This window comes from Brucella sp. LJL56 (assembly GCF_054871705.1).
Genome location: NZ_JBTXLQ010000002.1, coordinates 632,307 through 689,977 on the forward strand (window position 1 = coordinate 632,307; position 57,671 = coordinate 689,977).

The following is a 57,671-nucleotide window of genomic DNA, read 5'->3' on the forward strand; positions in this document are numbered from 1 at the left end:
CGCCTCTTCCGTAGAGCGACGGACATTGGCCTGACTATGGGCTTCAGAAACTGAAAGCACGTAGTTGATATGGCGAAAGCCAGCGGCAAGCGCCCGCTCGGCGCCTTTGAGATTGGGCACCAGTGCTGAACAGACCGCGCCAGAAAAGTCAGGCAAGCTGGTGGCCAAAACGTCGGCATCAGCAAATTGCGGCACGATCTTCGGCGGTACAAAAGAAGTCAGTTCGATTTCGCGGACACCAGCCGCAATAAGTCGCCTTACCCATTCGCGTTTGCGATCGGTCTCGAGAAAGCGTTTCGCCATCTGAATTCCGTCGCGAAGTCCCACTTCGCGCAAGGTCACATGCTCTGCCATGACCTAAACTCCCCTGAAGACAGGTGGGCGCTTTTCATTGAAAGCACGCACGCCTTCGTGACGGTCCTCCGTCGACACCATGCGGTTGTAGCATTCGATCTCGAAAGCCAGACCGTCAGCCAGTGACATTTGCAAACCGCGATGAATAGACTGCTTGGCCTGGCGCACAGAAATAGGCGCGTTGCCCGCTATGCGACGCGCAGTGGCAAGTGCTGCACCAAGAAGCTCGGCCGGCGGGAACACACGATTGACAAGCCCCCACTCAAATGCCTCTTGCGCCGTGAAAGGCAGGCCAGTGAGGATAACTTCCTTGGCGCGTCGTTCCCCCATGGCGCGCGGCAGGTTCTGCGTACCACCCGCACCCGGCATGATGCCGAGCGTCACCTCGGTCAATGCGAAACGCGCATTTTCAGACGCGTAGGCAAAATCAAGTGCCGCCGTAATCTCACAGCCCCCACCATAGGCCGCACCATTGATTGCACCGATCAGCGGCACCGGACAGGCAATTATTGCGCGGAGCATGCGCTCAAACATTGCATGCTGGCGCAACCATTGCGCATCGGTCATACCATTGCGTTCCTTAAGGTCACCGCCTGCACAGAACGCCTTTTCGCCGGAACCCGTCAGCACAATCGCGCGCACGCCTTCGGCATCGATCTGGAACCTCTCGAAAAGGTCCATCAGTTCCTCGCCCATCCGGGTGTTCATCGCATTGGCTGCTTGCGGCCTATTGAGCCGGACCAACAGCACATGGTCATCGATGCGCTCCAGTTCGAGCGTTTCATAGGTGCGTTCCATCAGCTTTCCTGTCGAATTGTCTGGTTGTGCGCTCCAAGTGTGGGAGCTGAACCGCCCGACGTTGGGCGAGCGTCGTCAATGGTGAATGGGAGGCCTATCCATTTCTGCCCGTCAGCTTCCGTCACAATGCCGACAGCCTCGGTCTGCGGATGGGTCCAAACCTTGTCGATGGTCAAAAGCGGGCAATTCGGCACACTGACAGCGTCGAGTTTTTCGCCGAGTTCGCTGACCGTGAGTTTCGCCACTGCGGCTGCGATCTGCGGTATCAACTCGTCGCGCAGCAACACTCTGTCGCGGTTCTGCGCAAACTTCTGATCTTTAGCCAGATGCTCCAGCCCTGGTAACGCCTGGCAGAGTTTTGCAAACAACCGGTCGTTGCCCGCTGCAATCATGACCCAGCCGTCATCTGCCTCGAAGGCCTGATATGGCACAATTTCAGCAAGGCCGGAACCATGAGGCTTGCGCACTTCGCCTGCAACCGCATGTGCGGCAAGAGGAATGGTCATCCAGGCAAGCCCGGTCTCAAACAAAGACGTTGCGATATGTGCGCCTTCGCCATTTTTATTGCGCTCAAGAAGGGCTGCCAGCAGGCCGATGACGGTCCACATCCCCGAACCCATATCCACGAGCGACACACCGACCCGGACGGGAGGACGATCCGCCTCGCCGGTGATGGACATGATGCCAGAGGAAGCCTGCGCCAGCGGATCATAACCAAGCTTGCGCGACAGCGGGCCAGTTTTGCCAAAAGCGCCGATATCACACCAGATCATACCAGGCGCCTGCCGCCGCATCTCGTCGACATCAATACCGAATTTGGCAAGCAGACCAGGTCTCAGGTTCTGGATAACAGCATCAGCCCCAAGGATCAGCTTCTTGAGATGCGCACATTGTTCTGGATCTGAAAAATCGAGTGTGAGACTTTCCTTTCCCCGGTTTAGAGCGTGAAATGCAGTGGCGTCTTCTTTGAAGAAGGGTGGCCCCCAACCGCGCGCATAATCCCCAGTGGAAGGGTTTTCGATCTTGATTACTCGTGCTCCCAACTCTGCCAGAATAAGGCCTGCATAGGGAGCGGCCACGCTGTGCCCCAGCTCGAGAACGGTAAGACCGTGAAGTGGTGCGGATTTACCCAAAATAATTCTCCTGTCGAATTTCGGAGGCCAAACGGATCAGAGATATTCCTCCGCCAGTGCGGCGCCTCTGATTTCATTGGTCGTTCCCGAACGGCGGATGAGACCGCCGCGCATGATGTGTCCGCTATGCGCAAGCTTGAGTGCTGGCCGCGCCATCTGCTCGGTCATAAGCACTGCGATACCGTCCTCTTGCATCTGGCGTACTGCCGTCGAAATCTGTTGGATCCAGACCGGGGCGAGACCCAGAAACGGCTCATCCAAAAGCAATAGTTTGGGGCCTCCGCACATCGCTCTGGCAATCGCCACCAATTGCTGTTGGCCACCCGAAAGTTGACCTGCTGGCTGGGCCTGACGTTCAGCCAGAAAAGGGAAACTCGCCACAAGACGATCCCAGGCCTTCGACTGATCACGTGTACCGAGCGAACCTGCGCCTGCCAGCACGTTGTCCTTGACACTCATGGTTGGAAAAACGCGTCGTCCTTCAGGTGAGTAGCCAATACCAAGCCGAGCGCGCGCATCACTCGAAAGACCGGAAATATCACGGCCATCGAAACTGATCTGGCCACGAGCCGCTCTGACGAGCCCGATAACAGCATTGATCAGACTGGACTTCCCTGCGCCATTGGCCCCGATGAGAAGTACCGTCTGGCCGGCTTCGACTGCTATATCGACACCAGACAATGCGTGCGTGCCGCTATAGGTCACATGCAAATCACGAATGCTGAGCATCGTCTTCCTCCTCATCGCTGCCCCCAAGATAGGCATTGATTACATCCGGATTTGTCAGCACCGTTTCCGGCGGGCCTTCTGCGATGAGCTTGCCGCCATCGAGAACAATGACCGACGGACACAGACGCTTGATCAACTCCATATCGTGCTCAACCAGAAGCACACCGCAGCCGAAGGCTTCTTGAGCGAAACGCACATAGGTATCGATGTTGGTTCGCTCGGATTTTTCCAACCCTGCCGCCGGTTCATCGAGCAAAAGCACCTTTGGCTGTGTTGCAAGTGCCATGGTGAGACCCAGCATCTTCTGAAGTCCGTAGGGAAGAATTTCCGCACTGCGCGTCCAGTTTTCGATGAGACCGAACTGATCAAGCAGCGGAGACAGCTGTTCGAGTGCCGACCGCCCTCTCTTTGAAAAGCGGAGCGCCGAAAGAAGATTGTCCTCGACGGTGTAGCCATTGAAGGTTGCGGTCTGCTGGAAGCTGCGCACCAGACCTCGACCAGCATTCTCATAGACAGGCTTGCCGTCGATCTGCGTGTCGCCAAGAAGAACACGGCCCGAGCTTGGCTTCAGTCGACCCGAGATGATGTTAATCATCGTGGTCTTGCCAGCACCGTTCGGTCCAATGACGCCGAGAAGTCCGCCAGCTGGCAAGGTGAAACTGACATCGGTGAAGACCTTCAGTCCGCCGAATGCCTTGGAGATGCGATCCGCTTTCAGGGCATTTGTTGAAGTCTGGTTCATCGACCATTCTCCCCAATAGCAAGATTGCCTTCATGCACCGTCGCTTTGGTCCGATCTTTCCCAACCGAGCCACTATCTGTGCCGCGCAGACGCTTGATGAGCGTGATTGCGATACCGACCAGACCGCCGCGTGCCACGAGCGTCACAACAATGATCAGCACACCGAAGAGGCCAGGTGACAGTTCACCGGAAAGTGCGAAGTAATTGGTCGCCGAGACCAGAACGATTGCACCCACAAGCGAGCCCAGAATGGTCCGCTTTCCACCAACGATCGCGTAGGTGATGTAGGTGATTGATGACATTGGAGCGAAGGACGTGGGATGGGCGGTCAAGAGCATGTTGACGAGCGCAAAGCCTGCGAAGCCCGACACGCCAGCCGCAACGCAGAACGCCATCGCCTTATATTTCCAGACCGGGAGGCCGAGGCTTTCCGCCAGCACATCGTTGGTCTCAATGGCTGCAAATTCGTAGCGATACCAACGTGTGAAGGCGGCAGTGATCAGGAAACCGGCGAAGGCGAGTGCGCAGGTAGTGAGCACAACGTGGGAATTGTCCCACAGGTCCATACCGAACAACGTCACTGGCGGCATGCCGACAAGTCCGTTTGCTCCACCCGTCAACGGCTCAGCTTCAAACAGCAGGAGCTGGACGATTTCGGTCAGCACAAAAGTGACCAGCACGAAATAGACGCCCTTCAATCGCAATATCAACGAGCCAAGCGGAATTGCACAGAGCACCGGCACGAGAAAGGCTGCTGCCGAGAGGACAAAAATGTCGGTAATGCCAAGCCTCAGGCTCAATATGGCAACGGTATAGCCACCGACAGCCATGAAAGCTGGCACGGCGAAGCTCATCAGATCGAGCCGTTGCATAATATAGACGCCGAGTGCCGCCGTTGCCGCGATCAGGATCAAATTGGTCTGAGACAAGACCTGCGGATTGGTGCTGACAAGTGGCACAATAAAGGACAGAAGCACCAGGCCGAGTGTGATCCAATCAGGAATACTGAAGAATGGCTGACGTCGAATGGTGATGTCTGAGGAAATGGTGGTGCGGCTCATGAACGGCGGACCTCCTTGCCGAAAAGTCCCTGTGGGCGAACCACAAGCGTCACCATGACGATTGCAAAAAGCGTGAGCGCACCTTTGGATCCGCCGAGATAGACGGCAGCATAAGCTTCAACCATACCGACAATGAAGGCAGCGACGGTGGCACCGGTGACACTCCCAAGGCCACCCAGAATGACGGTAATGAACGAATAAGCGAGCGTCGCATCTCCAACATGCGGGGCGAGTGACAGGATTGGTGTGACCAGCGCACCCGTCACTCCGGCGAGCCCGGTGGCGAGAGCAAATGCAAAAGGAAAGAGCGCCTTAGTCCGCATGCCGAGCGCGCTTGCTACCGCGCGATCTTCGGCCATTGCTCGCATGCCACGCCCGACATTGGTGCGATAGATCAACCAATAGACCAATGCGATAGCCACGAGACATGCGGCGAGCACGATCATATTAGCATAGGGGAAATAGATGCCACCAAAACGCCAGACCCCGGTTACAGGGAAAGAGAATTGCGGCGATTCAGCCCCGAAAATTACCAGGATCGCAGTGGCCAGGACGAGATAGAAGCCCATCGTGACCATCAATGTCGCCTGATGATCTTCAATCACTCTTTCAAGAATGATTGCCTCAAACAACCAACCGAGCACTGCCGTCGCCACAAGGGCTATCAACACCGCCACAGGATAAGGCAATCCGAGCATTGTAGTGCAGTAATAGGCGACGTAGCCGCCCATTACATAGAAGCCGCCGTGAGCGAAATTCACCACGCCGAGGATCCCGAAAATCAGTGTGAACCCAAGCGCAAGCAAAGTATATTGTGAGCCGAGACTGATACCAATCAGCCCCGTCGTGATGAAGCTTTCCATGATACGCTGCCTTACTTTTCGCTAACTGCTTCCGCGCGCAGCAGAGGCTGCTTCTTGCCATCCTGAACGATGCCAATAGCGAACGGATAAGACATTTCCTGATTGATGCCGAAGAAGGACTGGCCGATCCAATGACCCTTGCCAATGTTCTCGTCTTCCACGGAAAGTTTGCGCATTTCGGCAGCGATCTTCTCGGAATCGTCGACGGTACCGGCAGCTTGCGCAGCTTTAATCATCATGCGGGCAGCAAAGACCCATCGAAAGAAGTCGCTATTTTCCGGGCGCGGTGAACCCATTAGCTTCTTGTACTTGTCTTCCAAAGCTTGCGTGTTTTCGTCCATATAGATCGGCTCGTACCAGAGGAAATCCTTCAGCACGTCGACGCCACCGGCCACACGGGCAATTTCATCAAAACCAGGACCACCCAGACGGAAAATGGGTCCCTCGAAGCCAGCCTGACGCAATTGTTTTACGATTATGCCAGCATCGCCCGCAGGCGATGAAGCGAGATCCAGAGCCCCAGGATTTGCGCTCATTATGCGCGTGACGATCGGCGCAAAATTGCTGGTTCCGCGCTGGTAGTATTCTTCGGAGACATTAACGCCCTTCTCCTTGAATATCTGCGCATTTACGCCAGCAACATCGGTCCCGCCCTGATCGTTCGGAGCCACAATCGCTACGCTGTCGAACTTGAAACGCTCGCGACCGGCATCAATGATCGGACCGGCCCAACCAGACGGTCCGGGACCGATGTGGAATATGCTCGGCCATTGAGGACCAATTGCGTTCTTGGCGAAACTATCAACCATAGCAACCATGCGATTGCGTGCTGCAACAGGCTTCATACCGGTCACTTCCGGCGAGCCGACACTCCCGACAATGACCTTGATACCCTGAGCGGCAAGCTGGTTCATCGCCGAAGCTGCGCCTTCGGCGGTATATTTGGAGTCAATCACGACAGTGGAAACCGAACATGGAGTTCCATCAATAACCAGACGCTTTTCGTCGGTTGTTTCCTTGGCGACAAAATTGACGGCGTCGCGCAAAGCGATGCCCCATTGGGCTGCCGGACCCGACAAAACAGCCGGGGTACCGATCTTGAGTTCACAGGCAGCAGACGCCACGCTCGTATACGCTGCAGACGCAAGTAGAACGCCGCCCAAAAGGCGACCAAGACGCAATGACATGTTTTCTCCTCCCATTGTGTAGCCGCATCGTCGCTTCGCTTGTTACCAACGCGAAGTCTCCTCCTAACTGCCAGCTACCTCGTGACCATAACCGCGAGGGAAACACCTGTCAATAAAACGTTTCATTGAAAATTTCTCGATTTCCTCTGAATATCAAATTGGATTTATATGTTATTTATCAATATATTGCCTGACATCTAAGTCGAGCAGCCTTGACGTTTCACTACAAGCGCCAGGAAAAAATCAGCGAATAAGCATAGCAATATGAATCGTTTTTTTATTCGCTCAATACGCTGTGAGTGCACCTTAAGTGCCTCCGCCCGGACCGCCAAGACCAAGCAACTCGCTGCGCCATTCATCAAGTCATTATGACGTATTTCATCTTCCATACTAGTCCACCATCTGGTAATCAGAGGTTATTACATGGAGGCAAAACGTGCGACAGACTTGGAGATGGTTCGGTCCAAAGGATCTGACGTCAATTGACGATATGCGACAGGCAGGTGTGGAGGGGGTTGTTTCAGCCCTGCATCACATGCCGACTGGCGAGGTATGGACTGCAGACGAAATTGCACTGCGACAGGCCCAGATCGGACGCATGAATGACGGCGCGCCTTCCAAACTCGCTTGGGAAGTAGTCGAAAGTCTGCCGGTATCCGAAGATATCAAACGGCAGACCGGCGACTGGAAGACCCATATCGCCAACTGGAGAACCAGCATGACGAATCTCAGCCGCGCTGGCATAGAGGTGATCTGCTATAATTTCATGCCAGTGCTGGATTGGACGCGCACGGATCTTGCCTTCCGTCTGGATAGCGGCGCGACATGTATGCGCTTCGATCTTATCGATTTCGCCGCTTTCGACATTCACATACTGCAACGCAAAGGCGCTGCCGAAAGTTTCCCTGTCGATGTAGTGCTTGCTGCAAAAGAGCGTTTTGCAACGATGAGCTATGCACGGCGTGAGGAACTCGCCGCCAATACCGTTTACGGTCTGCCGGGTGCAGCCGAAAACTTCACCCTTGCCGATGTGCGGGACCATTTGGCCAAATATGACAATATCAGCGCGGAGAGACTGCGCGGTCATCTGGTTGATTTTCTTTCGGAAGTGTCTCCGCTTGCCGAAGAACTCGGCATGCGCCTGTGCTGCCATCCGGACGATCCACCGTTCCCGCTTCTCGGCCTGCCGCGTGTCATGTCCACGGAGGCGGACTACCGCCAGATCATCGAAGCGGTGGATATCCCGGCCAACGGCATCACGCTTTGCACCGGCTCGCTCGGCACCCGACGCGACAACGACTTGCCTGGAATGATGCAACGTCTTGGCGACCGCGTCCATTTCCTGCATCTGCGTAATGTCACAATTGAAGATGCGGGCCAGTATGGCTCTTTCCATGAAGCAGGTCATCTGGAAGGCGGCACGGATATGGTCGCCATGGTCGCTGCCATTCTGGCCGAGGAACGCAGGCGCAAGGCCGCCGGTCGCAAGGACTGGCAAATCCCGTTCCGTCCCGACCATGGACAGGATATTCTGGACGATCTTGGCCGTCGTGGACAACCGGGCTATCCGTCCATCGGTCGCTTGAAAGGTCTGGCGGAACTGCGTGGAATCATGACCGCGCTGGAGCATCCGCTGACGACAGGAAACGCGTGATGAGATTATCGGCCAAAAGCAGCCCAACGAATGGGGCCACGTGGCCTGCTTATGATCCACAGGCTCTTGATGCAGGTATCCTGCATCTCGGCCTGGGCGCTTTTGCCCGTGCGCATCTGGCCGCTTACACTGACGCTGCCCTGACGCAAGTACCGTCTGACTGGCGGATCGTTGGCGTCTCGCTGCGTGGAACCGACGTGGCCGAAGCGCTTAATCCGCAGGATGGCTATTACACACTGATCGTGCGTGGTGAGGAAAGCCACGCCCGCGTTATCGGCTCGGTGAGGCAAGTGCTTGCCGGACCGACCGCCAGCACTGAAGCGCTGACTTTCATGGCAGAGTCCAAGTGCCGGATTGTCAGTATCACAGTGACGGAAAAAGGTTATGGTCTATTGCGCAGCGGTGGTTGCGATCCCGCGCATCCAGCAGTCAAGACCGACCTCGCAATGCCTGACCAGCCCAGAGGCGTGCTTGGCCTCATCACATTGGGTCTGAAACGACGCTTCGAATTGGACCTGCCGCCATTTACCGTCTTAAGCTGCGATAACTTGCCGGATAATGGCGCGTTGTTACGCTCTGCGATCATCGATTTTGCGACGCGCGCGCATGGCGCTGAACTGGCGAACCGCATCGCGGAAGAGGTTGCTTTCCCGGCAACCATGGTGGATCGTATCACACCGCAACCAACCGACCGAACCCGCACCGACGCCGCACAGGCCATCGGTTGCGAAGACGAGGCTGCAATTGAGACGGAAGCCTTTTCGCAATGGGTGATCGAGGATCATTTCCCTGCCGGACGTCCGGCATGGGAGGCGATGGGCGCTACCTTTACGCAGGATGTCCGCCCTTTTGAAAAAATGAAACTGCGCATGCTCAATGGCAGTCATTCAATGCTGGCCTATGCCGGGTTTCTCGCGAACAAGACCTATGTACGTGATGTAATGGCGGACGCGGCGTTTACCAGACTCGTGCAGCGCCATTTGCGCGCCGCAGCACGGACCCTGCCCGCGATCGACACCGATCTGGACGCTTATACGCAGGCACTGGCCATTCGCTTTGCCAATCCGGCCATCGCGCACGAAACGCGTCAGATCGCCATGGACGGCACAGAAAAAATGCCGCAGCGCATCTTTGCGCCAGCCGTCGAACTGATTGAACAAGGCGGTGACACCACGCCTTTCGCTTTCGCCACAGCGGCATGGATGCGTTACGGTTTGGGCCATCATGAGAACGGCCAGCGATATCCGTTGAATGATCCACGAGGTGAAGAAATTACCACAGCACTGGCCCATACAAAGTCCGCATCGGATATATTTGCCGCTTATGCCGCGTTGCAGGGTCTTCTGCCGCCCGCGCTGATGGAAGGGCCATTTGCCGAACAGGTGGTTTCGTGTCTCAATCGGATGCTTACCAACGGCATAGTCGCGGCCATCCAACATGAAGCAGCGACCTGTTGACCGGGCCGTTCAAAGGTCGTTGACGATGAGATCGGAGTACCGCTGAGCCAGATGGTCGGTGACTTTCAGGACTTCTGAAAGATGAACATGCACGGCAGCTTCCGCAGCAATCGGATCGCGGCGTTTGACGGCTGATAGCATGGCTTTGTGTTGTTCGATGAGCAACTCCACGGGGGTCACATTGGGCAGACTCAGAAAGCGCAAGCGATCAAACTGCGCTTTTTCCCGCTCCAGCAGGCTCCATATGTCACCCATCCGAATGCCATTGGCGACAGTACGGTGAAAGGCATCGTCGGCGATGGTGAAATCCTCAGGAGAGTCCTTTGAACCTTCCTGCATCGCGATGATGGCGTCGAGTTCGCCCATTATGGACGCAGCAAGCCCTTCTTCGGCAGCACGTTTGAAAACCGCAACTTCCACCGCATTGCGCACGAAACGCGCGCGCTGCACGGCGGCCAGTGAAATCGGCATGATGAAGGTGCCGCGTTGCGGCCAGACTTCCACAAGTCCCTGATCGACCAAGCGCAACAGGGCCTCGCGGACCGGTGTGCGGCTCGTACCGAAATATCGGGCGAGTTCGTTTTCCGAAACCCGTTTACCCGGCATGAGGCGCAGTGTGATGATATCGTTGCGAATGGCGTCGAGAATGCTCCCCACCGTGGGGGGAGCACCCGCGCCGGGCACCGGCTTTTCTGGATTATGCGTCGATCCGGGAAGTACCGCCATGCGTCAGCCGTCCCAGCCGAGATGGCTCAGAAAATCCTTCGTGCGTGCAGTTTTCGGATTTTCAAAAATCTGCTCCGGCGGCCCCTGTTCAATGATCTGGCCATCGGCAAAGACCACGACCTGATCGGCAACACGCCGGGCGAAGGTCATTTCGTGGGTCACGACAATCATGGTCATTCCGTCATCCGCCAGCCGTTTCATGACATTGAGCACCTCACCGATGGTCTCGGGGTCGAGCGCCGATGTCGGTTCGTCAAAAAGCATGACTTCCGGTTCCATTGCAAGGGCTCTGGCGATGGCGACACGCTGCTGCTGCCCACCAGACAGATTGGACGGGAAATTTTCAGCCTTGTCCGAAAGCCCCACCTTGGCGAGCAAAGCCAGTGCGCGTTCCTTTGCTTTCCCTTCCGACAAGCCCAGAACGGTGGTCGGCCCCATCATGATGTTGCCGAGCGCATTTTTATGCGGAAAAAGCTCAAAGTTCTGAAATACCATCCCCATGCGCTGACGCATGGCGCGAACCTGTTTGGGGTCCTGCGTAAGCCCGATGCCATCAATCCTGATCTCGCCGCCATTGATGGCTTCCAGACCATTGGTGCAGCGCAATAGCGTGGATTTGCCAGAGCCGGACGGGCCGATGAGACACACCACCTGGCCGCGATGCACTTTCAGGCTGACATCCTTGAGGGCTTCAAATGTGCCGTAGGATTTGCGGACATTGCGATATTCAATGACAACGTCGCCAGTCTTTACGGGTGCTGTGTTGGAAGATGTCATTCGGTAACCCCGTATTTGCGGTGAATCCAGTCAACGATTTTGGCCTGCGGATAACCCAGCAGCCAGTAGATCGCGGCCATTGCGGTCAGAAGTTCGATCACGCGGAAGGTCTGCGAGCGGATTTGCAGCGCCGTATGCGCCAGATCACCGACGGCTATCACCGATACCAGCGACGTGTCCTTAAACAGCGTGACCCATGTGGTTGCCAACACCGGCAAAACGCGGCGCGAAGCCTGCGGCAGCACGATCTTGCGGAAAGCCGTCCATTCGCTCATTCCCAGAGCCAGGCCTGCCTCGGTCTGCCCCTTGCGGATTGAACGGATACCAGAGCGGAATGTTTCCGAATTATAGGCGGCATTGTTGGCGACCAGCGCGACAAGCCCGGTCAGAAATGGCGAAAGTGCAAGACCGCTCATCATGGGCAGCACATAAAACGCCCAATAGACGACCAGAATGATTGGCAGATTGCGCAGCAATTCCACATAACAAGTCGCAATCAGCGCAACGATTTTGAAGCGCGATTCACGCATGACCGCGATCAGAATCCCCAAAGGCGTTGCGAGCAGCATCGTCAGTACAGTCAGCGCGATGGTGATCAAGGCGCCATGGCCCAAGGCGGGCAGGCTTTTCCATATGATAGACCAGTCGAAACTCATGAGCGCCCCAGGAAGGAAATGCGGCGATAGAGCATGTCGACGCCTCGGGTGAGCGGGAAGATGATGATGAAGTAGAGGATCATGACGGTGGTATAGGCCTCGACAGGTGCGTATTTCTGCCCGGCAATCGCTTCGGCGCGGCGCATGAGTTCCGGCACGGCGATCACGGTGGCGATAGCCGTATCCTTGACCGCTAGCGACAGCAACGATCCGAAGGATGGCAGCATGCGCACGAAAGCCTGTGGCAGCACGATCTTGCGCAGAACCTGCGCCTGCGACATGCCAAGCGCAAGACCGGCGCGAACCTGGCCGGGGCGCACGGACTGGATGCCAGCGCGCATCACTTCGGCAACATACGCGGCCAGATGCAGCGACAGCGAGAACAGCGCCGACCAGAATGGCGGCAGATTGATCCCAGTAGTGATAGGCAAGGCGAAATAAACCCAGACGAGAACCACCAGAACCGGAATGGCGCGCATGGTATCGATATAGAAGATCGTTATGCGGCTCAGCCATTTCGGTCCATAAAGACGGGCGATGGTGAGCAGAAGCCCTAGAAAGAAGCTCAACACGCTCACACTGGCGGCCAGCAAAAGCGTCACCACCAAGCCGCTGAGCAGGAACTGCCAGCTATCAAAAATAGCGCTGAAATTGAATTCCATGTGTCAATATCCAGAGATCCGGGACCCTGAAAGTTCTGCCTGAACAGAACAGGATTTGCGCGCACCAAACCCCGACGCGCGCAAAGTCCATGTGGCTTACATTTTGGAGACTTCTGCTTCTTCTTCCTTGAGAAGTTCTGGAAGCATAGGCTCGGCCACGGCTTTCAGCCATGCGAGATATTCTGGCTGGTTCTTGTCTATAGCCAGACCGATTTCATTGACGGCCTCGGTGCTGTCCTGACAGTTATTCTCACGCGGCAGCGCTTCAAGGCCCTTCACATTGCGGCTGAGGGCCACGAAGGGAATGCGATTGATCGGTGCCACGTCCGCGCGGCCCGCCATGATTTCTTCCATCGGAGCCGCTGTTCCCGCGCTTGTCACGCCGCGAAGTGTAGCCTTGGGGAAACGTTCCTTGACCCAGTTTTCCTCGCCGCCACCCGTGAAATAAGCAATGGTCACTTCCGGCTTGTCGAAGTCGTCAACCGACTTGGCGCCCGAAACCTTGGGGTTGGAAGCCTTGCCGAACACGCAGAGAGCCGTCCGCGAATAAGTGACGAAATCAACGACTTCTTGCCGTTGCTTCGTCATGGAGAGTGGCGAAATCGTCATGTCCACCTGATTGGCAGCCAGAACCGGCACCTTGGTTTCGTGCGAAACAAGAACGGGAACCAGTTTGACACCAAGCTTCTCGGCATAGGTCTGCGCAAGCGTCCAAGCTGGCCCGCGCCAGGGCTGGCCGGAGCCGGTGGTGTCTTCCACAAGCCATGGCGGGTTGGCAAGAACGCCAGCACGCAATTCACCCGACTTCTTGATAGCGTCAATGCGCGCACTCTTGCCGAGCGCGGGAACTTCCTGCGCCTGCGCCATGCCAGCAAGCGGCACCATATTCATAGCTGTGGCGGCCACCACTGCCCATAGCAACTTTTTCATCGAAATCACTCCTCCCAAACGATAGCCAGCACTCCGTCTGGCTTGATATATTCTAGTATACAAGATGGAATACTCTTGCAAGGACTACATAAAAATATGTCTAAGCCTATGTCATGGCTGGTCGGTTTTTTCTGATCATGTCCGAGGAGGTGATTTCTGAGCGCAGTTATGCCTAGAGAACGGCAATGACCTCGAATAGGGAGCGATTGTCATTCGCGGGCACATTTTTGCTGACAAACTGGGTAACGCAATATTCGCACGGATTGCTAACGCCGCGTTGACCAACTCGTTTCCCTTCGTGGGCCGAGTGATCTAATCGATAAACTTCAGATTTATTCCAATTGTGAAATATTCAAGATTGCACGAATGCCTATGACCGTAGCAAAAAACCAAGCAGTCACTTTGCTGCGCGGCACTCGGCCATGAATAAGAACATATGGCAAAATCACGTTTTTGCCATATGTTTTTCGATAGGTTTCAATTCACCACCGATAGGAAATCATACCATCGCGCCGTTGCAAAATAACTGATTAATCTTTCTTCGTGGAACTTATAGTAATATGGGCGCCTGCTTATTCCTATCTGTTCAGCTTGTACAACCCATCCGCTCTTTGTCCTTCTTACCGCGTTTACCTTTTCCAATTCGGGAAGAACTGTCCTCTGAAAGAAGGCCGGATTGATTGAAAGAGATGCTAAAAACTCCTCCTTCACGAATACAAAGTGTGCATCCTTTTGCTTTTTTCTGAAACCAAATGCGCATTGGTTTGCATCAGCCAGCTGGCCTTTTTGAACCTCCGGGAATTCCAGAATAGCGCTGAAAAAGCTGTTCAGTCCCGTGGTAACCTCCTGGCTTTCACTAGTGGTTTCGAGAATGCCACCATCAGCTCGAGGAAGACAAATCCAAGAAAGTGCGCGGAAAATATCCTCACGGGTTAAGGTAAGGTAATGAACCGCCCCGGGTTTGTCGGAGACCCTTTCGTATAAATTATGCTGTCATGGCTGGTTCGTCCAGCATTGCCCAATACTGTTCCTTGGCACCTAAGCCGAAGTCAGGCAGAAATTCCACTTACACCCGCCGTCCAGATTTCCCGAGCCTCCTCTAACGACGCTTCTACACTGAAGTGACCTCGGCCTTCCATTTGTCCGGTCGTTCACCGGTAATGTTACATCGGCTTGTGCATTTGCCACGCTTCAGATAGGAAATTTGCCATACTTTGGGGCTTGGTTTTAAAAGGGGCAATTCGCCATGTCAGGCGCAGCAACAAGAATAAAGAAAATCAATTACAATATATTACTATTATCATTCCCAACCTTGATCTTGATTTTATTTTCATTGGGCGCGCCCTTATATAAAGGCAGTATTTTCTCATTCTTGGTATTCGGGGTTATAGCGATTACATATGGTATGACGGCGCTGGTTTGGCGCCCCTCAGTATTCTTATCGACAGTCGCTTTGTTTCTTTCTTTAGGCTTCTTTATCAAGTTTCTTTCTTTGAATTCGTTCGGGATGGACCTTATCGAACCGGTGGGCCAATTCGATGGCAGCGCCGCACATTGGGATAAGGCACTTAGTTTTGCATCAGCAGGCCTTCTTGGAGCTTTCCTGGCTAATATCGTCAGCCATTTTGCTCCATCTACGAGACACATAGCCCTTTCCTCATTCTCAATTCCCACCACAACGCGGCCAGTTCTCAGACTTTTACTGGCAGTACTTATGTTTACTGCAATTATAATATACGGCATCAACCTTCGGTGGAATGTGTTACGCATTGGCTACCCATCAGGTATAGATTTTCCGTTTCCCCTTTACCCGATATTGGCTTTTATCATTACCTGGGGAGCGCTTATCGGGGCGCTAACACTCACGTGTTGGCTCCAAGATTCAAACAGGCCCGCATCGCCTTTGTTGTTTTATATTTCCGGCATCGTCGGCTTCATGGCATCGTTTACGATGGGAAGTCGGGTTCAGTTTCTGTTGTATGTATTTGCGGCAACTCTGGTTGTCATCAGCAGAGACGGCCTCAAAGCAATATTCCGCATCCCGATGCTCATCGCATTATTTGTCTGCGGGCTCTTATTCGGCCTATCGATCGCCGCCGTCAGCCTTCAACGCAGCTTTGACTTTATGCCGCCTGTGACTACAGCGCCCCCGTCAGATGTAAACCAAGGAAATGAGCCAACGACCGGCGCGCCCGAAATATCAATTGTGCCGCACACAGCGGATAACGCTCCCAAGAGCAGCGCCGCCATCGAGCCATACCCAGCAGTGCCTACCACCACTCCTTTAAATTCGAGCCCACCGCTGAGTGAAGTGGAAGTTGGGCCAACGATGAGCTTGCGCATTCAGTTTATCGTGCATGAACTGAAGTCACTTCTTATCATGCGATGGGTCGGCTTAGAGGGTGTCATGACTACCGCAGGTTCGTATGAAAACCTCGGGATGCCGTTATTCAAAACAGCGTTAAGCGAAGATCCTAGCATGGGTACTGCAGGGATCTATCAGCACATGTCCGGCGACCTTTATGCTGATGTAAAAGGTTTTGTATTTCTTACCTTGCCTGGGCCAATCGGCATCGCTTCGTATACAGGCAATTTGGTGCTTATTACCGCCTTTGTGTTCGTGACCATGCTTCTGGGTCACGCACTGGAAGTTTATAGTGCGAGGGTGACACGGAACATTGGCTGCACGACGGCCGTGGGGGTATCCCTAGCCTATCTGTTCGTGCAAATGGGCTTTCCTTGGACTCTTTTTATCTATTGTGTCGAGCTTTCTCTGGCCGTCGGTTTCATCGCCCTTGTCAGATTTGCGCTCGTCAAGTTTCCTGTCAACCGCGAGAAAACACTGTCCGTGCAAGCGTAACACAAGCAGCTATGCCACGCTTGCTCCAAATCGATTGCGGTCTGGAAATGACCGCTTTCGCCATTCGTCTTGACGCCGTGAATATCCGCCCCGATTTTGAATGAACGATAGAAGACAAAAGAAGCGCATTTGCATGAGCAGCCCCGCGATAGCCTGCCAGGTGTGGTTGAGAAAAGACTGAGAGTTTACCCTCAACAATATCCAGTGGTTCTTCGGCGCGGGCAACACTGACAGGCCGATAGCTCGCCGATTCATCGTGAATACGAAAACAAGCCAGAGGTTCTGGAAGATGCAAAAAACTGCCAATGGACGCCAATCTAAGAAAGAACTCTAAATCCGGCATCTGTCTCAGATCCGTTCGCCATGGCCCTACTCGCTCATAAGCGGCCCGCACGAAGAATGCGCCCGGTCCCGGCAGGCAGTGCAACTGGGCATACAACTCATATTCCGAATAATCCGGCGGTGTTACCAATCCAGTTGTCTGGCCTTGCGCGTTAATCACGTAGAAGTCTGGATAAACGAGCACAGAGCCAAGACTATCGCTCAATACATTCACACACCGCTCCACGGCGTTTGGAAGCAGACGATCATCAGCGCTCAGATATGACAAGATCGAACCGGATGCAGCGTTCCAGCCATTCTTCAACGCCACGCTTTGCCCTTGGTTTGTTTGCCGGATGAGTTGAACCCGACCCAGAAATTTGGCAGCTATTTCATAAGAACAATCGGTCGAACCATCATCAACGACTATAACTTCCATTTCCGTATAAGTCTGCTCGAGCAGACTTGTGATCGCCTCAGCAAGATATTTTTCACAATTATAAACCGGAACCACGACACTTACTTTTGGCATTCTCATTTAAGCTGCCCTGCCATAGTAACAAGATCGTCTGCGATTTTACTCCATGCATAGTGTCTCTGCACATATCCGTACCATCGCTGACCCTGTTGCTTGCGTTCGCTGTTCTCCAGCATTGATTTAAGAGCATGCGCGAGCGCATCAATGTCACAAGCACAAATCACGCCGGCATCAATTTCTTCGACGACTGAAAGGCCGCATTGATCTGTAGCGACAACTGGAAGACCTGATGCACCCGCCTCCAAGGCGACAAGTGACATGGCTTCAGCGCGTGACGGAATAGCAAGGAACAGCGCCTCGCGATAAAGCTCCGTGCGCTGCGTTTCATTGACAAAGCCCAGAAAACGGATGCGCTGGGTCAGCCCCATTTCCATAGCCCGAGCTTGAAGCCTCTCTTGGAGTCCCAGATCGGGGCCAGCGAGCACCAGACTTATGTCAGGATAATGTTTTGCAATGATCCCAAACGCATCAACAAGAAGATCCGGACCCTTGATATGTGCGAGCCTACCTACAAAAAGGATATAAGAGCCAGCCGGCGTTTCCCCGACCGGGGCATCGGTCGACCCGATGGGGCCAGCAATAGCACCATTTGGCAAAACGACAATGCGATCCGCAGGCAAATGCAGCTCGTCCACGAATTGCTGCTTCTCCAGCTCGGTAATGGCGAGAATTTTGACAGCTTTTCCAAGCAATAACCAACCCAAAAGTCGGTGGAATAGCTTCGCCACGGGACGGGCTTCCTTCAGCAAGGCCAGTTCACCGGCCGGGCATAAGAGAAATGGTTTATTCGCTAGGAAGGCTATAAACGCCGTCAAGACGGACAGAAGATTCCAGTATCCCAGAATATGAACGATCTCAGCCCTGTTTACCAAACTCCACAAACGCCACGGAGAAACAAATGGTATTGTGAATCTGATCCGAGCCGACCCGGTTATGTAAATTCGTGCGCCGTCTGCCGCCAATTCATCGGCTATCGAACCGGCTTCAATCGTCGCGACAGAACATTCGTGTCCCGCCGCAATCAACGCTTTCGTTAATTGCCGGGTTCTCTCAGCCGTTCCCGCACCGCGTTCGCTATCCAGGGATACACAGGTGAGCAGCAATCTCATTGGACGCCTCTAAACGCCAGTTTCTCAAGGTACAAGTCAAGCTCGGTAGCAAAATCGGGACGCTTAATGCCCGCCCGCTCCAGCAGCTCAGTGGAAAAGCGTCGTCTAGGTAAAACCGTAGACTGCCCCCGTGCTTTCAATGCCATTTCTAAACAGAAAGAGGGAAATTGTGGCACGCTGTCCAAATTCCCTCTGCCACAGACGTGAAGAATTCTTTCATGCATATATGCAAAATTGTTGCGTTCATCATCGTCATCCGTAACGAGCAGTGTGCTATATTTCCCCGTTTGAACCAGCGCATGTTTGACCGCAGATAGCACAGATGCCACGCTCACTAGATGCATGCGGCGGCGTCCATAAAGTGCTCTTCTCAAGCCAAGTTTCCACAAAGGTGCAGCTTGAGCCTCATTGAAAAATGAAATGACATTACGCCCGCCCTCGCCGTAAACAGCACCCAATCGCAATACGGACAGAGCCATTGAAGAAGCACGAAGTAAATCCTCAATCTGACAATGTTCCTGAGCGTAAGCGCTATCCGGCATAGGCGCGCTCTCCTCATCAATAAACTGGGCATGGCTCCCGTTATAAATATCTATGGAACTGAGATGGACGAGGCGCTTTATGCCTGCCTGGCCAAGGGCGGGGAGAAGAGTTTTCAAAAAATCCAGACACCAACCACTGCCGTCGGGTCGCAACATATTGATTGCAACGTCACAGTTCGACAGCTCTCCCAGTGCTGATCGTAAGTGTCCCTCACGAATATCAACCACATTCACAGAAGCATCGGTAAGCCAGTCTGCCTTACTCCGGTGGACCAGATAGTGCAACTCGCACTCAGGATTCGATGAGAAATCAGCGGCGAACAGCCGTCCCATAAACCCTGTTCCTCCGAGCACGACAATTGAGCGTTGAGATGCTTCGGTCATGATGGAGTAACCTGTACCTGACGTGATTGCGGAGGATGAATTCCAAAAACGGTGGTATCAAGATCGAAACGCCGTCTCGCCTGGAACGCAAAAAGAAACACCTGCAAAATATTGCCTATCGCTATAGCCGCCGCGAGTCCTGCCACGCCAAAATACTCCAACCCGAAAATGGCCAACAGGATTGTAAGCGCCCCCACAACCAAGGTTATCCGCATGGTCAAGACTTGTTGCCCGCCCGTCATCAGCAACATGCCTGCCGCGCCACAAGCTGCATGTACGACCTGTGCAAATCCGAGAATGGCAAACAGATAGTATGCTTCTATATATGCTTCGTTCCAAAAACTGATCAGATAATATCCGAACAAAAGGAAGGCCACATAGGCCGTACTTGCGAGAAAAGTACTGTTTCTTGCCGTTGATGAAACGAGCTTTCGCAGTTCAGTGTTTCTCTGAGTAATTCTATACTCCACTGCGACAGGCGCTAAAGCGGCATTTGCGACAGCCAACGGGAAAAGCAACAGTCCCGAAACACGCGTCGCTATGCCATAAACCGCGACTTCCTTTGCTCCATACCATTGTGAAAGCAGAAGTATATCAGCCTGGGACACCAGAAAAAGTACAAGGGAACTGAGAAGATTGGGGATAGACTTGATTGTAAAAACAACAATTCTTTTTCTGTGGAATCTCTCTCGCGGAAAATCTTTTATTCTTCCAATCAATTTAATAATAGAAAGAATTGATACAACAAATGAACCTGCGAGACCAAAATAAAGAACATTATGAATTTCAGATCTATCTGAAATAATAAATATAATACAAAGATATACCGGTATAAAAAGGCTCGACAAGGTAATTAGATAATTTGCCGCACCGTAAGATCGCAAAGCCCTTAATATTTCACAAACGATTACTGCCTGAGCATTGAAAGCGGCAATCAGAATCACGCAAATCCATATTATGCTGTCAATCGCGCCCAAATTATTCTTCATAAAAAAGAGAATGGCGAAATAGAACCCTGTTAGTAAGGCAGAAATGAGCATGGAAACAAATGTAACGGAAACGATAAAAAAACGCGCCTCCGCCAGTTTATGCTGAGCTACATATGTAGAAAGAAAATGCGGGATGGTAAAAGTAAAGCCGAGTTGCGCAACAGTGGATAAGGCAGCAATCGCGACCTGGGCCTGAAAAAACAATCCTACGGCCGATTGCTCCAGAACCAATGGTAATAACAAGGAGTTTGCTATACCACTGAACAGCAAAATGATCTTGCTCGCAGCCGTCGCGCCGCGCGACTTGGTGAAGCTTAGCTCTTTCAAGCTGCTAACAGTCTTCTCAGACGAGCGAGGGAAATTGGGGGCCTTTTCTAAAGCCATCAGCCAGGACACTTCCGCAAGTTATTCCCGTGCTTGGCCAGATCTTCGAGAATATGCTCCAGCTTATCCACGATACGCATGAAATCAAATTCCCGCTGATAATAAGCACGCCCCGCCACCCCCATTTGCAGGCGCTCTTCTTGTGACATTTCGATGAGACTTGCCACGGCTTCGGCGAGCTTTGCGCTATTGCCAGCCGGGCATGTGATCCCGGCACCGGAATCTTGAATGATACGAGCACCTTCGCCATCGAGCATTCCGAGCAATGGCACGCCCGCAGCCAGATATGACTGCACTTTGCTCGGTACAGTCAGCGCGAAAAGTGGCTCTGCTTTCAGCGAAACAAAAAGAGCGTCCGCTGCACCATGGAAGCGTGGCATCGCCTCCGGCGGAAAAACACCATGCAAACTGACTCTATGCGTCAAACGGCGTTGTTCCAACTGCGCTCTGAACCATTCGGCTATCCTGCCATCACCGACGAAATTCCAGTGCAGATCATCGCGATGAGCCAGCGTTGCTATCGCATCAAGCACCGTTGGAAAATCTTGCGCCTCACCAATATTGCCGAGATGATAGATGTGAAAGACGGATTTTTTTCCCCGTTTGTCCGCACATTCGGCTCCATCACCAGGTGGCGCCCAGTTTGGCAGATAGCTCACCGGAATATGTGTCGGCACCTGTTGCTGCAGACGCGGCAGAAACGCTTGGGATTGAGCAAGTACATGGTCTGTGCGTTTGTAAACCCAGGAAAGAAATCTATCGGCCCAACGCAGAATCCGCTTTGATCGAACAACACCCATTGCATCCAGCGTATCCGGCCACAGATCCTGAATCCAGAATACTGCTGGCGCACGTTTCAGCCGACGCAACACAACACTCGGCAACCCAATGGTTGCCGGCGATAATTGAAAGACCAGCACCGCATCAAAGGCCCGGCCCCGCAGTTTCCAAGCACCCAGCGTAGCCGCCGACAGGGCAAAGCTGAGATAATTGCCAACGAGACTGATAGTCCGATGACCACGCGCCACAAGAGGCACCCTGACAATATCCGTATTGCCAATTTTGTTCCATTGACGCGGCGAGTTTCGGAACTCCGCAAAAATTTTGCCGTCTGGATAGTTCGGCAACCCGGTCAAAACGCAAAGTTCATGCCCACGCCGCTCCAGCTCCACGACAAGTTCGTTGATGCGAAAGTTCTCAGGCCAGAAGTATTGACTGAGGATGAGAAGGCGCATGTCCTCACCCCTTTCGCCAGACGTAGTTGTTCACGTAACTGGTATAGCTATGCAGAATGCGCAGCACCTTCTGCGAGACATTGTCCACGTCATAATCGTTTACCAGACGCATCAATCGCGCCTCTCCTACCGGCTGACGTTCCAAAATAGCCAGTCCCTGAAGGACCCGCTCCAGCTCAAGGCCAACCATCATGACAGCTCCCTCTTCCATGCCTTCTGGACGTTCATGCGCTTCACGCAGGTTGAGCGCCCGAAGATTGAGAAGGGAAGCTTCCTCGGTAATGGTGCCGCTGTCAGACAAAACGGCTTTCGCATTTATTTGGAGCCAGACATAGTCCAGAAAGCCGAGGGGCTTTAACAGGCGTACATTGGCCGAAAATTCGAGTTGCAATTCATCGATACGTTTGCGCGTGCGCGGGTGTGTTGAGACAATAACTGTGCGCTCAAGCGCCAGATGGTTGAGAATTTCCGCCAAGCGAGCCAACTGGCGTGGGTTATCGACATTCTCCTCGCGATGCGCACTGACCAAATAAAAGTCACCCGCTTTCACATCCATATCCTGCAAGACCGTGGAAGCTTCTATCTGTGTGCGATAATAGCGGAGTACCTCACCAAGTGGACTCCCGGTCTTGATGACCCGGTCAGGTGCCACCCCCTCGCGCAGAAGATATTCGCGCGCTATATCACTGTAAGTGAGGTTAACATCCGAGATGTGATCGACAATCTTGCGATTTATTTCCTCGGGGACCCTTTGATCAAAACTACGATTGCCCGCTTCCATATGGAAAATCGGAATCTTTCGCCGTTTCGCCGCAATGGCTGTCAGAGCGCTGTTTGTATCACCTAGGATTAGCACCGCTTCCGGTGCTTCTGTTTCAAGCAACGGATCAATCGCGGTAATAACCTGACCGATAGTCGCTGCCGGTGTTTCGCGAGCCGCATCAAGGAAATAATCCGGTCGTCGAACTTGTAGTTGCCGAAAGAAAACTTCATTCAACTCATAGTCATAATTCTGACCGGTATGCACAACACTATGATCGCAGAATTCATCGAGCAGCGGAATGATGCGTGAGAGCCGGATGATCTCTGGTCTCGTGCCCACGATCGTCATCACCTTGAGCTTCTTCATCGCTTTCACCTCTTTCCTTCGCGAAGAGGCTTGTAGTGCTGAATGTAGTCGAAATGCATATCGGCGATCAGCTTCTCCCAAGCAGGAGGTTGATAATTCAATATCAGGCGAAGGCGGTCTGAGTTCAGAGAACGGTCCAGACGAGGATGCATACTGCGGGAGATATCCACTTGATGCCCATATGCGGACGCAACCAGACGAAGTAGACGGTCCTTGTCGATCGGCGCGGCACTTAAATGATAAAGGCCCTGCAGCCCACCATGCGGCAAGATATAATGTTCGATCAAACGAGCGATCTCGATTGTCGGAAGTCCGGAAAAGATAACTCCCGCATAACCCGAAACAGATGAATCCGTATGAAGAAACCAATCCACGAGACTTAAATAATTGGCCAATTCATGTCCGATCAGAGATGTCCGCAAGGTCAAATGCCTGCCGTAATTCACCTCTCCAAGATGCTTGGACCGACCATACAGATCATCCGCATCAGCATGATCAGCTTCTCGATAGTTCCCAGAGTCACCTGCAAATACACAATCAGTCGAAAAATGAATCAGTCGCGCGCTATGAGCGTCGCACCAGCTTGCTAACTGATGTGGCAACAAGGCGTTGATCGCAACTGCTTTTTCGACATTCAAAGATGCTTCTCGCTGCTTGATCAATCCCACACAATTCAGGATAACATCCGGCTTAATCGAATTGAGTGCAGCCAACAGTCTTGTGTTATCAAGAACGTCGATATGCCCGTGCAGAGTTGCCAGACGCACATCCGGCAACATACTTACATCACCGCGAAGCGTACCATGAACTTTGTAGTCTGCGCTCAGACTCAAGCTGCGTAAAAGGGTATAGCCGAGCATACCGTTGGCGCCCAGAATAAGCACCTTGATCATGCAGCATCATCCACGGCTTGAAACTCACCCTTCAGGGCCTTTCGAACCACACTCAGCTCCAAAAGAAGTGATTTGGCTTCCTCAACACTAAGTTGATCCGTGTTATCAGAGCTGTAGTCATCGGCCCGAGTAATCTCCGAGTGCCCCTCTTCGAAGAACTTCGCGTAATTCAAATCCCGGTTATCAGGTGGAATGCGATAGTAGCCACCAAGGTCTTCTGCCAGCGCCATTTCTTCCCGGCTCAAAAGCGCTTCACTGCGTTTTTCGCCATGTCGCGTTCCAATAATCTTGATGGGATAGTTCGGTACATTTAACAGTTCGCACAATGCTCGAGCGAGCGTGGCCAACGACGCCGCTGGCGCCTTCTGTACATATATGTCCCCGTTCGAACCATTCGTAAACGCAAACATGACAAGTTCAACCGCTTCCTCAAGCGTCATCATGAAACGCGTCATGCTCGGATCTGTCAGCGTCAGAGGTATCCGCTGTCGGATCTGGTCTATAAAGAGGGGAATAACCGAACCGCGCGATCCCATCACATTCCCGTAACGCGTCGTGCAGATCGTCGTTCCCGAATTGCCTAATTCTCTCGCCTTGGCATTGGCGACCTTCTCCATCAACGCTTTGGAGATACCCATTGCACTCACAGGATAAACTGCTTTATCCGTACTAAGGCAGACCACTCGGCGAACATTGCAGGCCTGCGCAGCGTTAATCATGCACTCGGTGCCCAACACATTTGTACGCACGGCTTCCATCGGATAAAACTCACAGGACGGAACCTGCTTAAGAGCAGCCGCATGGAAGACATAGTCCACGCCACGCAACGCACCTGCCAAGCTGTTATAATCTCGAACATCGCCCAAATAAAACTTCAGCTTCGGACTAGCGTACCGAAGCCTCATATCATGTTGTTTCTTTTCATCACGACTGAAAATTCGGATTTCACTTAGATCACTGTGAAGAAAGCGGTCCAGCACCGCATTTCCGAATGACCCGGTCCCCCCCGTGATCAGCAAACACTTGTCTACTAACATCCCCGCCCCAATCTTATTGAATCTGCGTTTACAGCTAAGAATCACTACTCCCATCTGCTCTGTTGCATAGATTGAGCTCTGGGTGCAATAATTCTATGTAGGTGCTTGAGAAGAAGGCGTGGGCGCAGTGATCGTATCTGGGCCTACCCCGCAAACCATTGCGCAAAACAAAGACAATTCCGCTTAGAACCAACCGGCCGTCAACGCGGAAATTCCATGAGATAGCGGAACGTGCAACCCGATAGGCCGCATTTGCGCCGTCGATAAAAGCATCAAGTCACCTACCTCACAATTTCCTTTTGATCAGAGTGAATTGCAACACGGAAGGCGCCGCAAAGTAGATGGCGGATTCTGAATCTATTCTCCATTCAAGAACAAATGGGCCGGGGAACCTTCTCCTCCGTATTTCAATACTTGACAACCGAGTTGCCAGATATAGACAGTGGTATGGAATTTATTCTGTGGCAATCCACTATTATCGCAGCGGTTTATCTTGCAACATTCCTCGTCGCACCGATCGCACGGGCCTTGATTGGGCACGAAACACCTGCAGGACGAAACCAAGCGCTGGACGCGATGCGGGCGCTCGCTGCGGTCGGTGTCGTCGCATGCCACATTAATCAGTACATGTCTGAATTCCTCGGCTACGCGAACCCCGTCTTTGGCAACCACTTGGGCATCCTCGGGGTTCAAATGTTCTTTGCGCTGACTGCCTTCCTTTTTACCGAAAAAGCGCTGAGCGGACGGCTGGAAACAAAGGCATTCTATATTGGCAGAATGCGTCGAATCTTGCCGCTTTATTGTGCAGTGGTTGGAGTAGCGCTCGCCATGGCATTTTACTATTCATGGCACATCACAATTCCGGCTCGGCAAATGGCTCTTGAGATTGTGGACGTTTTTTCCTTCGGCTTTTGGAAAACTGACACGATAACATTCCGCGACATCAATATGATGTCTCTCATTGGGATAACCTGGACGCTGAGCTATGAGTGGGCCTTCTACATGCTTCTCGTTCCGGGCTACTATCTATACCGCGAAAGCACAATGGGGCGGTTCGCTATAATGGCGGCCGTGTCCATTCTCCTCCTACGTGATTTTTACATTCAAAATGAGCAGGTTATTTGGCCTTTCTTCCTGCCTGGTATAGTCGCGGCCCTGCTGAAAGACCGAATGTCCGCCGTATTCAGCAAAGCATTCTTGCTCGCTTCCTTGCCCGCAATCGCCCTCGTTTTCTGGCTTCCCGGGTTTTGGACCCCCATCAAACTCGCTTTGACTACAATCATATTTTTTGGGGTAGTTTTCGGCGCCCCTCGCTGGTTGCGCTGGGCGCCTCTTCAAACGCTAGGCACCATCAGCTACAGCATATATCTCGTGCAGTATCTTGTTCTCTATCCCGGCATCCAGACTATATATACTTCTCCCGCGTTCGCTTCCATCGAGGCCCGTTTGGCTATGGGAGTGTGTATCGCTGTTACAACGGTGCTTGTTGCTGCACTGGCCTATCGCTTCATTGAACGTCCATGGATGAATGTCTCGAAATCCCCGGGGACTGGCGATAGTGGCGATTTTCCTACGTCGGCGACGGCATTGAAACCGGTCGAAGCACAGCTCGTGTGATGAAGCATTCAATGCCGCCGGTGGATATTTGCACTGTTGGAAATAACCTCTCCCCGTTTCGGGCCGGCGTGACCCTGTTGCGGGATCAGTTCTGATCTAGTAGCGAGCCGCTTTTCGCATTATCAGGATGACCAACGAGGCGGCGTACAAAGAAACCTTGCGTCGACAAGGCTCAATTATTTGGCTGAATGAAGCGGCACGTTGCCTATGGTCTGCGGCGTGCTGAAAGCTACGCGGTGGCCAACCCAAATACGCCGCAGACATTTTGTTGGTATTGAAAATATAAATGTGCTTTCTCCTTCAGCTGCTCACTTCGGGAACGGGATCGACCCAGTACGGTCAGGACTGTCCGGGATCATATCGCTGATAAATCCGACAAGGATCGTGGCTTTATTGAACTGCCGCAGATCACCTATCAGCTTGCGATGAATGCGGGCGCTTGTACGCCTGTGTGCTCATGAATGAACTGCACTTGACCATCGAGCCTTTCGCCAATTGTGCCCGATATAACCATACTGTTGAGTGCTGCTCAGGCCATTGATAAGCTGGCACAACTCAAGGCCATCATATTTATCGGATTGCAAGAATGGGCACACACCGGTCATACTCATTGAACGCTAGTATTAAGAATAAGAAAATATATGGACCGACTGCGCAATCCCTATTACCTAACTCATCTAATACACTAAATTAGGGGTAGGGATTCTTTGCAGAAAAACAGTGATATCGAAGCGCTGCGGGGTTATGCTATAGCTATCACCTTTGTAGCTCATTTGGATGGCCTATTTATAACTTGGAAGCCCGCACTCTCGGTGTTCTGGCTTGGCGGAGGCGTCGATCTTTTTTTCAGTATTTCCGGATTTCTAATAACAGCGGGTTTGATGCGATCAATCGGTTCGCAGACGAGGTTTTCTGTCTACGCGCCAAAATTCTGGCTACGACGTATATTTCGAATATGGCCGGCAGCTATATTCTGGTCAACATGCTATCTGATCGTCGCGAATATAATTATATATTCAGAAGATCTGAATTATCGAGGTATAATTCTGAAAACTGGATTTTTTCTTTAGCTAATTTACAGAATATTTACATTTACTATTGTGCAAATTTTGAAGCAATTAATTGTAAACCGACAGCCCTTTGGCATTACTGGAGTCTTTCACTGGAAGAGCAGTTTTATATATTTATGCCTATCTTAATTTTTATCGTCCCTAATCGTAGAATACTTATTCTACCCTTCCTCGCTTTGGCTATCTGGCAGAGCTGTACCATTCGGCCATGGGGACAATTATTGTGGTTTATCAGAACGGATGCCCTACTCTACGGAGTAGTGGTGGCCCTGATCATCCATTTCTACGCTGAAAAGGTGAATATATTAAGATCCGCAGTGCCCAGGCGGGCATGGCAAGCTCTGTTGGGACTGGCAATCGTGGCATTGATCGCAGTGTCCCAACCATCTGTAATGCCTCATTATATGGGGCTGGTCGCGGTCGTTGCAGGCTTAATAGTTTTTATCGCCTCGGGGCATCAGAGTCTGCTTACCTCCAGACCTTCGTTTAGAAGATCGGCAGAATATGTCGGAACCAGATCCTATTCTTTATATTTGGTACATATGCCGGTTATAGCTGTGGTACATCACTTCTTGATTGAGGATGGCCTAATTCTTGGTGAGGGGCAAAGTTTCGGTCAAATTCTCGGGCTTTTAGCTGTCATCGCGATTTCGCTGGGATTGTCTGAGTTTTCATATCAGATTATTGAGGATCCGCTCCGCAGATATGGGAGAACGCTTTCCGAAAAATGGTCTGTGTCGTCGGCCAAGGTGTTTAGTTCCAACATGTGATGGCTTGACTTTCGGGTGAGTATTTTCGGCTTTCCGCCCCTAATCTGCTGAATAGCCTCGAAAGGCGCTTTGAAGCGCAGTGCTTTGAGCTACTTAGCGTAGTTGTAAGCCAAAAGCCAATCGTGAAGAACATCGTGCCCCAAAACAAACAGAAATACCGGCCCATTTTAAACGGAGCACGTCAGTTAGGAAAAGCCCCGGCGCGGCTATCGGCTTCCAACTCCTCGCCATTTCCAGGCTGGGATGAGAGGTGGCTCGGTTTGTCTGAACAGCTTCGGGCGTTTCGTTAAATTGACGTGATCGACGGCACACAACTGTGTTCTGCTGGGGGAAGAGCAATAGAGTTCACCAGTGCCCTCAATGATGACAAGTCGCTGATAAGGAACCGCCTCGACCGTTGGCCAGAGGACGCCATGCAGGGCGCACTATTCTCGAGCCGTTGTTGATCTATCACAGCGATCTGGAAGGCGATCGCAGCATAAGTGCGTCCAGAGATAAGCCAACCTTCATCCAAAGCAGATTCATTGCAACGGAACCTTCGCGTCGCCCCTCATCATTGAAGTTATCAAGAACATTCAACAGCCAACACTACCTGCTGTTTTCCAGTCGGACCGTATGGAATCCATCTACCGAACCATATTGGGCTGATCCGGCACTCTAAATATATCAGGTTTGTTCGGCTGCGAACGCTAGCGGGCCATGATCGTCAAGTTCAGTTCCGGTCCGTGGTTATCGGGTGGCTTATCATGATTTCACAATTATCGATGCGGCCCTTGCACGTGCCAACTGCGCCTGTTCGTTCTGACCAAGCGTGCTGAGAACTTCTCCATAACCAGTCCACGACCAGCTCGAATGCGCCTTATGGCCGAGACGTTCTGCGAAGAGTGCCCTTGCACGCAGTGTGTCGCTGCTGGATTTGGCTGCATCGAGCAGGATCATATGAAATACATCTCGTTGCGCCCGACTACCCCCAATCCGGTCCAGCTTGTAACGAACCGGTTCCATAGTCGCCACAGCCTCGCCAAAGCGGCTAGCCCGAACCAGTTTCAGGCTTTTTGCAAGCGCTAGCCCGGACTCCGCGCAGATTTGGGCCTGCGTACCGTCCAGTGTCGACCATTCCGTTATGTTTGAGATCATTCGGTCGGCCGCTTCGCGATCGCCGCCAGCAATAAGCGCCATGAGATAGTGGAGCGACACGAAAATCAAGTCTGTATCGTTGACATGGCGACGCGCGACATCCAGAAGCGATTCCCAACGTTTGCCTATATCAATGCCGAACATTTCCAGTCGCCACAACAACGACGATGCATTGCAAATGTCGAGATAAAAATCCGACTCGATATCCGATACAATCTGCTCATCATACAACCGCAATACCGTCTGGAATTCACCGCGTTCCAGATGATAGAGACACCGGTGCCAATAGAGGTGGAACCGGAAATTGTTGACGGAAGACCAACTGTCTTCGAGACCCATGACCCACTCGATGCCTTCTTCCGTTCTTTCAGTCATCTCCAGAACGTGGGCTACCGAATGCACGGACCATGCATCCGCTGGATTTCGCTCGACTGCCATCCGACCGTATTTCTCCGCAGAGAAATATTCGCCGTTTTCCTCAAGACCAAAGGCATACATTCCAAGCAGGAAGCCATAATCTCGATGGTCGCGAGACCAGAGCGGCAGGATACGCGCCATGGAATCACGCATCCTGCGTGGATCACCGGAATAGAAATGCGTAAAATGTGCTAGACGCAAAGCAAGACCATCCAGAGGATGATCGAGCAATATCCCTTCCCATACCCCTGTCGCCTTTTCAAGATCGCCAGCACACCAATGCGCCAGTGCAGCGGCATGCGCGCGCTCGCGATCATTTGCGCCAGTTTGATTGAGTAACTCACCCATCTCGCTGGAAATGACCTTCGCTCTTGCCGAATGATTTGAACTGCCGATCAGCTTGGCAAGATAGCCTTTGGCACATCGCGCCATAGGCATATCGGGGTCACTTTCTGTCAGCGCCTTGATTAGACCGCCTGTGTCGCGGCGAAAGCCCATATAGGCAGAAGTAAAATTGCTGAATGCGGTAGCGCTATCGCTTGATGTCGCCGTAAAGGCGAGCCCGTCTGAATTTTCAAATTGTCTCACGGTGCGATCCTCACATGGCACTTGCAACATTGAGCGGGGCATCCTGCCGGGCTGGCAGCGCCTCCTTTTGCAGATACCCATCCCGCGTTTGCGGTGTCTTCATTCCCATAACCACACCGGCCACCTGTGTGCGCAGAATCTGTGCGGTGCCACCAGCTATGCTGAACATGCGAGCATCACGCACCATGCGCTCCAGTGGCAGGTTACGAGAATAACCCATGGCACCATGAATCTGGAGTGCGGCACTAGTTACTGACTGCGCTGCTTCGGCAGCGAGAATTTTGGCCTGCGCTGCGGCACAGATCTCCGGGAATCCATCATCCAGAGTCCCTGCGGCGGACCGGAGCAACCCGCGTGCAGCAGCTATTGAAATCGACATATCCGCGATCATCCATTGCAGCCCCTGGAATTCAGCAATGGGGCGCCCGAATTGCTCTCGCTGTTGTGCATAGGTGACAGCGTGCTCATAAGCGCCCTGGGCGATGCCCAATGCGACTGTGCCTGCACCGACACGTTGAGAATTATAGGCACGCATCAGGCCTGCAAAGCCCCGCTTTATACCCTCCGGCGGAATGACGATCATATCCTCGCCGATTTCCATATCTTCGAACAGAATTTCTGTTTCAGGTATTCCGCGAAGCCCCATGGCTGGCTCTCGCTTGCCGATCACCAGACCTGGCGTCTTGTCCCTAACGGCAATAAATCCGGCAATGCCCTTTGATTGACCTCCTTCGACCAGACGGGCAAAGACGAGATGCAACCGTGACACACCTCCGCCAGTGATCCAATGCTTCTTGCCATTGATGATATATTTGTCACCCGTTTTGATCGCAGTCGTGGTCATTTCAGTGGCAGCACTGCCTGCGGCCGGTTCTGTTATGCAAATCGCTGGCTTGTCACCTGCCAAAACAAGTTCGCTGGCAAGATGTTTCTGCTTGTCGGAGCCGTAGCGCATGATCGCGCCAATCGCTCCCATATTGGCTTCGACAGTGATCCGCCCCATTGCCCCACAGCAACGTGACATTTCCTCGATCACCACAACCGCATCGGCATAGCTCAATCCACGACCGCCAAATTCCTTGGGAAGGGTCATCCCCATAAAGCCAGCTTTTGCAAGCTTTTCCACATTCTGCCATGGATAGGCTTCGGTTCGGTCTATTTCTGCCGCCAATGGCCGAAACTCATTTTCCGCAAGGTCGCGGGCTGCGGCCATCAAATCGCTTGTAATCGGGGTTGCGGCAATCATGTTATCCTCCTCATTCCATAGTCGGCTGCGGCTCTGAATCCATCAGGCCGAATTGCTCAAGAATTTCGTTCGTGTGTTCCCCGCAGGTCGGCGGCGCCCGGCGATAAGTAACCGGCGTATGGCTGAACTTTATGGGATTGCCGATCAGGCTCACATGGCCGGAATGTGACGTCGGATAGGGAACTGAAATCTTCATCCCCCGGCTTTCCACCTGATCCGAAGCGAACACATCTGAAAGCGTATTGATGGGACCGCCGGGAACACCGGCGCCCTCCATGCCATCGACCAGCCTTTGTCTGGAAATGGATTTCAGCTCTCTCTCAAGAAGCTTAATCAGCACCTCACGGTTTTCAATACGAGCCGCATTGGTTTCGAAACGGGCATCGGTTGCCAGATCAGGCCGCTCAATGATATCGCAAAAGCTCCGATATTGGCGGTCATTGCCCGCTGCAACCACGACATGCCCATCGGCAACTTCAAAAACCTGATAAGGAACGATATTCGGATGTTGGTTGCCATATCTTGCCGGTGCGTTGCCGGTCAACAGATAGTAGGTACCCGCATTCACAAGCCAGGATATCTGTGAATCGACGAGCGCAATATCGATGTGCTGGCCGACACCGGTCTGGTCACGATGGCGCAATGCAGCCAGGATAGCGGTGGCGGCATAAAGACCGCAGACAACATCCGCAACACCGACGCCGACTTTCATCGGCTCCCCAGAAGGTTCACCAGTCAGGCTCATGATCCCACCATAAGCCTGAGCCAGCAAATCATAACCGGGTTTAGCCGCATTCGGACCGGTCTGACCAAAACCAGTGATCGAACAATAAATGAGATCCGGCTTGTCCTTAATCAAACTCTCATAGTCCAGCCCGTATTTACGCAGGCCGCCGACTTTGAAATTTTCCACCACAATATCGCATTCTCTGACAAGCTTTCGAAGCTTCGTCACATCATCGGGATTGGCAATATCGAGGGCAAGCGATCTTTTGTTACGATTGGCGCATAGATAATAAGCACTTTCCCGTGTTGAAGCGCCATCCGGACCCGTGACAAACGGGGGGCCCCAGCTTCGTGTGTCGTCCCCTTCTTGTGGTCGCTCGATCTTGAGGATGTCCGCCCCCATATCGCCGAGCAATTGCGTACATGTCGGTCCTGCAAGAATGCGGGACAGGTCAAGTACTCTGACGCCGTGGAGAGGGCCGGTGGAAACTGGATCTGTGTGGGATGAATTCATCATGCGTGCATTCTAGATACTGAAAAGAAGTGTTGCCAGTTTAAAGAAGTGCATTTTATCATGACAAATATTCACGATAACTCTTCTCCAGAGAGCCTCACTGCATGAATATCCGCCAACTCAGAACCGTTGTGACGTTCCTGAAGCAACAAAGTTTTGCTTCAACCGGAGATCAGATCGGGCTCAGCCCTTCAGCCGTAAGCATTCAGATGCTTCGGCTGGAGCAGGAGCTTGGGATCAATCTTTTCAATCGTACCACGCGGCCGCCAACCTTGACGGTCGAAGGGTTTGCTATTGCCGAGATTGCGCAAGAGATTCTGGAATTGGAAGAGCGCATCCGGAGAATTGCAAAGGGCATGGATATCGCGAAGTCGATCACGATCGGCTTTGTTCCGACAACCCTGACACGTATTCTGCCCCGCGTAATCAGCCGTTTGCGGGACGTCTTTCCCGATCTTCAGATCAATATCAAATCCGGCCTGTCCGGCGAGTTGGCTACAGCCGTGCTGCGGCGCGAAATAGATTTCGCACTGATCACCTCTCCTAGCACGGAAATGCCGGAGCTGAATGTTACCGAGATCGCGCGAGAACCGCTTTTCATCGTTGGCCCGCAATCGTTGAAACATGTAACCTCAGCCGTAGAACTCGTAACAGCGTTGCCTTTCATCGCATTTAATAAACGTGCATGGCTGGGGCAGAAGATCGCAGCAGACTTGCAGATACAAGCCATTTACCCCACCGACGGCATGGAAATCGACTCCCTCGATACGATAGAGCAACTGGTCTCTCAGGGCTTTGGAGTTTCAGTCATTCCGCAGCGTCTCTTGTCCCCTCCACTCGCAGAGCACCTGAAGTGCCTGCCATTCGGCCAGCCACCGGAATCACGAATTCTTTCTTTGATCGAGCATGTCGGCCATCGTGCAACAGAACTGGAAGCTACGGTTCGCCGTGTGTTTCAGTCCCTGGTAAATGACAGTTAGGCCATTCCAACTATAGCGCCTCACACTCCTGACCGAAGCAACACACGTCATTTATCGTGCGGATCGAAAACGGTCGTGCCAACATACCTGTGGCACAAGCAAGAACAACGGCTTCACTTTTCGCCCGAAGTGCTTGATCCGTGATAAGTTCATAGTCGAGCGTATGGGCTGGACCGATGGTGCGCCGGATCATCTCAACCGCAGCATAACCGATGGTGTCGCGCAGGACTTCGTCGAGATAGGAGTGAACGAAAGCATCGCGTGCCTGACTCATACCTTCAATCGACGGGTCATAAGCGGAACTGGAAAAGATGCCTGCATCGGATGGCTCTTGGCAGAGCAGGGAGAACTTCGAAACAAAGCCAGACCAGACATCCTGGACCATAGCCAGAATATGCTGACGATAGCCTGTGCGATCGCCTCCAGATAGCTCATAAACGGATTGGGCGAAATAGTTAAGCAGCAGGTTGCCGATCAGAATGCCAATATCGAACCCCATTGGGCCGAACACTGCAAATTCTGGATCGATGACCTTTGTATCTCTCTCCGTCAGCATAATCGACCCGGAATGCAGGTCTGCGTGGAGCAGCGCATCGGTTCTTGTCAGAAATTTTTGCTTCAATTCCGCCACGCGGAGTTTCAATACTGTGTCAGACTGAATGCGTTCGACATGCGCATCCAAAGCCGGACTCGTCCATCTGTTATTGGTGGAGCGAACAAAGGGCTCCGTGAAGATCAGCCGTTCGGTGATTTCACACAGTTCGATATTGCGCGCAAAATCAGCCACCAGTTCGCGCTTCCGCGTCGCATCCAGCGCAAAATCCGACGTCCCGTACAGACAACGGGCCAGATAAGTTGAAATATGATCGGCAAAATGAGGATAAACCACGCCATCGACCATGCCCTTGCGCATGATGATATGCGGCGAGAGAAACTCCTGTGCCATCAACGATTTTTCGGCATCATAGTGATGGACCACCGGAACATGATCTGGTGCGAGCTGCGCAAATATCCTCAGTGCTTTGGTTTCAAAAGCCAGACGCTCGCATGTCAATGAACGCGAACCACCAGACATGCGCGAATAGGGGAGCGCCTGTTTGAGCGCCAACGCTGCCTTCTCGCCACGCACGAAAAACACGAAATTCAGATTGCCATCGCCGATCTCATCGACAAGCAGATCTTCAACCGCTTCATCAAACACCGCATTCAGCCGAGGCGTCGAACCAAGATAAGCCTTAAGCGTGTGTTCATTGAATGCGATCGCAGTTGTCGTGATCGTCCTATCAGTCATGCCGTCTCCCTCTCGGAAAAAACTCTCGATTGGAGCTGCGGTCGCCCGCAAGCGCCTCATATATCGTCCTGGAGCATTTCCGGTTTAAATAGATCATCAGAAATGCCCAATCTCTTTGCTAATGTGGCTATCTTGTCCCGAAAACCGCCTCACGCTTTTCGGGATATGCTTCACGGGCAGGCCATGAGGTTGTTCCTCATCAGGAAATCTCGACCACTCCCGGAAGCTCGCTTCATGAGAAGCAATCTCTGATTATCCCCATCCCCCATTTAATTATCATATTACAATTTGCGATTTGACCGTCAACATATGTTGTCTACAACTGCCAGATATTGCATTATGCTGGCATGACACATCCGGGAAAAGGAACCATGACCGACATCAAACCTCTTCCGGAAACGGAAGCCCCCCAGACACCGCGGCAGATCACGCGGCAAATCGCGGATGATATCCGCGACAGCATCCTTAATGGCGAGCTGAAGATCGATGAACGCCTATCGACAGAGGGCGATCTGGCTGAACATTACGGTGTATCGGTCCCTACAATTCGCGAAGCCCTGAAGCGACTTGCTGCCCAACATCTGATCCGCTCCAAGCGTGGACCAGGGGGCGGCATATTCGTCAACCGACCAAGCTTTGATCAGACCCGCGAGAACATGGTCGGCATCATGATGCTTCTTTCGAGCCTCGGTTCGTTTTCACTGATCGATATTGCCGAATTTCGCCATGATACGGGGCTTCTGTGCTTGAAATACGCAATCCAGCGCCGCACGGACGAAGACCTTGCCGCGCTTGAAAGGGAACTGGTATTGCAGGAAGACGCCACCATCAGCGATGTCGAGTTCTGCGCCGCCGATGTGCGCTTTCATCAAGCATTGGCTCAGGCAACGGGTAATGGTGTCTATAGCTTCTTTCTTCAGGGCTTGCTCGAAGTGCTGATTCCACCTGCCAATATGGTGGTATTCAAGTTCCGTGATCGCATGCTGATTGCTGGCTTTCACAAACGCATCTTGCTGGGGGTCTATAGCCGAAACCAGCGCACGACCGAGGAAGCTTTCACCGAACTTATGGATTACTTGCGCGCCAGATACGCAGAAGCCCAGGATTGGCGACGCGCTGCCGATGCGGTACCCTAGTTTAAATTTTAATATTGAAATTATGTATTTAATTATGTTAATTCCATTACTGGACGGACATGTTGAACCAGATTGAATAGGATGATTGTCAATCATCACCGAGGCCTCAACGTCCTGGAGGAAATATGCATTCCATCACTTTGCCCACCATAATGCGCGAGAACGTCATCCTGGAGCCCGACTGCGTGCGCATCCTCGATAGGCGAGTCTTCCCGTTCGAAAAGTCCTTCGTGGTCTGCCGCACGGTAGACGACGTGGCGATCGCGATCGAACAGATGGTGACACAGAGCGGGGGGCCTTTCTATGCCGCCAGTGCAGGCATGGTTCTGGCCGCGCGCGAAGCACAACTCCTTTCCAGTGAGCAGAACCGGCTTGATCTGATGCGACGCGCCGGTGCGCGCCTGATTGCGACCAGAGCGACCAATGATCATATCGCCAATGTCGTCAGGGTGTTGTTGGCCGATACAGAAACCTTCGCTGGCGCCGATGATTTTCTTGGTCAGTTCGAGGCCGCCATCGAGCGTGTTTGGAATAAACGTCGTGCGACAGCCAGACGTCTCGGGATTCATGGCGCAAGTGTGATCGCCGATGGTGACAGCGTGCTCACCCACTGCTGGGCAGAAGCAACTATTATCGAAACAGCTGCAGCCGTCAGGCGCGCAGGCAAACAGGTCAGCTTCATTTGCTCCGAAACCCGTCCCTATCTGCAAGGGGCGCGGCTTACCGCTCACAGCCTTGCGGAAATGGATTTCGAGGTAACTGTCATTACCGACAATATGGGCGCTTGGGCAATGGCGCGCGGCAACGTCGCACGGCTGATGACGGCAGCCGACAGGGTTACCATGTCCGGCCACGTCGTCAACAAGGTTGGTACATTGCAACTTGCAATCGCGGCACAGCATTTTGGCCTTCCCTACTTTGCCATGGTACAGAGCCCTGACCGCAATACACCGACAGACGCCGACGTGCCCATGGAAGACAGAAACCCGGAGGAGAGCCTCCATTGTCTTGGCCAACGGACAGCTTCGCCGCTAGCAAAAGGCTGGTATCCAGCTTTCGACGTCACCCCGCCTCACCTCATATCTGGTGTGGTGACAAGCAATGGTGTGTTTTCCGCAAACGCTCTTTTCGCCCATTTCGAACAAGCCCCAGCCTCATAACTTATCTTTCGTGATGTGCAGGATGTCATATAAGGCGTAGATTCTGCGCCGCTCACCAGTGAGATTGTCTATATTGCTGACAAATTATGCTGAATCTGAAGCATTTGCAGCAAAAGTGCGAAGCATTTTTACGTCGGATAGCGCGTAAAAACAAAGAGATAGAGCGCCCGACCACTTCTGTGGAATCGGGCGCTCTTAAAGATTCAGATAATGGCTTCAATCAGGAAAGGCCCTTTTTGCTGGCACGCAGTCATTAGTGCGTTCTCAAATCCCGCCACGGTATCCACGCGAACAGCCTCGACGCCCATGCCGTTGGCCAGACCGACCCAATCAAGCGTTGGATCGACCAGATCAAGCATTCGGCTTGCGTTGAAACCTGCAACCCCTGCCCCCACCTGCTTAAGCTCACCATGCAGAATGTTATAGCGCTGGTTCGCATAAACAATGGTCAGAACATCAAGCCTCTCCCGTGCCTGGGTCCAGAGCGCCTGTACCGTATACATGCCGCTGCCATCCGCCTGTAGGGTGATCACTTTACGATCTGGGCAAGCAATGGATGCGCCCACAGCCAGAGGCAACCCTATCCCGATTGAACCTCCAGTGAGTTGCAGAAAATCATGGGGTTCTGCACCGTATGTATGTCGGAAAAAATCCCGGCCCGACGAAACGGATTCATCACATATAATCGAATTTTCCGGCATGTGGTGGGCCAGCGCGATCGAAATCGCTTCAGGCGTCAGTGTCCCATCTGGCATGGAGGGCTTTTCACGCATTGCAACAATGGCGCTGGTCGTTGCGTTGATCCCGAGTTCGTCGGCAAGCATAGCGATTGCGGCCTTCAAATCCTGATCATTTGATGCCATATCGAGAACCACGCAGCCAACGGGCAGCATACTGCTCGGCTTGCCAGGATAAGCAAAGAAGCCTACGGGCGCCTTTGCACCTATCAGGATAATCTGCTGCGTCTCGGCGAAAGTTTCAATCGCTTTATCGATGGCAAAAGGCACTCGATCAACGGCGACACGTCCTGCACCGCGCTGTATCCTGCTATTCGATTGCTGTGCCATCAGCCGCGCACCGCTCATCGAGGCAATCCGGCTCAGCGTTTCGAGATTTTCCGCCCTTAGCGCTATTCCCGAAACGAGAATGGTTGTATTCTTTCCTGCGCGCAAAGCCTGCGCGGCCTCATTTATCTTGTCAGAGTCCGGTTGGTCAGCCGGAATTCTTGATGCTTTCCCCGGCACTTTGCTGTGCACCTCTCCCCATGCAGCGTCAGCGGGAAGGATAAGGGTGGAGATGGCGCCGGGCGCCCTATTGGCTTCTGTAATCGCACGTGCCGTCTGCCGCCCCACATCATCCGCCGATTGAGCTCTTCCAACCCAGCCCGACATCGGGCGCGCCAGTGACTCTATATCGGAAGTCAGCGGGGCGTCGTAGGCAAGGTGCTGTGTCGCATGATCTCCAACGACATTGACTATCGGCGTGAAAGCACGGCGGGCATTGTGCAGATTGGCAAGACCATTCGCCAACCCCGGTCCCAGATGCAGCAGAGTAGCCGCCGGCCTATCCGCCATACGGGCGAACCCGTCCGCGGCTCCGGTCACCACACCTTCGAAAAGGCCAAGTACGCACCGGATTTTCGGCTGCCTGTCCAACGCTGCCACAAAGTGCATCTCGGACGTTCCCGGATTGGCAAAACAGACGTCAATTCCATTTGACAGCAAGGTTTCGCACAGAAGATCGGCGCCGTTCATTTGTATTAGTTCCCTCATTTTGAAGCGAAGTATCGGAGTGGTCGGAATGCCGATAAACCAAACTAGAACGGTTTCCGTAAAACGGCTTTGCCAAAATCGTCCTGTTTGCCTTTATCGTTTCCCGAACGCAAACTAGCCGTAACTCTCACAGTAAATCTCTAGATCGTTTTTACCGGTATTGGTGAAACCGTTTCCATCCCTGGCAAAACTTCCCGATAGTCCTCGACATCGACACCATGCTCGCGAAGAATTTCATTTGTATGTTGAGCAAAGCGCGGCGGCTTGCGTCTATAACTGGCCGGAGTTCGTGACATCTTGATCGGACTCCCTGTACTGCGAAAATCATCGATATCCACAACCATTTCCCGGTGTTTCGTATGTGGATCATCGATCACCTGATCGATTGTTCGAACGGCACCGCAAGGAACCCCGGCCTCAATCAAATCCTTCGCGATCGCCTTACATTCAAAAGCAGCCAACCCTTTTTCCAGTTCAGCCTTCAAGGCGTCCCTGTTTCGATTCCGCTGCCCGTTATTTGTAAATCGTGCATCTGAAGGCAGATCCGGCTTACCGATTATCTGGCATAATATCTCGAATTGCCGGTTATTGCCGACTGCAAGAAAGATCGGGTCCGTTGCGGTCAAGAATGTGTCATACGGGCATATGTTCGGATGCGCATTGCCGGAGGTTCCAGCCACTTTTCCCGAGAGATAGAAATTCGGCAAATGCGGATGAAGAAGAGAAAAGCCGCAATCGTAGAGGGTCGTCTCCACGAACTGGCCCTTACCGCTCGTTACGCGTTCATTCAGCGCCATCATAATCCCTATGACGGCGTTCAGGCCAGTTACCATATCGACCACCGGCAAACCGACACGCAGGGCCTGCCCACCCTTTTCACCGTTCACACTCATAATGCCGCAAGCCGCCTGGATCGCCGCATCGTAGCCGGGCAAGCCGCCCAGTGGCCCGTCGCTACCGAAACCGGATATCCGGCAATGAATGAGTTTGGGGAAACGCTCGGTCAGAACTGTACGGTTCAGGCCCCAGCGCTCAAGCGTACCGCTCTTAAAATTTTCAATGAAGACATCGGCCGTCTCAAGCAGATGCAGCAGCAACTCTTGTCCGGCCGACTTAGACATATCTAGCGCCATGCCGCGTTTGTTACGATTGAGCCCAAGAAAATAGCTTGCCGCATCATCCAGAAAAGGCGGCCCCCATCCACGGGTTTCATCCCCACCCGGTGGCTCGATTTTGACAACATCAGCGCCGTGATCCGCGAGAATCTGCCCCGCATATGGCCCACCCAACACTCGGCTTGCATCAATGACTTTCAAGCCTTGAAGAGATCCGTTGGAAACTTGCTTATGCGTCATGTCAATTTTCCTGTATTTCAAATGCATCGGACGAGAGCATCTCGATTTCCTGGCGCATCTCGGTCGCAAATTCTGGATAGGTTTCGCTAAGTTCGTCCAATATACGCCCTCGCAGTAACTGGAGGATGGAAGGATCAGGATCGGGCGTTAAATCTGGTCTGGGCGAATGATCGAAGTCGAAACCGGTCGCTTCCGTAACGTCTGCCAGCTCATGTCCTTTGTGCAGGCTCGTCAGACGGAAATTTTCACGTTCTTTATCAAAATGGAAAAGCCCCTTGCCCGTCAGCAACGCATATGGCCCGCCGGTTCTGTAGACATCCTTTTCGGAGACACCCGCCGCACTTATGAAATCCACTTCTTTCACCAGAACACGTGGGCTGTGTTCTTCGCGAAAAAGAATGATGCGCGGAACGACAAAGTAAAGATAGGCGGAGCCAAAGGAACCAGGCCACCTCACAGTGCTTTGCGGATAATCACCAACACCGACAAGATTTATGTTGCCCTTCCCGTCAATCTGTCCACCGCCCAGAAAAAAGGCATCTATCCGACCCTGACCAGCACAATCAAAAAGCTCTGCGGAACCGTTGGTGAAGAAATTATGTTCTACCGAACCTAGAATCGAGATTTTGACCGCTTCCCCGCCGTCACGACTGTTGAGCGCACGTCGAAGCATTGCACCGGCAGCAGGGATGGGAGACGATGCTCCAACGGCAACGTGTCGGACACCTTCAAGAAGTTGTGCGATTGTATAAATCAGTGTCTCTCGAGCAAGAATTGGCATCATTGCACAGACTCCGGAGAAAGCGACTTGATATATTCCGCGAACCCGGCAGCGGTTCGCGCAAGCCCGGCATAGCGTTTCAGCTCTGCAAGATCAGGAGGATATTCTCCCCACAGACCGTAGGGCCAGGCCCCTTTTGGCGCGACAGCAACACCCGTCACATAGAGTGACGGGAGCGTGCCTGCGGCTGTGATCTCGTCACTCAGCAAGCTGTGCTCTACAACCCTTTCGACAGTTACGATTGTTTGTCGTGAAGCATATGCCATCGCCGCCAATTCCCGGCGACGCCCCACCCAAACATTACCGAACCGGTCAGCCATTGGAGCATGGAAGATAGCAACATCCGGCTGGATAGCAGGCACCAGAACGATGGGGTCAGGCTCCTTCGAGAAAGGATTTTCGATAAGGCGCCAGTCGGGCCGATTGCGTAATATATCAGTGCCAATGAGTCCCCGTATTGGCAGAAACGGACTCCCCTTCTGGGCCGCCATCAAACCGGCATGAATCGCGGGGCAAGTTGAATCGAGTATCGCGACTTCACCCTGCTTGACGGCGTCACTGAACTGCGGCGCACTACCGGCCTCACCCAGCGATACAGCGCTCGTTTCAATACATTTGACCAGCCCTGCACCGATCAGGATATCTGCCTGCAGCCCCCCGGTCGGTACGCAAACCAGATGAAGGTCACTTGCGCCATTTTCGACAAGCGCTCCGGTCATGGCCATCGAGACACCTGCATAGTCAACCGGAATCGCGATTTTCATGCCAGTTTTAACAAGGCTGGCCAATTCGCAAAGCTTGGATCGCAAGTGACCCTCCCATTAGCCGGGCGCGTCATAAACGCGTTCTACGTTTCATTGTTTGTTCTGTATTATAGAACCTATTTCTAAATTACAGTTAACGTCCAGCGTAACGACCTGTCAATCCTCTAACCGGCGTCAGAGGCAATTTTCTGTGACTGCTTGACAAGTCGAATGAACGAAATAATCTATTTATGGAATATTGTTCTATTATGTAGAACCAATGGGAGGATTTATGACCGCTACATCGACACAGCACAAGGAGCCCCCTGACACCCCGTACCTCAGACAGAATCGGACAAATATCACTTCAATGCCCTCCACAGCCATCGGAAGTAGCATTCGCATTTCTCAGGTTCGCAAGAGTTACGCCGGTTTCCTTGCAATCGATGATGCAAACCTTGATATCGCTCCTGGTGAATTTATCACTCTTCTTGGGCCAAGCGGCAGCGGGAAAACCACGCTTTTGAATGCCATTGCGGGGTTTCAGAAGATCAATTCAGGTGAAATTCTCGTAGATGGTCGCCCTGTACAGCACATACCACCGCATAAACGCGGCTTCGGCATGGTATTTCAAAGCTACGCGTTATTTCCAAACATGACGGTGACGCAGAACGTAGCCTTCCCAATGCGCATGGCTGGGTTGGATCGAGCAACAACCGACAGACGCGTTGCCGAGACGCTGGAAATGATGCAACTCACGGCTCATGCGGCAAAGATGCCCAGCCAGATGAGCGGCGGCCAGCAACAGCGCGTAGCGATAGCACGAGCGATTGTCATGCGCCCGCGCATCGTTCTCATGGATGAGCCGTTGAGCGCCCTTGATCGCCGTCTTCGGGAATCTATCCAGATAGAAATCCGAGAACTACACCGAACAATCGGAAGCACCATTCTTTTCGTAACCCACGATCAGGGCGAAGCCCTGACGATGAGTGATCGTATCGCCGTTCTTGATGCAGGCAAGATCATTCAGATAGGCACACCAACAGAAATCTATCGCCATCCCGAAACACGGTTCGTCGCTTCGTTTGTCGGTGAATCGAATCTTATTGACGTCGAAGTGGTTCAAAGACGAGGAACACGGCTTTTGTTGAAGAGCCAAGCCGGTTTCACATTCGAAGTCGAAAGCGGCAACCAAGTTGATGCAAGACGGGTCACTGTACTTGTACGTCCAGAGCGCATTTCCTTTACAAATACGCAACACCAGAATTCACTACCGGTCAAGGTGACTTCAGCCCTATTCCTCGGAGAGTTACTGCGAATAGAAGCCAGAACGGACAGCAGTGAGAAGCTGGTAATCCGCTGTACAGACAGTCATCGCAGACCAATTCCGGAAATTGGTGAGCAGCTCTACGTAAGCTGGAACGCCGAAGATTGCTGGGTATTGTCATGATGATGGCCCAGGGCAACGCTTCCAGTCGTATGGAGCCGGCAAAATCATGGCCTGAAAGACTGAAGAATCCGTCAGTTCTTTTGCTGCCTTCCATAATCTTTCTCAGCTTCATCTATCTTTGGCCACTGCTCGATCTATTTCGCCTGAGCATCAGCGGCCCCAACTGGACAAGCCATTTCGAGCGCATATTCTCCGTTGCGCTCTATTGGGAATCGCTGGTTCGAACGATGGAGATATCTGTTTCCGTCGCAATAATGTGTCTGCTGTTGGGATATCCTACTGCACTTCTTCTTCACCGTAGCCGCGGCACTGTGAAAATGCTCATAGCAACCGCAATCATTCTTCCGTATTTCATTGCGATTCTAATCCGGACCTATGCATGGATGGTGCTGCTCGGTCGTAACGGCCCGTTGAACAAGCTCGCACTGTGGCTTGGTATCTTCGATGAGCCCGCACAACTGCTCTTCAATCGCGGCAGCGTTCTACTCGGAATGACAGCCGTTCTGCTTCCCCTCATGGTTCTCAGCATCTATTCCAGTGTTTCCAAGATTGATAACAATCTCACACGGGCGGCCCTGGCCAGCGGTGCAGGGCCAATTGCAGTCTTCTGGCGTATCCTACTTCCGATTACCTTTCCTGGCATCGGCGCTGGGTTTCTGCTGGTATTCGTAACCGGCCTTGGTTTCTTCATCACACCGACCTTGCTTGGTGGCCCCGGCGATCAGATGTTTGCGATGCATATAACACAACAAGCGGATTTCCTTACCAGTGAGGGTTTCCTTCAGGCGCTTGCGGTGGTCCTACTCCTGATTACTCTTCTGGTCGTCGGGATCGCCGGACAGTTTCTGGGTTTTGATTTCATCTGGGGTGGAGGAAAACTGGCCGAAGGCAAAAGTTCTCCCTCATCTCAGAGTGATAATCGGCAAGCCCGCCAATCCCTGAAAGCCATCGTGGCAGACAGTCTTGGATGGCCGCTTCTACGTTTGCTTGGAAAATTGCCGGAAAGCTCCGGCATATGGACAGTCAGGCTATTGGGAGCCCTGGTGATACTGACCCTGATAGGGCCAATCCTTGTGGTCATCATCCTTTCGTTCAGCAAGGCAAGCTTTCTGACATTCCCGCCGCCCGGCTTTTCGTTGCGATGGCATCAGAAATTCTTCTCAGACTCCGAATGGCTGGCAGCATTCTTTGCATCTTTAAGTATTGCGGCAATCTCATCATTCATCTCCGTCCTGTTTGGCGCATCAGCGGCGATGGGTATCGTTCGAGGAACGTTCAAGGCAAAGACGCTCGTCATGCTGCTTCTTGTCAGTCCTATCATCGTGCCACCTGTCGTGCTGGGACTGTCACTCTACAGCCTGTTTCTTCAGTTCGACCTGATCGGCACGAGACTGGGGCTCGCAGCCGCCCATGCCATCGGTGGGATACCCCTTGTCGTGGTTATCGTGGCCGCCAGTCTGCAAGGCGTGGATAGAAGGCTGGAACAGGCTGCGGCAATACACGGTGCTTCAGCGCTGGTGGTTTTGCAAAAAGTGACGCTGCCCGCGATCGCCCCCGGCCTTGCTGCGGCAGCATTCTTTGCTTTCCTGCACTCTTTTGACGAGCTTGTCCTGTCCCTTTTTCTCTCCAGCGCCCAGTTGAAGACGCTGCCGCTGCGCCTATGGGCGGACGTAAACTATCAACTCAATCCGGTACTCGCCGTCGTCTCAACGCTGGAAGTCGTCTTGGTAGTGGGCGGGATACTTTTGTTCGGCCCTGTTCTGACGAGGTCGAAGAAAGCAAATGCGTGAGATCAAACCAAAATTCAATGTCAAAACAGGGAGGAGACAGGTAATGCGAACGCTACAAAAACTTTTCATAGGAACAATGATTGCGTCCACATGCAGCCTGCTCGGCATGATGGGGGCAAATGCACAAAGCAAGGAAGTCATCATGCAGGATCCGGGCGGCGCTTATGGTGAAGCGCTCCGTTCGATCATGTATGATCCATTCGAAAAAGATACCGGCATCAAGGTTGTCACCATTCAGGATGCCCGTAGTGGCCCAAAGATCAAGGCACAGGCAGCCGCCGAAAAAGCACAGTGGGATCTAACATTCATCTTTGATCAAGAAACCAAACTTCTTGGCGATTGTTGCCTCCTGAACATAGATTATAGCAAGCTCTCCGATGGAGCCCAGAAAACACTTGCCGCGATGCCAGACAATCTAAAGCGGCAGAAGGGCGTAGCGCTTCAGGTCATTGGCGTGACACTTGCCTACAACACCGATAAATATGATGAAAAACGCCCTGATAACTGGGCTGATTTCTGGAACGTGGATGCATTTCCCGGCAAACGCTGCCTGCCCGCTTGGCCACGCTTTGTTTTTGAAGCAGCATTGATGGCCGATGGTGTCGACAAATCCGAGCTCTATCCGATTGATATGGAACGGGCGCTCAAAAAAATTGCAGAGATTAAACCCAATGTGGCCAAGTGGTGGACGACGGCCGCACAGGCACCTCAGCTCATGCTGGATGGAGAAGCAGACATGTGTCTGGCATATGTGGGCCGTATCATCACACTCAGACAGGATGAAGGCGCCCCAATCGACATGACCTGGAATCAGGGCTTCGTCTATTATGACTTCTTTTCAATTCCCAAAGGTGCTCCCAATCCCGAGAATGCTCTGAAGCTTCTCTCCTATCGCCTTGATGCGAACCGCGCAGCTCAACTGTCGACAGCCTATCCGGTGCCCGTGCCATCCTCGGTAGTCTATGAAGCCGCCGACCCGGAAGTGAGCCGGCTGTGGGCTAATAATCCCGAAAACGTCAAACAGGCTATTGAATGGAGCGCAGATTATTGGGGTGCACCATCGCCAGACGGGAAATCAACAAATGAAGAATATGCACAAGAAAAACTGAACGCTTTGCTCGCACAATAATTAATAATTGCCGAGCCCGTTTTTTGGGCTCGGCGCTTTTCCTGCGAGACAATCTATTCTATAGTTTTCATTTTAATACACTCTAACGCATTATCGTCGAAAGCAGGTTCAGCAAGCCTGCGATGAATTGAGATACGAAACCCAAAACGAGATTAATGCAAGCGCGCAATGGATAAAGCCTTTATCAAGGGACTACGGCTGATCGAGACCTTGGCAGCCAGTGAAAAACCTCGCGGGATAACCGATCTCGCCAATGAATTGGGACTGACCAAAAGCAATGTGCATCGTCTGTTGGCGACGCTCATAGGGAATGGCTATGTTCGCCAGATTCCTCCGCACAGTACCTACGAACTGACAACGAAAATCTGGCAACTCGGTAGTCTTGTTATCAAGAGACTGAATTTCATTGAAGTGGCGCATCCGGCGCTTGCAATGCTTTCTGAACTTACCGGTGAAACCATCCACCTGTCGGTCCTTGAAGGAACGGAAGTCGTGTATGTCGACAAGATCGAGGGTGCGCATCATGTCAGAGCACATACTAGCGTTGGTTCGAGAGCCCCTGCATGGACGGTCGCCACGGGCAAATCGATGCTGGCGCAATTGCCAGATTCCTATTTGGAACAGTTTAAAGGTCTGATTACGCCCTATACGGCTTCCTCAAAGAAGAATCTTGAAGAGTTAAAAGCGGATATAGACCTGATACGTCAGCAAGGATATGCGTCTGTTCCGCAAGGTGAATGGCGGGAAGGAATTGCTGCCTGTGCCTGTGCTGTTCTGGGGCATTCCGGCGAGCTGGTTGGTGCGATCGGAATATCGGGTCCAGATACCCGGCTGAAGCGCAAACAGATCAAGGAATACTCCGTTCATGTGATGGAAGCTTCCAGAATGATAACACGGGCGCTGGGAGGGCGGAGCTTTCCCCCAAATGTGTAAGCAACTACACAAGAAAACTCATCCATAAGCGGCTCACCCGGACCGATTGAAGAGCATCTCAAAAGCGTGAAGTGGCTTTCGGGAAAATATGTGTTTGATAACAAACAGATAGAAATACCTGATGATTCAGCATAGACCGGAAATGCTCCAAGTCTGTTTGAAGATCCAGTAAAATCAAGAGGTAGAACGGTTTCGACTTCATTGAAGCCGAACCGCCCTTGTGTCTCATTGATGAACTATCGTTATATCAACGCGGCGCAGGCTCGGCTGATCCTGTTTATCGCGTCGTTTAGCTCCGCCTCCGATATAGCGTAGGAAATACGAAAGAACGGTGACAGACCGAATGCCGATCCAGGAACAACGGCAACGAATGCCTCCTCCAGAAGATAATCGGTGAAATCGCCGTCTGTGACGATCGTTCGTCCATTAGGCGTCGTCTTGCCCAAAACGCCACCGCATCCCGCAAAAGTGAAGAAAGCGCCTTCCGGCGTACGGCAATCAAGCCCATCAATAGCATTCAAGCCGCTGACGACGATATCCCGGCGGCGCTGAAAGTCATCTCGACGTTCTTTCAAAAACGCCTGCGGCCCATTTAGGGCTTCGACCGCAGCCGCCTGACTGACCGAGCAAGGACATGATGTGGCCTGACTCTGGATCACCGCCATGGATTTGATGAGTGCCTTCGGTCCGCCAGCATAACCGATACGCCAGCCGGTCATTGCATAAGCCTTTGAAACCCCATTAATCGTGAGCGTTCGCTTCTGTAGGCGAGGTTCCAGAGCTACCGGTGTCACAAATTTGAAGTCATCATAGACAATATGCTCGTACATATCGTCAACCATCAACCACACATGCGGATTGCGCAGCAGCACATCGATCAATGGGCGATAATCGTCAGCGCTGTAGGCTGCACCAGAAGGATTAGAAGGCGAATTCAGCAGAACCCAGCGCGTTTTAGGCGTGATGGCTTTTTCAAGTTGCTCGGCCTGAAGGCGAAATCCGAACCTGGTATCGCAGGGAACCGTGACACAAATACCGCCGCAAATTTCAACAATATCAGAATAAGATGTCCAATAAGGGGTAGGAATAATTACTTCGTCACCATCATCGAGGGTAGCCATGAAAGCATTGAAGAGAATTTGCTTTGCACCGGTGGCGACCGTGATCTCGTCATTCGAATAATCAATACCGTTCTCACGGCGAAATTTTTCCATGATTGCCATTTTCAGAGCCACTGTCCCGTCAAGTGCAGTGTACTTCGTCTGCCCCGCTTCGATCGCGGCCTTGGCTGCTTCCTTGATATTCTGCGGCGTATCGAAATCCGGCTCACCCGCACCCAATACAATAACCGGATGGCCATCGCGCTTCATGGCAGCGGCCCTCGCACCGATTTGCAATATCTTCGAGACACCAACGGAAGCTATACGGGACGCAGGCCGAAAACCCACTGGATCGTTATCAAGAGCAATTGTCATGCTTTCAACCTTCGCACATAAAAAATAGAAATATGATAATCGTCGAACGAGACTAGCCCACCGTCACGATGCAACTCTAAGACCGTCTAGTGTTGCTTTGCTTTGCTGCCCGTATGTCTCGAACTTTTCCAGAACGGCAGCAATCTGTGTCTCCGACAAGACTGGCGGCTCGCCAAATGGCAGGCAAAGAAGATACTGCCGGGCAAGCTCTTCTACGGTCACAGCCAGCGAAAGCGCTCGTGCAACCGAAACATGTGCTGCGACAACGCCATGATGCGCCATAAGGCACGCACGCCGTCCTTCAAGCGCGTCAATGATCCGGTCGGCCAGTTCCTGCGAACCGAAGATTTCGTAAGGGGCACAGCGGATGCTTGAGCCGCCCGCCGATGCAATCATATAGTGGATCGCAGGGATATCCCGTTCAAGGATACTAACGGCAGTGGCATGGGTCGAATGCGTATGTACGACCGCCTTAAGGTCGTCGCGCGCCATTAGAATATCCCTGTGAAAGCGCCATTCGCTGGAGGGTAGCACATCACCTTCATAGCTCGCATCCCAGCGCATCGCGACAACATGTTCCGGAGCAAGCTTCTCATAGGGAATACCCGTCGGTGAAATCAGAAAGCCGTCTCCATAGCGCACGCTGATGTTGCCGGACGTACCCTTGTTGATGCCGAGTCTATTCATGCTCCGGCAGCCTTCGATGATTTCATTGCGTAATGTCAGTTCATCGCTCATGCGTAACCCACTGTCTGCTTTGATATTGTAGTTTCGTGCCTGCTTGGATGCACTGCAACCGCGTCCCGCGATATCTCTCGTGCCTTGCATATATTGCCCCAGACGCATCGTCATTCCGAAAGGAATTCCAGATTACGGGGTCGTTCTAAAATGTAGAATACAGTTCTGAATTTCAGTCTATCGCCGCCATATCTTCCTTGTCAATTCCATTATGACAACTCCGCAACCAGACAATAGGTTTTGCCGACAATCCAGCTTGACAAAGATTGCCTACCTATACAATAAATATTTGGAATAGTGTTCTATATTTCAGAACATCTAATAACCGTATGCGATATCACCAACCGTATCGCAGCCCCCAAGCCAAAACATTCGAGCGGTGCCATGCTAAACGACCTGAAGATCAAACTTTTCATCAACGGTGAATGGCGCGACGCGCTTAGGGGCGAAACGATGCCGCTTATCGATCCGGCAACAAATGAGATCGTCGGCCATCTTGCACAGGCTCGCCAGGAAGATCTTGATCTAGCTCTTGTTGCCGCCGAACGCGGCTTTCGCGTCTGGCGGGAAACGTCTCCGTTCGAGCGTTCGAAAATCATGCGCAAGGCCGCCAGCCTCATGAGAGAGCGAGCCGATCATATTGGCCGCCTCATGACGCTCGAGCAGGGCAAGCCACTTGAACAGTCCAGAGCGGAAGTTCTAAGCGCAGCGGACATCATCGAGTGGTTTGCCGAAGAGGCCCGGCGCACCTATGGCCAAGTCATTCCAGCTCGCCACAGCGACGTGTCCCAACTGGCAATCAAGCAGCCAATTGGACCGGTTGCAGCCTTTACACCGTGGAACTTTCCCATCAATCAAGCTGTTCGAAAGCTTTCCGCAGCGGTCGCGACCGGATGCTCGATCATCGTAAAAGCACCGCATGAGACCCCGGCCTCCCCGGCGGAACTGGTACGAGCCTTCGCCGACGCAGGAATCCCCGCAGGCGTCGTCAATCTTGTCAACGGCAAGGCATCGGAAATATCATCCTATCTAATTCCCCATCCGACAATTCGCAAAATCTCCTTCACCGGCTCTACTCCCGTAGGCAAGGAATTGGCTTCGCTTGCTGGCCTACATATGAAACGGGTCACGATGGAACTGGGCGGACACGCGCCAGTCCTCATCTTTGACGACGCGGATCTGCAAAAGGCAATCTCCGTGACAGCCGCTTCCAAGTTTCGAAACGCCGGTCAAATCTGCATCTCTCCAACGCGCTTTCTTGTACAAGAAGGAATAGCGGAACAGTTCATCAACGGCTTCGTGAAGGCCGCAAAAGCTATCACCGTCGGCAATGGTTTCAATGACGCAATCCAGATGGGACCGCTGGCAAATGAACGGCGCGTCCTTGCCATGGAAGACCTGATAGCTGATGCCGTACAGCAGGGCGGAGAAGTGAAGGCGGGCGGACGGCGGATCGGCAACAAGGGCAACTTCTTCGAGCCAACCGTGATGGCCAATGTGCCTATTTCGGCAAAGATCATGAATGAAGAACCTTTCGGCCCTGTAGCGATCATCAACCGGTTCCAATCATACGAAGATGCTATCGGCGAAGCAAATCGCCTGCCTTTCGGCCTTGCATCCTATGCCTTCACCAGTTCCGCCAGAACAGCTCACGCTCTGACACGCGACATGGAAGCAGGCATGGTGAGTATCAATCACAATGGCCTTGCACTGCCTGAAGTGCCGTTTGGAGGAATTAAAGATTCGGGTTACGGAACGGAAGGCGGCTCCGAGGCAACTGCAGCCTATCTCGAAACCAAATTTGTCAGCCAGATGAACTGAGTATCCCGTCAGGATCGTTGTTAAAGCACGCACGCTGATGACCGGAATATTCGCTGGACAATCGGATACGGCAGCGCAGCAGGCATAGGTCAAGCCCATGGAAATAACCAAAGACGCGCATTCCAAAGGAACGCCGGTTCACTCGGAGACAAATGCGCTGATCGTCTTCATCTACAAGGCAGTCGTGCGACTGGAGACGATCATCTGTTATATTGCCTTCATTGCCGGTACAATCGCATTGGTTCTGGACATTTTTGGACGGGAGGTTCTCGGCCAAGGTATATTCGGCGCCCAGCGTGTCGCCGTCTATTGCATGGCAGTCGCCGGAATCATGGGCTTTTCTTATGTGATCTCCTATGGCGGTCATTTACGTCCTACCGTGCTCGACAAGCTGATTTCGCCGCGATACGACGCCTTCTTCGCACGTCTTGCCGACATCATCTCATGTATATTGTGTCTCGGACTTGCCTATGCGTCCTTCTTGTTCATCGCCAGCACCTACCAGCTCGGCGAACAGGACATGACCCTACCCTTCAACATCTGGAAAGTGCAAAGCGTGCTTGTCGTCGCCTTCGGCTTTTCTGCGCTCAAGTTCTTTCTGTTTAGTTGCTTTCCCGGCTTACGGCCGAATGACGGAGGTGCCGATATATGACCGGCTTCTTGATTGCAGGCGGCAGTCTGGCCCTCGTTATACTACGCCAGCCCATGGTGCTGATGCTTGCCTTTGCGGTGATCTGTCTACATCAGTTCGTAGCGCGCAATTCATCAGTCGAATTCTTCATTCAGGATTTGTGGTTCACGGTTGATCGCGACGTGCTTCTGCCGATCCCCATGTTCATCCTTGCGGGCAACATCATGAGCAAAGGCGTCATCGCACAGCGCCTGATCAACATCATGATAGAACTGACGGCTAATATTCGTGGCGGTCTTGCGGTGGCGACTATTCTGGCCTGTGCGGTTTTTGCAGCTATTTCAGGCTCATCCATCGTCACGCTCGCCGCCATCGGCTCAATCATGTATCCGGCACTGCTGAAGGAAGGCTACTCCAAACAATTGTCGCTCGGCCTGCTATGTTCAGGCGGGACGCTCGGCATCCTGATCCCCCCGTCAATTCCCATGATGCTCTACGGCATCATCACCGATACTTCGATTGTTAAACTCTTCATGGGTGGCATCGGCCCTGGCATCCTCATGACGACCTTCTTCGTGATCTATTGCGTAGCCGTCGCCCCGATCTCGGCTCGTGGCAATTTCTCACTGTCTCGTCTCCTGAATGCGCTGAAACGCGGTGGTCCGGCCATGTTCCTTCCAGTTCTACTACTCGGAGGTATCTATACCGGCTATTTTACGGCAACCGAGGCAGCCGTGGTTTCACTCGTCTACGCTCTTCTCGTCGAAGGGCTGGTCTATAGAGATCTGACGATGAAAGGCTTCTCGGAAATGCTGGGGGAATCCATCCGCCTGTTCGGCACGCTTCTGCCACTTCTCGCTATCGCGGGCAGCTTCAACACCATTCTCGACTATGAAGGCATCCCGAAGATGATGGTCGAGTGGTTGAGTCTGTGGATCACCAATCCGATCACGGCGGGTTTAACGCTGAACATCATCTTGCTGATTGCGGGTTGCTTCATGGACGTTGGTTCCGCGATTCTGATCCTGTCGCCGCTACTGCTACCGCTGATGCAGGCCCAGGGCTACGATCCCGTACATGTCGGCGTCATTACTACGGTCAATCTGGAGATCGGCTACATCACGCCTCCAGTTGGTATGAATCTATTTGTGGCAATGAGCGTTTTCAGGGAAAGCTTTTCGACCATAGTACGCGGTGCGCTGCCTTTCGTCATCCTGATGCTGATCCCCCTGCTGATCACCACCTATGTGCCGCAGATTGTTATGTTTTTTGTCCGCTGAACAAGCTGCAAGAAAAGAAGAACACGGACCATCATTGGGGACAGCATAAGGTATATTAAAGGAGGAGGTAATAACATGCAGACAATCACGAGGATCGCCCTGCTTGGCTCTCTGGCCGCAACGGTCGCAATGACTGGAACAGCGCAGGCGACTGAAACCCTACGCATCGCCGGATCGCTACGGCCAGGTTCGATGATGATGGGGATCATCCAGACATTCATCGACAATTTCAACGCGCAGAGCGGTGACGACTACAAGATCGAGTACCAGCTCGTCGCCAATGACCAGGAAATGACCCAACAGGTCATCCGTGGCCGTCTTGAAATCGGCACCAGTGGACTGGCGGCGACCGCAGTATCGCTTCCCCCCGTCGCAGTGATGTCGATGCCCTATCTTTGGGACAATGACGCACAGCGCCGTTGGGCCACGGATAACGTTGTGCGTCCAGCACTTGAAAAAATTTTCGAGGATAATGGGCTGGTTCTATTCGGGCTTGGCGATGCTGGCTGGTCGAACCTTTTCTGCAAGTCTACCTGCACAACCCCCGATGATATTGCACGCCAGCGTTTTCGGGTTCCGCCCGCGGCATCCGCTCGCGCATTCTGGGAGAACATCGGTGTCAACGGCGTCCAGCTTTCCCTGCCGGATTTCTTTACTGGGCTGGAGCAAGGTATGGTTGAGGGTGGCGACCTGCCCTTCACCTTCTATGTGACAACACCCGCTGCCCAGTTCGCCAAGAATTATGTAACCACCCATCAATACCATCACGAACAGGGGTTTTTCATCAACAAGCGCGTCTATGACGGACTACCGGCTAAGGTTCAGGACCTGCTCAAATCCGCAATGCCGTCCACCGATGAGATGCGGCAGCGCCAGGATGCTGACGAGAAAGTACAAGTCGGTAAATTCGAAGCCAATGGTGGCAAGTTCGTGCTTTTAACTGAAGAACAGCAGAAGAGGTGGGCAGACAAGGCAGGCAATACACATAGCGGCCTGCTTTCCACACTGCCGGTAGCCGCGCAAACCCTCTATCAGACAGTTCAGAACGGCAAGCGCCAATACGCCGAAAATAAATAGCCGTCATCACAGCAGTAAAAGGGCTGGCCGATAGAACGGCCAGCCCTTTTATATTCAATCAACTGTAGAAAATACCGCCATCGACGTTGAGTGCCTGCCCGGTGACAAAGGCACAATCGTCAGAGGCGAAGAAGGCAACCGGTCCGACGACATCCTCAGGCTCGCCCAGCCGGTGCACATCTGTGACCTTCTCGAAATACGCTATCTTTTCGGGCTCCCGGAGATTGTTCATCCCCATCTCGGTCTTGATGATGCCCGGACAAACAGCATTAACGGTGATTCCATCTCCGGCGAACTCCATCGAGCAGACGCGCGTAAACCCGACGACAGCGGATTTTGAGGCTGAATAATGCGCTTGGCCACGCCCACCGGTCCGGGCGGCCAGCGAAGCGATATTCACGATACGTCCGTAACGCCGCTTCTTCATATGACCGATGACAGCTTGCGTCATCTGAAATACACCCCGGGTGTTAACCGCAAAGGTCTGGTCCCAGAGTTCAGGCGTCATCTCCTCGATCGTTGCCATTTTCAGAATGCCGGCATTATTGACCAACACGTCAATATGGCCAAGTGCATCGATGGATTCCTGCGTCGCCCGCTGACATTCAGCCAAATCACTCACATCTGCAAAAGCCGGCACACAGCGGCGACCGAGAGCTTCAACGGCTTTCACGGTTTCAAGGAGATATTGCTTCTGTGGCTCCACATCGTGAAGCGCGAGATTGAAACCGCGCTGCGCAAGCCCCAAAGCTATTGCGCGTCCGATACCGCGGCTTCCGCCGGTTACGATGGCATTCCTGTTCATTTCGCATTTTCCAGTTTGTTGTAGGATCAGTGTTTCAAGACCGGCAACGAGTTCATCGCTTCAACAGTTTTCTCAAAAGAAATAAGATTCGCACCCGAGCCCAACCCGGTAGCAACAATGGCGGATGTCGCTGTGGCAAGCTTCGCGCAATCCTCGACATCCCAGTCTCGTACCAATCCGGCGATAAATCCGCCGGTATAGGAATCTCCACAGCCAGACGTATCCTTCACTTTCACAGCAAATGCGGGAAGAGCGAACTGCCGTCCTTCCTTATTCAAGAAGTAAGAACCATCTGCTCCAAGCGAGATAGCACAAGCCCCAGCACCTTTTGAAAGGAACAAACGGGCGCAAGCCTCGGGATCGTCGGTGCCTGCCATAATGGCCGACTCATCAATGCTTGGCATGAAAAAATCGACATATGGAAGCAACGGCTCAACCAGCGCCCAGGTATCATTGCGCGCAGAAATCAGGTCGAGAGTCGTAATACAACCAGCAGATTTGGCAGACTTCAGAAGTGCTATGGAAGGCTCACCCTGCATGGCGATGATCGAATTGACGCCACCAAGATGCACAACCTTGCTTTTGATCGCTGCGGCCTGCGCTCTAGGTGTCATCATCCATTGAGCGGAGGCACCGCGTGCGTGAATTGCTGGTCGCGAACCATCAGGACGGATTGGCAGGATCGTGGCCGATGTTTGCACGCCGTCCAAACGCAGCATATGCGACGTATCAATACTTTCCATTTGTAAAGAATTGAGAACCCAGCTCCCTTTCTCGTCATTACCGACTGCACCGAATGCTTGGGATTTAAGGCCCAGTCGTGCACATGGAACCACTGTGCCTCCGGCTGTTCCAGCGACGGTCATACTGATTTCTTCAATAAGAGAAACGCTGCCGCCCGGCGGGATATCGGTTACCGGAAACCCGCAGATATCCAGAATATAACTACCACATACACTTACATCGAACTCAGTGGCCATGACCCCTCACTTGCTGGTTGGGAGCATCCCAAGGGAAAACGAGCAGCAATTTTCCGTTCAGAAATGCGTAAAAACAAAGATCTGGAGAAGTTCCGACAATTCTGTTCAAGCAGAAACAACCCCGACTGGTCTATCGACTATCCTCGTATCACCTGCTCACAGCCGATAGGGCCACGAGCTGATCCTGATATTTTTCGATCGCATCCCCCGCGTCGCCCATATAGGGCTCAACATGGACCAAACAGGTATGTGCTGAGCACCCCTGCCCGAACTGCGATGTACCAACATCGAGCGTTAGCACATTGGGATTTCCCGCAATCTCAAGCCCGTTGTTCCCGGAAGGAGTGAACCATGCTCCCGTCGGGAGAACAACGACGCCCTGCCGGACAGCATCCGAAATGCTGGCTGTCGCCAGACATTCACCTCGCATGTTCCACAGGCGTATCGACTGGCCGTCTTCTATCCCCAGATCAAAGGCATCAAGTGGATTAATACGGGCTTGTTCGCGTCCATTTCGCTTTTGTGCCCTGCTCGTCTCGCCCGTTTCTAGCTGGCTATGGAGACGTCCCGAAGGTTGATGTGAGATAAGATGAAACTGATTGCCTGCCTGAGCAGAACCGAGCCACTCAGCCGGCTCTATCCATGCAGGATGTTCGCGGCAGTCGGAATATTTCAGTGAAGCGAGTGTATCACTACCGATCACGATCTTGCCGCTCTCGGTATTGAGGGCATGATCTTCAGGGTGTTCGCGAAAACCGGCAAGATATACGTGATGATCCACAGTGGGGCATCGGGTATATCCCTGTTCCCAGAACATATCGAAATCGGGCATCTCGAAGCCTAATCGCTCACGCGCATCGTCACGGCTGATATCGTAAAGGTGCCGCAGCCATCCCATTTCGTCACGGCCTTCATTAAAGGCTGTGCCTACGCCCAGCTTCACCGCAATGGCGTTGAAAATATCAAAGTCAGATTTTGAATCACCAACCGGATCGATCGCCTTGTGCATGGCTATAATAAAATCGGAACGTCTGTTCCCCGCTATGTCGTTTCGTTCAATAGATGTATTTGCCGGAAGAATAATGTCAGCCCGCTGTGCTGTAGCGGTA

At 52.7% G+C, this 57,671-nt stretch carries 51 protein-coding genes (2 of these 51 cut by a window edge); 17 read left to right on the forward strand and 34 right to left on the reverse strand.

Annotation, left to right across the window (positions count from 1 at the left end):
* The 8 genes in view from ACYSN1_RS11490 to ACYSN1_RS11525 are tightly spaced (at most 36 nt apart) and all read right to left on the reverse strand, a layout consistent with a single transcriptional unit that may run on beyond the window.
* Positions 1–354, reverse strand: the start of a protein-coding gene (locus tag ACYSN1_RS11490; protein ID WP_461725770.1) for a hydroxymethylglutaryl-CoA lyase. It extends 573 nt beyond the left edge of the window; 354 of the gene's 927 nt are visible here — the first part of the coding sequence; its start codon is at positions 352–354; the stop codon falls past the left edge of the window.
* A 3-nt stretch (positions 355–357) separates the two neighbouring features.
* Entirely contained in the window at positions 358–1,152 is a 795-nt protein-coding gene (locus tag ACYSN1_RS11495; RefSeq protein ID WP_461725771.1) for an enoyl-CoA hydratase/isomerase family protein, read from the reverse strand.
* Positions 1,152–2,285: a CaiB/BaiF CoA transferase family protein gene (locus tag ACYSN1_RS11500; protein WP_461725772.1), complete on the reverse strand. Its 1,134-nt coding sequence runs from the start codon at positions 2,283–2,285 to the stop codon at positions 1,152–1,154. The genes ACYSN1_RS11495 and ACYSN1_RS11500 overlap by 1 nt, the downstream gene beginning before the upstream one ends.
* A 36-nt stretch (positions 2,286–2,321) precedes the next feature.
* The gene (locus ACYSN1_RS11505; RefSeq protein WP_078339093.1) at positions 2,322–3,014 is read right to left on the reverse strand and encodes an ABC transporter ATP-binding protein; all 693 of its coding nucleotides are present in this window, start codon (positions 3,012–3,014) and stop codon (positions 2,322–2,324) included.
* Positions 2,998–3,756 (reverse strand): ABC transporter ATP-binding protein, encoded by a 759-nt coding sequence (locus tag ACYSN1_RS11510; RefSeq protein WP_461725773.1) that lies wholly within the window; start codon positions 3,754–3,756, stop codon positions 2,998–3,000. The genes ACYSN1_RS11505 and ACYSN1_RS11510 overlap by 17 nt, the downstream gene beginning before the upstream one ends.
* Positions 3,753–4,817 carry a branched-chain amino acid ABC transporter permease gene (locus tag ACYSN1_RS11515; RefSeq protein WP_100648505.1) on the reverse strand — a complete coding sequence of 355 codons (1,065 nt, stop codon included), beginning with the start codon at positions 4,815–4,817 and terminating at the stop codon, positions 3,753–3,755. The genes ACYSN1_RS11510 and ACYSN1_RS11515 overlap by 4 nt, the downstream gene beginning before the upstream one ends.
* Complete coding sequence (locus ACYSN1_RS11520) at positions 4,814–5,680, reverse strand: branched-chain amino acid ABC transporter permease (RefSeq protein ID WP_078339096.1); 867 nt, start codon at positions 5,678–5,680, stop codon at positions 4,814–4,816. Before ACYSN1_RS11520 ends, ACYSN1_RS11515 begins: the two co-directional genes overlap by 4 nt.
* 11 nt (positions 5,681–5,691) lie before the next feature.
* Complete coding sequence (locus ACYSN1_RS11525; protein WP_440630954.1) at positions 5,692–6,867, reverse strand: ABC transporter substrate-binding protein; 1,176 nt, start codon at positions 6,865–6,867, stop codon at positions 5,692–5,694.
* Positions 6,868–7,303: 436 nt separating this feature from the next.
* Between ACYSN1_RS11525 and uxuA the strand changes: the two genes are divergently transcribed.
* Complete coding sequence (gene uxuA / locus ACYSN1_RS11530; protein WP_461725774.1) at positions 7,304–8,521, forward strand: mannonate dehydratase; 1,218 nt, start codon at positions 7,304–7,306, stop codon at positions 8,519–8,521.
* The gene (locus tag ACYSN1_RS11535) at positions 8,521–9,978 is read left to right on the forward strand and encodes a mannitol dehydrogenase family protein (RefSeq protein WP_461725775.1); all 1,458 of its coding nucleotides are present in this window, start codon (positions 8,521–8,523) and stop codon (positions 9,976–9,978) included. Before uxuA ends, ACYSN1_RS11535 begins: the two co-directional genes overlap by 1 nt.
* Before the next feature lie 9 nt (positions 9,979–9,987).
* Here ACYSN1_RS11535 and ACYSN1_RS11540 read toward each other — a convergent pair whose 3' ends face one another.
* From ACYSN1_RS11540 to ACYSN1_RS11560, 5 genes are all read right to left on the reverse strand, one after another.
* Entirely contained in the window at positions 9,988–10,704 is a 717-nt protein-coding gene (locus ACYSN1_RS11540; RefSeq protein WP_461725776.1) for a GntR family transcriptional regulator, read from the reverse strand.
* Positions 10,705–10,707: 3 nt separating this feature from the next.
* Positions 10,708–11,481, reverse strand: a complete 774-nt coding sequence (locus tag ACYSN1_RS11545) for an amino acid ABC transporter ATP-binding protein (protein WP_266031138.1) — start codon at positions 11,479–11,481, stop codon at positions 10,708–10,710.
* Entirely contained in the window at positions 11,478–12,137 is a 660-nt protein-coding gene (locus ACYSN1_RS11550; protein ID WP_100648498.1) for an amino acid ABC transporter permease, read from the reverse strand. Before ACYSN1_RS11550 ends, ACYSN1_RS11545 begins: the two co-directional genes overlap by 4 nt.
* Positions 12,134–12,799, reverse strand: a complete 666-nt coding sequence (locus ACYSN1_RS11555) for an amino acid ABC transporter permease (RefSeq protein WP_461725777.1) — start codon at positions 12,797–12,799, stop codon at positions 12,134–12,136. The genes ACYSN1_RS11550 and ACYSN1_RS11555 overlap by 4 nt, the downstream gene beginning before the upstream one ends.
* A 96-nt stretch (positions 12,800–12,895) precedes the next feature.
* Positions 12,896–13,729, reverse strand: coding sequence for a substrate-binding periplasmic protein (locus ACYSN1_RS11560; RefSeq protein WP_461725778.1), 834 nt, complete (start codon positions 13,727–13,729; stop codon positions 12,896–12,898).
* A gap of 1,246 nt (positions 13,730–14,975) precedes the next feature.
* Between ACYSN1_RS11560 and ACYSN1_RS11565 the strand changes: the two genes are divergently transcribed.
* Positions 14,976–16,589 (forward strand): hypothetical protein, encoded by a 1,614-nt coding sequence (locus ACYSN1_RS11565; protein WP_461725779.1) that lies wholly within the window; start codon positions 14,976–14,978, stop codon positions 16,587–16,589.
* Here ACYSN1_RS11565 and ACYSN1_RS11570 read toward each other — a convergent pair.
* The 8 genes from ACYSN1_RS11570 to ACYSN1_RS11605 are packed head-to-tail and all read right to left on the reverse strand — an operon-like array spanning position 16,555 to position 25,150.
* Positions 16,555–17,448: a glycosyltransferase gene (locus ACYSN1_RS11570; RefSeq protein WP_461725780.1), complete on the reverse strand. Its 894-nt coding sequence runs from the start codon at positions 17,446–17,448 to the stop codon at positions 16,555–16,557. The genes ACYSN1_RS11565 and ACYSN1_RS11570 overlap by 35 nt on opposite strands.
* A complete protein-coding gene (locus ACYSN1_RS11575; protein ID WP_461725781.1) occupies positions 17,445–18,557 on the reverse strand; it encodes a glycosyltransferase in 1,113 nt (370 codons plus the stop codon). Before ACYSN1_RS11575 ends, ACYSN1_RS11570 begins: the two co-directional genes overlap by 4 nt.
* Positions 18,554–19,483 carry an NAD-dependent epimerase/dehydratase family protein gene (locus ACYSN1_RS11580; protein WP_461725782.1) on the reverse strand — a complete coding sequence of 310 codons (930 nt, stop codon included), beginning with the start codon at positions 19,481–19,483 and terminating at the stop codon, positions 18,554–18,556. Before ACYSN1_RS11580 ends, ACYSN1_RS11575 begins: the two co-directional genes overlap by 4 nt.
* Complete coding sequence (locus ACYSN1_RS11585) at positions 19,480–20,856, reverse strand: lipopolysaccharide biosynthesis protein (protein WP_461725783.1); 1,377 nt, start codon at positions 20,854–20,856, stop codon at positions 19,480–19,482. The genes ACYSN1_RS11580 and ACYSN1_RS11585 overlap by 4 nt, the downstream gene beginning before the upstream one ends.
* Positions 20,856–22,091, reverse strand: a complete 1,236-nt coding sequence (locus tag ACYSN1_RS11590; protein ID WP_461725784.1) for a glycosyltransferase family 4 protein — start codon at positions 22,089–22,091, stop codon at positions 20,856–20,858. Before ACYSN1_RS11590 ends, ACYSN1_RS11585 begins: the two co-directional genes overlap by 1 nt.
* A gap of 4 nt (positions 22,092–22,095) precedes the next feature.
* Complete coding sequence (gene wecB, locus ACYSN1_RS11595) at positions 22,096–23,220, reverse strand: non-hydrolyzing UDP-N-acetylglucosamine 2-epimerase (RefSeq protein ID WP_461725785.1); 1,125 nt, start codon at positions 23,218–23,220, stop codon at positions 22,096–22,098.
* Between the two features lie 5 nt (positions 23,221–23,225).
* Positions 23,226–24,113, reverse strand: a complete 888-nt coding sequence (locus ACYSN1_RS11600) for a dTDP-4-dehydrorhamnose reductase family protein (RefSeq protein ID WP_461725786.1) — start codon at positions 24,111–24,113, stop codon at positions 23,226–23,228.
* On the reverse strand, positions 24,110–25,150 hold the full coding sequence (locus ACYSN1_RS11605) for a polysaccharide biosynthesis protein (protein ID WP_461725787.1): 1,041 nt from the start codon (positions 25,148–25,150) through the stop codon (positions 24,110–24,112). Before ACYSN1_RS11605 ends, ACYSN1_RS11600 begins: the two co-directional genes overlap by 4 nt.
* A 447-nt stretch (positions 25,151–25,597) precedes the next feature.
* Here ACYSN1_RS11605 and ACYSN1_RS11610 point away from each other — a divergent pair, with 447 nt between their 5' ends.
* From ACYSN1_RS11610 to ACYSN1_RS11620, 3 genes are all read left to right on the forward strand, one after another.
* On the forward strand, positions 25,598–26,767 hold the full coding sequence (locus ACYSN1_RS11610; RefSeq protein WP_461725788.1) for an acyltransferase family protein: 1,170 nt from the start codon (positions 25,598–25,600) through the stop codon (positions 26,765–26,767).
* A gap of 773 nt (positions 26,768–27,540) precedes the next feature.
* A complete protein-coding gene (locus ACYSN1_RS11615) occupies positions 27,541–27,837 on the forward strand; it encodes an acyltransferase family protein (protein WP_461725883.1) in 297 nt (98 codons plus the stop codon).
* On the forward strand, positions 27,723–28,607 hold the full coding sequence (locus ACYSN1_RS11620) for an acyltransferase family protein (protein WP_461725789.1): 885 nt from the start codon (positions 27,723–27,725) through the stop codon (positions 28,605–28,607). The genes ACYSN1_RS11615 and ACYSN1_RS11620 overlap by 115 nt, the downstream gene beginning before the upstream one ends.
* A 744-nt stretch (positions 28,608–29,351) precedes the next feature.
* Here the strand turns inward: ACYSN1_RS11620 and ACYSN1_RS11625 are convergent.
* The 3 genes from ACYSN1_RS11625 to ACYSN1_RS11635 are packed head-to-tail and all read right to left on the reverse strand — an operon-like array spanning position 29,352 to position 33,238.
* A complete protein-coding gene (locus tag ACYSN1_RS11625; protein ID WP_461725790.1) occupies positions 29,352–30,749 on the reverse strand; it encodes a tetratricopeptide repeat protein in 1,398 nt (465 codons plus the stop codon).
* A 10-nt stretch (positions 30,750–30,759) separates the two neighbouring features.
* Positions 30,760–31,995: a 3-sulfinopropanoyl-CoA desulfinase gene (acdA, locus tag ACYSN1_RS11630; protein WP_461725791.1), complete on the reverse strand. Its 1,236-nt coding sequence runs from the start codon at positions 31,993–31,995 to the stop codon at positions 30,760–30,762.
* A 10-nt stretch (positions 31,996–32,005) separates the two neighbouring features.
* Positions 32,006–33,238: a CaiB/BaiF CoA transferase family protein gene (locus tag ACYSN1_RS11635; RefSeq protein ID WP_461725792.1), complete on the reverse strand. Its 1,233-nt coding sequence runs from the start codon at positions 33,236–33,238 to the stop codon at positions 32,006–32,008.
* Between the two features lie 101 nt (positions 33,239–33,339).
* Here ACYSN1_RS11635 and ACYSN1_RS11640 point away from each other — a divergent pair, with 101 nt between their 5' ends.
* Positions 33,340–34,215, forward strand: coding sequence for a LysR substrate-binding domain-containing protein (locus ACYSN1_RS11640; RefSeq protein WP_105543961.1), 876 nt, complete (start codon positions 33,340–33,342; stop codon positions 34,213–34,215).
* 10 nt (positions 34,216–34,225) lie between these two features.
* Here the strand turns inward: ACYSN1_RS11640 and mtnK are convergent, their stop codons facing one another.
* Positions 34,226–35,506 carry an S-methyl-5-thioribose kinase gene (gene mtnK / locus ACYSN1_RS11645; protein WP_461725793.1) on the reverse strand — a complete coding sequence of 427 codons (1,281 nt, stop codon included), beginning with the start codon at positions 35,504–35,506 and terminating at the stop codon, positions 34,226–34,228.
* A 371-nt stretch (positions 35,507–35,877) separates the two neighbouring features.
* Here mtnK and ACYSN1_RS11650 point away from each other — a divergent pair, with 371 nt between their 5' ends.
* Together ACYSN1_RS11650 and ACYSN1_RS11655 are read left to right on the forward strand one after the other, a co-directional pair.
* On the forward strand, positions 35,878–36,642 hold the full coding sequence (locus ACYSN1_RS11650; protein ID WP_461725794.1) for a FadR/GntR family transcriptional regulator: 765 nt from the start codon (positions 35,878–35,880) through the stop codon (positions 36,640–36,642).
* 125 nt (positions 36,643–36,767) lie between these two features.
* Positions 36,768–37,802: a translation initiation factor eIF-2B alpha/beta/delta subunit family protein gene (locus ACYSN1_RS11655; RefSeq protein WP_461725795.1), complete on the forward strand. Its 1,035-nt coding sequence runs from the start codon at positions 36,768–36,770 to the stop codon at positions 37,800–37,802.
* A gap of 203 nt (positions 37,803–38,005) precedes the next feature.
* On the opposite strand, the gene ACYSN1_RS11660 is transcribed toward ACYSN1_RS11655, so the two are convergent.
* The 4 genes from ACYSN1_RS11660 to ACYSN1_RS11675 form a co-directional block, all read right to left on the reverse strand.
* Entirely contained in the window at positions 38,006–39,556 is a 1,551-nt protein-coding gene (locus ACYSN1_RS11660; RefSeq protein WP_461725796.1) for an acetolactate synthase large subunit, read from the reverse strand.
* Positions 39,557–39,714: 158 nt separating this feature from the next.
* Entirely contained in the window at positions 39,715–40,929 is a 1,215-nt protein-coding gene (locus ACYSN1_RS11665; RefSeq protein ID WP_461725797.1) for a CaiB/BaiF CoA transferase family protein, read from the reverse strand.
* A 1-nt stretch (position 40,930) separates the two neighbouring features.
* Positions 40,931–41,713 carry a CoA-transferase gene (locus ACYSN1_RS11670; RefSeq protein WP_461725798.1) on the reverse strand — a complete coding sequence of 261 codons (783 nt, stop codon included), beginning with the start codon at positions 41,711–41,713 and terminating at the stop codon, positions 40,931–40,933.
* Complete coding sequence (locus tag ACYSN1_RS11675; protein ID WP_461725884.1) at positions 41,710–42,498, reverse strand: CoA transferase subunit A; 789 nt, start codon at positions 42,496–42,498, stop codon at positions 41,710–41,712. The genes ACYSN1_RS11670 and ACYSN1_RS11675 overlap by 4 nt, the downstream gene beginning before the upstream one ends.
* 247 nt (positions 42,499–42,745) lie before the next feature.
* On the opposite strand from ACYSN1_RS11675, the gene ACYSN1_RS11680 reads away from it, so the two are divergent.
* The 4 genes from ACYSN1_RS11680 to ACYSN1_RS11695 all read left to right on the forward strand — a co-directional run bounded on the left by ACYSN1_RS11680 (position 42,746) and on the right by ACYSN1_RS11695 (position 47,755).
* Complete coding sequence (locus tag ACYSN1_RS11680; RefSeq protein WP_461725799.1) at positions 42,746–43,903, forward strand: ABC transporter ATP-binding protein; 1,158 nt, start codon at positions 42,746–42,748, stop codon at positions 43,901–43,903.
* On the forward strand, positions 43,900–45,693 hold the full coding sequence (locus tag ACYSN1_RS11685) for an ABC transporter permease subunit (RefSeq protein ID WP_461725800.1): 1,794 nt from the start codon (positions 43,900–43,902) through the stop codon (positions 45,691–45,693). The genes ACYSN1_RS11680 and ACYSN1_RS11685 overlap by 4 nt, the downstream gene beginning before the upstream one ends.
* Positions 45,686–46,822, forward strand: a complete 1,137-nt coding sequence (locus tag ACYSN1_RS11690) for an extracellular solute-binding protein (RefSeq protein ID WP_461725801.1) — start codon at positions 45,686–45,688, stop codon at positions 46,820–46,822. The genes ACYSN1_RS11685 and ACYSN1_RS11690 overlap by 8 nt, the downstream gene beginning before the upstream one ends.
* Positions 46,823–46,990: 168 nt before the next feature.
* The gene (locus ACYSN1_RS11695) at positions 46,991–47,755 is read left to right on the forward strand and encodes an IclR family transcriptional regulator (protein WP_461725802.1); all 765 of its coding nucleotides are present in this window, start codon (positions 46,991–46,993) and stop codon (positions 47,753–47,755) included.
* A 242-nt stretch (positions 47,756–47,997) separates the two neighbouring features.
* Here ACYSN1_RS11695 and ACYSN1_RS11700 read toward each other — a convergent pair whose 3' ends face one another.
* Entirely contained in the window at positions 47,998–49,230 is a 1,233-nt protein-coding gene (locus ACYSN1_RS11700; RefSeq protein ID WP_461725803.1) for a pyridoxal phosphate-dependent aminotransferase, read from the reverse strand.
* Positions 49,231–49,293: 63 nt separating this feature from the next.
* Entirely contained in the window at positions 49,294–49,968 is a 675-nt protein-coding gene (locus ACYSN1_RS11705) for an L-fuculose-phosphate aldolase (RefSeq protein ID WP_461725885.1), read from the reverse strand.
* Positions 49,969–50,352: 384 nt separating this feature from the next.
* On the opposite strand from ACYSN1_RS11705, the gene ACYSN1_RS11710 reads away from it, so the two are divergent.
* From ACYSN1_RS11710 to ACYSN1_RS11725, 4 genes are all read left to right on the forward strand, one after another.
* Complete coding sequence (locus ACYSN1_RS11710) at positions 50,353–51,789, forward strand: NAD-dependent succinate-semialdehyde dehydrogenase (RefSeq protein ID WP_461725804.1); 1,437 nt, start codon at positions 50,353–50,355, stop codon at positions 51,787–51,789.
* 97 nt (positions 51,790–51,886) lie between these two features.
* Entirely contained in the window at positions 51,887–52,441 is a 555-nt protein-coding gene (locus ACYSN1_RS11715) for a TRAP transporter small permease (protein ID WP_461725805.1), read from the forward strand.
* Entirely contained in the window at positions 52,438–53,700 is a 1,263-nt protein-coding gene (locus ACYSN1_RS11720; RefSeq protein ID WP_461725806.1) for a TRAP transporter large permease, read from the forward strand. Before ACYSN1_RS11715 ends, ACYSN1_RS11720 begins: the two co-directional genes overlap by 4 nt.
* Positions 53,701–53,775: 75 nt before the next feature.
* Entirely contained in the window at positions 53,776–54,777 is a 1,002-nt protein-coding gene (locus ACYSN1_RS11725) for a TRAP transporter substrate-binding protein (protein WP_461725807.1), read from the forward strand.
* A gap of 58 nt (positions 54,778–54,835) precedes the next feature.
* On the opposite strand, the gene ACYSN1_RS11730 is transcribed toward ACYSN1_RS11725, so the two are convergent.
* The 3 genes from ACYSN1_RS11730 to ACYSN1_RS11740 form a co-directional block, all read right to left on the reverse strand.
* Positions 54,836–55,582: an SDR family NAD(P)-dependent oxidoreductase gene (locus ACYSN1_RS11730; RefSeq protein WP_461725808.1), complete on the reverse strand. Its 747-nt coding sequence runs from the start codon at positions 55,580–55,582 to the stop codon at positions 54,836–54,838.
* A 26-nt stretch (positions 55,583–55,608) separates the two neighbouring features.
* Complete coding sequence (locus ACYSN1_RS11735; RefSeq protein ID WP_461725809.1) at positions 55,609–56,562, reverse strand: carbohydrate kinase family protein; 954 nt, start codon at positions 56,560–56,562, stop codon at positions 55,609–55,611.
* Positions 56,563–56,710: 148 nt separating this feature from the next.
* Positions 56,711–57,671 carry the 3' portion of a molybdopterin-dependent oxidoreductase gene (locus ACYSN1_RS11740; protein ID WP_461725810.1) on the reverse strand. It continues 1,358 nt past the right edge of the window, so the window shows 961 of its 2,319 coding nt (coding positions 1,359–2,319); its start codon lies off the right edge, out of view; the stop codon is at positions 56,711–56,713.

What these genes read in the sequence shown, in the direction of transcription:
- ACYSN1_RS11650 (WP_461725794.1), top strand. Translation starts at nt 35,878, where the DNA reads ATGACCGACATCAAACCTCTTCCGGAAACGGAAGCCCCCCAGACACCG.
- ACYSN1_RS11700 (WP_461725803.1), bottom strand. Translation starts at nt 49,230, where the DNA reads ATGACAATTGCTCTTGATAACGATCCAGTGGGTTTTCGGCCTGCGTCC.
- ACYSN1_RS11570 (WP_461725780.1), bottom strand. Translation starts at nt 17,448, where the DNA reads ATGAGAATGCCAAAAGTAAGTGTCGTGGTTCCGGTTTATAATTGTGAA.
- wecB (WP_461725785.1), bottom strand. Translation starts at nt 23,220, where the DNA reads ATGAAGAAGCTCAAGGTGATGACGATCGTGGGCACGAGACCAGAGATC.
- ACYSN1_RS11600 (WP_461725786.1), bottom strand. Translation starts at nt 24,113, where the DNA reads ATGATCAAGGTGCTTATTCTGGGCGCCAACGGTATGCTCGGCTATACC.
- ACYSN1_RS11520 (WP_078339096.1), bottom strand. Translation starts at nt 5,680, where the DNA reads ATGGAAAGCTTCATCACGACGGGGCTGATTGGTATCAGTCTCGGCTCA.
- ACYSN1_RS11610 (WP_461725788.1), top strand. Translation starts at nt 25,598, where the DNA reads ATGGAATTTATTCTGTGGCAATCCACTATTATCGCAGCGGTTTATCTT.
- ACYSN1_RS11505 (WP_078339093.1), bottom strand. Translation starts at nt 3,014, where the DNA reads ATGCTCAGCATTCGTGATTTGCATGTGACCTATAGCGGCACGCACGCA.
- ACYSN1_RS11720 (WP_461725806.1), top strand. Translation starts at nt 52,438, where the DNA reads ATGACCGGCTTCTTGATTGCAGGCGGCAGTCTGGCCCTCGTTATACTA.
- ACYSN1_RS11690 (WP_461725801.1), top strand. Translation starts at nt 45,686, where the DNA reads ATGCGTGAGATCAAACCAAAATTCAATGTCAAAACAGGGAGGAGACAG.
- mtnK (WP_461725793.1), bottom strand. Translation starts at nt 35,506, where the DNA reads ATGACTGATAGGACGATCACGACAACTGCGATCGCATTCAATGAACAC.
- ACYSN1_RS11635 (WP_461725792.1), bottom strand. Translation starts at nt 33,238, where the DNA reads ATGATGAATTCATCCCACACAGATCCAGTTTCCACCGGCCCTCTCCAC.
- ACYSN1_RS11550 (WP_100648498.1), bottom strand. Translation starts at nt 12,137, where the DNA reads ATGAGTTTCGACTGGTCTATCATATGGAAAAGCCTGCCCGCCTTGGGC.
- ACYSN1_RS11695 (WP_461725802.1), top strand. Translation starts at nt 46,991, where the DNA reads ATGGATAAAGCCTTTATCAAGGGACTACGGCTGATCGAGACCTTGGCA.
- ACYSN1_RS11640 (WP_105543961.1), top strand. Translation starts at nt 33,340, where the DNA reads ATGAATATCCGCCAACTCAGAACCGTTGTGACGTTCCTGAAGCAACAA.
- ACYSN1_RS11510 (WP_461725773.1), bottom strand. Translation starts at nt 3,756, where the DNA reads ATGAACCAGACTTCAACAAATGCCCTGAAAGCGGATCGCATCTCCAAG.
- ACYSN1_RS11655 (WP_461725795.1), top strand. Translation starts at nt 36,768, where the DNA reads ATGCATTCCATCACTTTGCCCACCATAATGCGCGAGAACGTCATCCTG.
- ACYSN1_RS11580 (WP_461725782.1), bottom strand. Translation starts at nt 19,483, where the DNA reads ATGACCGAAGCATCTCAACGCTCAATTGTCGTGCTCGGAGGAACAGGG.
- ACYSN1_RS11605 (WP_461725787.1), bottom strand. Translation starts at nt 25,150, where the DNA reads ATGTTAGTAGACAAGTGTTTGCTGATCACGGGGGGGACCGGGTCATTC.
- ACYSN1_RS11715 (WP_461725805.1), top strand. Translation starts at nt 51,887, where the DNA reads ATGGAAATAACCAAAGACGCGCATTCCAAAGGAACGCCGGTTCACTCG.
- ACYSN1_RS11725 (WP_461725807.1), top strand. Translation starts at nt 53,776, where the DNA reads ATGCAGACAATCACGAGGATCGCCCTGCTTGGCTCTCTGGCCGCAACG.
- ACYSN1_RS11660 (WP_461725796.1), bottom strand. Translation starts at nt 39,556, where the DNA reads ATGAACGGCGCCGATCTTCTGTGCGAAACCTTGCTGTCAAATGGAATT.
- acdA (WP_461725791.1), bottom strand. Translation starts at nt 31,995, where the DNA reads ATGATTGCCGCAACCCCGATTACAAGCGATTTGATGGCCGCAGCCCGC.
- ACYSN1_RS11730 (WP_461725808.1), bottom strand. Translation starts at nt 55,582, where the DNA reads ATGAACAGGAATGCCATCGTAACCGGCGGAAGCCGCGGTATCGGACGC.
- ACYSN1_RS11585 (WP_461725783.1), bottom strand. Translation starts at nt 20,856, where the DNA reads ATGGCTTTAGAAAAGGCCCCCAATTTCCCTCGCTCGTCTGAGAAGACT.
- ACYSN1_RS11680 (WP_461725799.1), top strand. Translation starts at nt 42,746, where the DNA reads ATGACCGCTACATCGACACAGCACAAGGAGCCCCCTGACACCCCGTAC.
- ACYSN1_RS11735 (WP_461725809.1), bottom strand. Translation starts at nt 56,562, where the DNA reads ATGGCCACTGAGTTCGATGTAAGTGTATGTGGTAGTTATATTCTGGAT.
- ACYSN1_RS11575 (WP_461725781.1), bottom strand. Translation starts at nt 18,557, where the DNA reads ATGAGATTGCTGCTCACCTGTGTATCCCTGGATAGCGAACGCGGTGCG.
- ACYSN1_RS11555 (WP_461725777.1), bottom strand. Translation starts at nt 12,799, where the DNA reads ATGGAATTCAATTTCAGCGCTATTTTTGATAGCTGGCAGTTCCTGCTC.
- ACYSN1_RS11620 (WP_461725789.1), top strand. Translation starts at nt 27,723, where the DNA reads ATGGCCGGCAGCTATATTCTGGTCAACATGCTATCTGATCGTCGCGAA.
- ACYSN1_RS11685 (WP_461725800.1), top strand. Translation starts at nt 43,900, where the DNA reads ATGATGATGGCCCAGGGCAACGCTTCCAGTCGTATGGAGCCGGCAAAA.
- ACYSN1_RS11565 (WP_461725779.1), top strand. Translation starts at nt 14,976, where the DNA reads ATGTCAGGCGCAGCAACAAGAATAAAGAAAATCAATTACAATATATTA.
- ACYSN1_RS11525 (WP_440630954.1), bottom strand. Translation starts at nt 6,867, where the DNA reads ATGTCATTGCGTCTTGGTCGCCTTTTGGGCGGCGTTCTACTTGCGTCT.
- ACYSN1_RS11710 (WP_461725804.1), top strand. Translation starts at nt 50,353, where the DNA reads ATGCTAAACGACCTGAAGATCAAACTTTTCATCAACGGTGAATGGCGC.
- ACYSN1_RS11665 (WP_461725797.1), bottom strand. Translation starts at nt 40,929, where the DNA reads ATGACGCATAAGCAAGTTTCCAACGGATCTCTTCAAGGCTTGAAAGTC.
- ACYSN1_RS11495 (WP_461725771.1), bottom strand. Translation starts at nt 1,152, where the DNA reads ATGGAACGCACCTATGAAACGCTCGAACTGGAGCGCATCGATGACCAT.
- ACYSN1_RS11590 (WP_461725784.1), bottom strand. Translation starts at nt 22,091, where the DNA reads ATGCGCCTTCTCATCCTCAGTCAATACTTCTGGCCTGAGAACTTTCGC.
- ACYSN1_RS11705 (WP_461725885.1), bottom strand. Translation starts at nt 49,968, where the DNA reads ATGAGCGATGAACTGACATTACGCAATGAAATCATCGAAGGCTGCCGG.
- ACYSN1_RS11540 (WP_461725776.1), bottom strand. Translation starts at nt 10,704, where the DNA reads ATGGCGGTACTTCCCGGATCGACGCATAATCCAGAAAAGCCGGTGCCC.
- ACYSN1_RS11670 (WP_461725798.1), bottom strand. Translation starts at nt 41,713, where the DNA reads ATGATGCCAATTCTTGCTCGAGAGACACTGATTTATACAATCGCACAA.
- ACYSN1_RS11560 (WP_461725778.1), bottom strand. Translation starts at nt 13,729, where the DNA reads ATGAAAAAGTTGCTATGGGCAGTGGTGGCCGCCACAGCTATGAATATG.
- ACYSN1_RS11515 (WP_100648505.1), bottom strand. Translation starts at nt 4,817, where the DNA reads ATGAGCCGCACCACCATTTCCTCAGACATCACCATTCGACGTCAGCCA.
- ACYSN1_RS11545 (WP_266031138.1), bottom strand. Translation starts at nt 11,481, where the DNA reads ATGACATCTTCCAACACAGCACCCGTAAAGACTGGCGACGTTGTCATT.
- ACYSN1_RS11535 (WP_461725775.1), top strand. Translation starts at nt 8,521, where the DNA reads ATGAGATTATCGGCCAAAAGCAGCCCAACGAATGGGGCCACGTGGCCT.